The following is a 53,245-nucleotide window of genomic DNA, read 5'->3' on the forward strand; positions in this document are numbered from 1 at the left end:
CGTCCAAAAAGGACGGGCGGGACGCCCATCCCACAATAACAATTAAAATTGTAAGTTATTTAATTCGCGATCCTAATGAGTTTTTCAGTCCTCTTTGATAGGACTTTAGCTATAAGCCCCGTGGAATTCATTCCCTGGCGAAGAGTGCCGGGTGAGCGGGAGGACTGGCGGACTAAAAGCTTAAGTTGACACGCCTACGGCGCTCGCCGTAGGCGTGTAATCAATTGAGAAACTCAGCAATTTTTTTAACTGCTGCTTCCAAAATTGCTGGCGACTCGACTAAGGCAAATCGCACGTAGCCTTCTCCTGATTTCCCGAAACCGGCACCGGGGGAAGCTGCGACTCCTGTACTCTGTACTAGCTGAGTGCAAAATTTCACGGAATCTTGGGCCCAAGGTTCCGGCAGTTTCGCCCAGACGTACATGGTGGCGGGGGGTACGGGTACTTGCCAGCCGATGCCCTGTAGCGCGTTTACAAAGGCATCCCGCCGTTTTCTGAAGGTTTCTACGCTGGTTCTGACGGTATCTTGAGGGCCCGTTAATGCGGAGATCGCTCCGTTCAAAATCCCTCGGTATTGGTTGAAGTCCACTGCGGCTTTTACCTGTCGCAGGGCTGCAATTAGTTCGGAATTGCCGATCGCATATCCGACTCGAAAACCTCCCATACTGTAGGATTTGGATAGTGTAAAAAACTCGATCGCCACACTCTTATCTCGATCCGCCTGAAAGATTGACGGCGCCATCAATTTTCGATATTCTTCCGCGTTACCAGAGGGCGGGCACGGGGGCACCGCCCCTACGGAATCGTCAAACACCAAATCTACATAAGGGAAATCGTGAACTAAAACCAGCCCATGTTCCCGACAAAAAGCCACAGCTTTCTCAAAAAAAGCAACCGGGGCGATCGCAGTTGTAGGATTGTGAGGATAGCTCAAAACCATCATCTTCGACTCAGCCAGCACTGCTGTCGGAATATCTTCAAATATCGGCAAAAACGCATTTTCTGCTAATATCGGCATCGGATAAATTTGACCACCTGCCAAATGCACACCGCCCGCGTGGGAAGGATAGCCCGGATCTAGCAACAAAGCAAAATCTCCAGGGTTGAGTACAGCTAAAGGCATATGCGCCGTGCCTTCTTGGGAACCAATTAACGGCAGCACTTCTGTTTCTGGATTGACTGATATCCCAAATTTTTGCTCGTACCAAATAGCTGCTGCTTCCCGAAAATCTCTTGTGCCGTTAAATAGCAAATAGCCGTGGGTGCTGGTGTCGGACAGAGAATGTGCGATCGCATCTGTAATATGAGCCGCCGCCGGCAAATCCGAAGAACCCAGAGACAAGTCAATCACATTTTGCCCCGCTGCTCTAGCTTGAGCTTTTGCCCGATCCATATCGGCAAATACATTAAATTGCAGTGGATCTAAACGTTTAGCAAATTGCATATTTTCTGTATTTTTGGGAGATTTTAAGGACTATTTTTATATTAGCTAAATTATTTTTTTTGACTAACCGCAGAGAGCGCAGAGGGCGCAGAGTCAGAGAGGAATATCGAGGATAAAAGAGAGATGTTAAAAAAAATGCGATTTCTATAATTGTGAGTTGGGAGTTAAAAACTCCCGAATCATTTCCAAACTTTATAAGTGACCGTCTAGCAAACCGATTAAAGTTTGTTTAGTAATAGCTCCCTCGTGGGAAAGCACTACTTCGGCATTTTTAAACAGTCGGAGAGCTGGGACTCCTTCTACTTTATACTGCTTGACAGTAGTAGGATTGGGGTCAATTTCCATTTTAACCACTTTCAGACGATCGCTGTAGTTGGCCGCTACCCAGTCTATCGAAGGCGCGATCAGTTTGCAAGGCCCGCACCAACTAGCCCAAAAATAGGCAAGCACTGGTTGCTCTGCTTTCAGGACTTCTGTTTCAAATTTTTCGTCGTTAATGACAATTACACTGTTGCTCATGGTTCTGCGATTATTTTTTCTATTTATTTCTAAAGCACCGGCTGGCGTGAAACTTGCACCAACTTAGAAGACAGGCCCAAAAAACTGTTACTAATTTTAAAACATTCTGCGAATTATTGAGTAGAAACTCAGGACTGGGGACTGATGGCTAATTCTGTATGGCGTTTAATTCCACTGTTGTCGGCGTCTGGTAGCGTGCAGATGGCGATCGACCAATGGCTACTGGAACAGCATCTAGCGGGCAAACTTCCGCCAACTCTGCGATTTTACACTTGGCAACCGACGGCGATTTCCTTGGGCTACCACCAGCGCCGATGGCCGGAGTTTTGGCAGCAGTTGTCTTGGGAGGGAATGCCTGTGGATTTGGTGAGGAGGCCCAGCGGCGGGCGCGCCGTGCTGCATCAAGGGGATTTAACTTATGCAGTTGTGGCGTCGGGGTTTGGAAGCAGCCGTATGAAAGCTTATCAGACTATTTGCGAGTTTTTGATTGAGGGTTGGAGGGCGATGGGTTTGGATTTGCACTATGGGGAAGCTGGAAGGGGTTATATTCACAATCCGAATTGTTTTGGTACTGCGACGGGTGCGGATTTAGTTACCGCTGATGGCTGCAAGTTAATTGGTAGCGCGCAATTACGCAGGGGTGATGCTATTTTGCAGCACGGTTCGATGCGTTTGCAGCCGGATGTTTGTTTGTTTTCTCAAGTGTTTGGGGAGCAATTAATTCCTGTGCAATTACCTCTATCTCAAGGGGGAGATGATTTGATTGCCACTGTCATTGATGTTTTGAGTGCGGCGGCTTGTCGCTGTTTTGAAATTGATTTGGAGGTGCAGCCACTTTCGGATCGGGAATGGCAGGATATTTTGGAATTAACAAGTAATCAACTGTTTCACATTTTTTAACCTGCATATTTGGGGGCGGGGTTTACTGCCACCTTTTCGGAACAGCCAAGATGGCCGTTCCACAAGAGCTTTCTGGGATAACTATTGTGGGTATACCGCCTTTTGGGAACAGCCAAGATGGCCGTTCCACAAGAAAAATTATTTGCTGTAGAATAGCCATCTTGGCTGTTACTGATACAAGTTAAAAACTTGTACATTTATTTTTATTAAAAGTTTTCCGGGCCGTTGATCCGACGCCAAAAAAGTTAAATTTAAATGCAGTACCGCTTAGGGCTGTGGCGGAATTTGAACGATCGGCTCTTTGGCAATTTCGCCCAATTTCACAGAATCCAGCAAGCTTTCCCAATCAGCCTTGAACGTTGTATCATTAGGCTGATCGCGGCGAGCGGCAGCTAGGGTGCTGAGGGCATCTTGCCAAATCCCATTTTCAGCATAAATAACGGTTTTCTGGCGCGGATCAGCCTGATCTAATTGACGGCGGATATCTTCACTGAGTTCAACTCGCCGTACCGTACCGATTTCTATCTGATCTGCCGATCGGTCTAGAGAGTCGCAAATCACTGTAAAATTCCAACGGTAACTTTTGCCTACTTCCAAGGGCGGTACATTTTGGTTGGCGGGGATACTAACGCCGATTACCCCTGATAAATTGCTAATTGTGAGCTCCTGTTTATAAATCTCCTTGCCGCTTTCATCTTGTATGATAAATTCGGCTGATTCGGCCTCTGTTTGAGGCAAGTAGAAAAAGAACGTTGGATAGTCGGAAACAGTCCGTCCCATCTTATTTGTAGGCACTAAGGCTGTGAGACCTAGCTGACTAATGCTGGCGCAGCCACCGCGCACAGGCCGTCTCGGTTGAGTGGGGGGCCAATTATCTATATCTTCAGTAGGCGGAATGAAGCGCGGCCCTCCCGGTATAGGGTTGGGTGGGCGGTCAGGTGTGTTTATGCTGGGCTGTCCCACAACTGCCAATTGAGAAATGTTAAGTGTGGCTATCAATACTATTGAGCCAACTGATATCAGATTGATGAGAAACTTAGTAATTGTTTTCACATTAACTCCATGAATTTGTAGGGAGAGATTCTCTCTTTTTATTTCTTTTTCCTTCCCAAAACCCGGTAGACATTAACTTTTTGTTCCCTACCTCTTAAAGGCAAAGCTCCCCAAGATTCTACCTCAAATTTGTCGGCCAAATGCAGAAAGGTTTCTTCTGCAATCAATATCCGGCAAGTGTCCTCGTGCCGCTCCTTTTCGCAGCTTTCTAGGCGAGAGGCAATATTTACGCTGTCGCCGATCACTCCATATTCTAAACGGGTTGTGCCTCCCAGACTACCCACCATAACAGGCCCTGTAAAGATGCCTACTCGCATTTTTACGGCCGGTAAACCGCGTGTGAGCCAATTTTGATTCATTTCTGGCAAGCGCGAACTTATAGCTAAAGCGCAAGATACGGCGAGGCGAGCATCTTCGGCAATTTCTTCTGGAGTGGTGCGGGGAATGGGTACGCCAAATACTGCCAGCATTCCATCTCCAGTAAATTTATTAATCACGCCTTGATGTGCTTGGACTTCTTGCGCCATTGCTGATAAATACTCATTTAACCAACTCATTACCACTTCTGGCGCGAGTTTTTCGGAGATTGTACTAAAACCCTGCACGTCGGTGAGGATAATAGTAGCAGTAACTTTTTGACCGGGCAATAACCCTGATTCGAGCAGATGGACGCGCTCTTTCCACAAGGCATTTGCGATCGCGGGTGAAGTTTGTTGTCCTAATAATTTCATCACAATCCCTTGCTGTTGTCTCGACTGCTCGTATTTATAGGTAACTGCGACTCCTGCGGTGATTAAAAGGGCAAGGGCTGGAGCAATTAGAGGTATCCACCCCTGTTGTAGGAAGAGGAAAAAGGTGAATCCGAATAATGAGCCGCAAGCTACGATCGCGATCGCGATCAAATTCAGCGCTTTTTCTAGCCGCCAAGCTAAACAGCCACCCACTGCACTCCAAACCACAATCCAGAGGATTTCTTGCCATTCATCCCAATACCAAAATAGCCTTTGGCCGTCTAAAACTGCACTGAGAATTTGGCTGGTGGCCGTTGCGTGAATTAATACCCCAGGCGTCGGGATATTACCGTTTTTAGTAGCGCTGTAGGGGGTAGAAAAAATATCTTTTACTGTTGGGGCTGTCACCCCGATTAAGACTATTTTATCTTTTACCAAGTTGGGGTCTACTTTGCCCTCCAAAACTTGAGTTATGGTCACGGTTTCTGCTATCTTTTTAGGAGAGCGGTAATTTAGCAATATTTGATAGCCTTGGGCAGGAATGTTCTGATAACCTCCTGAGTTCGATCGCAACTTTGAAAAGACTGTTTTATCTACTATAAATTCATTGTCTTCTGTGGCTTTAGATTCTATATTTTTGCTATCAAAATATGCAAAAGCTAGCCTGGAGGGAAATGAATAAAACGTGTTTTTACCATCGCCAATAGACATCACATTACGACGCACTATACCATCTGGATCGAGATACAAATCGTTAAATCCTACCCGCTTGTCTGGTATGTTGGGAGGTGGCTGGACTCGATCGTACTTTAAGGAGCCGATGAAGGTAATGGGAAAGACTTTGGGGTTTTTCAGTTGAGTGGCTAATTCTGCATTTCCCGGTTCGTAGGGAATATCACGAATTATATCGAGACCAATAGCTGTGGGTTCCAAACGCGCTATTTCGCCGATCGCTTTTGCTAAAACGCGATCGGAAATTGGCCATCTGTTTAAAGCACTAATGTCCCGATCGGTGATTTCAACTATCAGCAACCTGGGGTCAGGGCCGCGATCTTGCCCCAACTGCACCATGAGGTCGTAAGCATTTAATTCTAGTGGCTGCAACCCGCCTAAATGCCTCACTCCCAATAGAGTTCCGGTCACGACAATCCAGATGATAGCAACAGGTTGCAAGTCAGCGTTGGGGAATAAATAAGTTAAATTTTTCCCAAGTCCCTCCGCAAATTTATGATAAATTCTCTTAAAGAATTGGGGCATAAAATTTAGTGTTTCAACCCTGAGTCACAAAGTATGCTACATCTTAACCGATCGCTGATGCCCCTTACTGATGCCAAATTTTTAGTTTTCTTGTGCAGTTTTGGCGATCGCACTTAATTGCAATCCCTGCGGATAGCTGTTTTCTTCTTTGCTGCGCTTGATGTCGGCCATTGAAATCTGTGGTTTGAGGTATTTTGCTAAAACTTTAACCACGTCGCCCCGATCGATCGTCCCCACTACTGAACCAATCGGCGAGAGGACGATGATTCGGGGGAGTTGACGGGCTTCCATGCTGTTAATTACTTCTGCAAGGGAGGCTTTTTCGGAGACTGTGGGGGTTTTTCCCAGGGGTTTCAAAATGTTGTGCAAAGTCTGATGTTGCCACTGACTGCGTTCTGTGAAGCGAATATCGTCGATCGACACTAAGCCCAAATCCCGGCCGTTGGTCGCAGCAATGTAAAATGGAAACGGATTGACTTCTAACAAATATCGATCGGCAAATTCTCGCAGAGTCAAATCTGCATCTACAACTCGAAACTCGCGACTCATCGCATCGCTGGCTTTAATTTTGAGCAGGGCTTCTTGCAGCGAAGTAACTTGGCTATAAGCAGTGGCATTGCGAATGCCAAACCAGCCAATCAGTGCAATCCACAAGCCGCCGTACTCCCGCGCTAAAAAGCATAAACTCAGACCCAAAGCAACAGCCAGCCAACCTAAAACTTGTCCTGTTTTTGCCGCCCAGCGAACGCCGGCAAATCGAGAGCCGGTGATTTTCCAAATAGCTGCTTTTAAAACTTGTCCTCCATCCAAAGGCAGACCGGGAATTAAGTTAAATAATCCCAAAACGAGATTGATTAGTGCTACCCTTTCGGTGACAATTGCTAGCAAACTTTGCGGGGGAAGAACTTGAGAACCCAAACCGAGGATTAAAAACAACGCCAAGCTGACTAGAGGGCCGGCAATGGCTACTTGAAAAGCTTGACCGGGAGTTTTGGATTCCGAGTCGATCGAAGCTACTCCGCCAAATAAGAATAAGGTAATAGAATTAACTTTAATGCCTTGCGATATCGCCGCCAAGCTGTGTCCGAGTTCGTGCAAGAGCACGGAAGCAAACAGTAGCAGAGCTATTGCTAACCCCGCACTCCAGGAGAGCGCAGGCCCCCACAGGCGGTAACTGCTGGCGTATTCGCGGGTTGCTAAGGCTAAAATTATAAACCACGAATAATCTATAACTAGGGGGATGCCAAATAAAGAGCCGATTCGCCAACCTGTCTGCATGAATTTTCCTGGGAAAGGAGAGCAAGAAAGAGTTTCTATTATATCTTTTCTCACCCCTTGCCTTTGCCTTTCCCCTGATTTTTACAGAACTCCGGCGTTACCCAAGCCCAAGATTACTCCGGCTCCGAGCAAGTGGCCGAAGCTGGCTGTTGCCAGCAATTCTGGTACGCCGAAGCCTTTGAACATTCCAGGGAGTGCAACGGGTAAAGCTGGGCCCTTGCCTCGGTTTTGCTTGGAGATGCCGTAGTAGCCGATCGTGATCGCCAGCAAATTGCATAAAATCATTGTCAGTCCTACCAGTGGCGACCACTCCGGTGTTGAGGGAGCGGTAGATTGTACGGCTAACAGCAAAGATGAGGTGATCATGTTCTTATTTCCTGATTTCACAGATAAATTGATTTCCCAGATTATAAAAAGCGGTTTGCATTAAACTAAGATTTGTTTTAATAGTTAACAATTCGTTGATATTTTGATACAACTGCGGAACCGAGGAGGAAGAGTGCGGGTTAAAATTTGCGGAATCACTAAATTAGACCAAGGAATTGCGATCGCCCGCTTGGGAGCCCAGGCTTTAGGGTTTATCTGCGTGCCGGCTTCCCCCCGCTATGTCAGCCCAGAAACAATTCGCCTGATTGTCGAGCAGTTGCCGGAAAATGTCGATCGCATCGGCGTTTTTGCCAACACCACAATAGAAAATATCTGTCAAGTAGCGGCAGAGTCAAATTTAAGCGGGGTGCAGTTGCATGGAGATGAAACAGCGGAATATTGCGATCGACTGCGGGAGTTTTTGCCGGGAATTGAAATTATCAAAGCCCTGAGAGTTAAGACTCCTGAAACTTTAGCCACCGCTGCTGTTTATGCTGTTCGTGTCGATACTTTACTGCTGGATGCTTACCATCCAGAGCAATTGGGCGGTACTGGTAAAACGATCGATTGGATGATGTTATCAGAGTTTAGACCGCAGTGTCCTTGGCTGCTGGCGGGCGGTTTAACACCCGATAATATTTTAAATGCAATTGATAGCGCGATCGGCAATAACTTCAGCGGTGTTGACCTGTCTAGCGGCGTAGAAATAGCGCCGGGAGATAAAGATTTGAATAAAGTTGCTCAGTTGTTTGCTAATTTAAGTCAACTTGCTAATCATTGATTTGGCAATACCAAATTCGCGCTTTTTATGCGATTCATTCTTTAGTCTGCGTGAGCGAAGCCTGCCGTAGTTTAGGAAGACTTCGTTTGTATAGTAGCGGTTTCAACCGCAGTTTATGTCGTTTATTCTTTTATCGCCGGATCTCAAAAGTGCCATCGCCCTCCGGGTCTTCGTATTCCAAAACCAACTCACTAACCGTAGCACCTGTGGGGCCGCGGCGGCACCAACTAATCATTCCTTCAACAGCTTTTTTGGAGCCTTCAAAGACAGCCTCAACGCGCCCATCGGGGAGATTTCTCACCCAGCCGCTGAGGCCGAAATACTTTGCTTGATTCCTCGTTGAATATCGGAATCCTACTCCTTGAACTAATCCGGAAACAAAAACGCGGACTCTGACGGGTGGCAATGATTGGTTTTGCATAATAAACGGCGCGAATTACTGCTAACATCTGTTTGAAAATTTTAAGGATCAGTTTGATTATGTTAAATTTTAGTGCGATGGCGCTGCCGGGATTCCTGATACGCCGCCTCACCCTAGCTTTTTCAACTATTCCTGATTTCACTGATTGGCTGGTTGCAGCTATGCTGGCGCTGGTTTACGCTTCGATCGCTCTTTCCGTGGGTTTTTGGTCGGGATTTCTAAAAGTAGACGTGCAAACCTCTCGGCGTACAATTGTGGGAGTGCTTCTTGGCTGTTTGTTAAGTCCGGGCATCACCGAGGAATTATTGTTCCGGGTGTTAATGCTGCCGCACCCGTTGGAGAAGGCTTCTGGGTTAATGCTGTGGTTTTGGGGATGCGCGAGTTTGGCGGTTTTTGTAGTTTACCACCCGCTGAACGCGCTGACTTTTTACCCGGTTGGTCGATCGACCTTTATGAATCCAGTATTTTTGCTACTGGCGGCAATTTTGGGAGTTGCGTGCTCCCTCGCATACCTGCAAAGCGGTTCTATCTGGCCTGCGGTGGCGCTTCACTGGCTCGCAGTGACAGCCTGGCTGTTGCTACTGGGCGGTTACAGGAGGCTATATGGTTAAATGTAAAAAGTCCAGCATCACTATTTTGTCGGGAGGATCTCAGTTGTGGGTATCATCGGAGCGATCGTAGGTTTTTTGGCAGGGGTAGCAGTTGCTTATTGGTTAGTGGAAAAGCGCTTAAAGAAGCAAAAGCAAGAATACTTGCAGCAAACTCGCAGAATTACTGAGGAAATAGAATTAGCTCAGATGTCTCGGGTGCAACAAGCTGTAGAATCTCAGAAAGGAGAACGGGAAAATCAGCTTAGAAAAGCTACTATCGAACACGAAAATTTACTCAGACAAGTTACTACCCAATACGAAAACCAGCTCAAACAAGTTGCGGCTCAATATGAAAATCAGCTCCAACAAGTTTTGGCAGAACGCGACAGTCAGCTCCAACAAGTTCAGGCAGAACGCGACAGTCAGCTCCAACAAGTTGTCAGCGCACACGAGCCTGAGCTGCGACGACAAATCAGCGAGGAATTAGAAGCCGCTAACAATGCTAGGATGCAGCAAAATATCCAATCTTTGCAAGCCGAACACGAACATCACTTACTCAGAGTTGCTGACGAATTGCATCTAAATTATCAAGCTCAGATGGAGCAACATTTGCAAAACTTGCAAAATGAACACGAAATTCGCTTGAGGCAAACTGCCGAGGAATATGAGAACCGCGAGGTTGAGCTGCAGTTAAATATGGAGGCTTTGCAAGAGCAATACGAGAGTCAGTTGCAAGCGGCTCACGAGCAGTTGAGAGCTCACGAAGCTCAGATGCAAGCTACTATCAGGTCTTTGCAAGAGCAGTACGAGAGTAATGTACAACAACAAGAAGTCCCGGAGCAGCAGTTTAGTCAGTTAAATTCAACAGAATTTGCCGAAGGTGTATCACAAGAAGAAGTTTGGCAGGAACTGTCAAGTGAGTTAAATCAAACAGAAGTTGAAGAAGAGTTAAATTACACAGGTTTTTCAGAACCACAACCCATTGATTTACATCAACCCGAAGTCGAACAACAGCTTCCAATTACCAGACAAGCACCAAGCTATTCCCTACCGCAGTTGATGGGATGTGTTCAAAGTCAGGACAAAGAAACCCGGAAGTTTGCAGCGTCTGCTTTAGGTAAAATGGCTGCTGCTAATGCTCTGAGATCCGAAGGTCAGCGAGCAATAGAAACCTTGGGAAAATTAGCTCAAGATATTGATCCGGAGGTGCGCGAAGCTGCTGTGGAAGCACTAGCAATGATTAAGTCGGAAAAAGTGATTCCGCTGCTACAAAAAGCTTTGCGAGATATAGATAGCGGTGTGGCTAAATCGGCAAGTGCTGCGCTCAATAAGTTTAAGTTTTATCCGCGCACTCCGGCGGCTAAGCCGAAAACTGTTGATGTAAAGAAACCAAAGCGTTAAGCATTTACGAGCATAAATATAGCAATTGTAAATTGCTTACAACCCAGTAGGGAGCCCACATTGTGGTGTCCTTACCGAGGTGCTATATTTCACTCCATTTCAATTACTACCACAAACTGTGGAGGTTGGGTTGACGAAAGAAATCAAACTCAATTATTCGATCGACAACTCGCCCAATTTTTAGCAGACATAGCAGACACCCCGCTGTTTAAAACCGTAGGCTGAAACCTTTTTTAGCAACTGGCGATTGAAATCGCTTCTTGTATCTTCACGCATCCTGTAGGGGCGGGTTTTACCAATCATCTATGCCAGAAACCAACAATATAATAAACCCGCCCCCACTTGGGCGGCAAATCCGAATCTACATTTTTTGGATTCGCTCGAATATCAGGTTAATCTGGGTTATCGGTGGTGTGGGGGCGGGTTTACAAGATTGTTTGCGGTTATCAAATATTGTTGGTAAAACCCGCCCCTACAGTTAACTCGTGACTGATGACTAATTTAAAATCGCTGCTTTGTACCGAGTATAAGTTTGAGGTCGCCGGAGTCGCTAACAGCCATATCTAAGCGAATTAATCCAAAGGACGATCGCACCCTCACACCCAGCCCAACACCCGCCCCAGTCCCCGGTTTGTCCCTGACTAGCGCCGGTTTTCCGAGTACACTATCTCCCGTTCCCAAATCCGACGCAAAATCAACAAATATCACGCCGCCGACATCCTGACCCACAGGAAACCGATATTCGCCGGAAGCTAAAAAATAACTCCGGCCGCTGCCAATATCCCCGCTATCGTAACCTCGCACGGAATTGCGGCCGCCGAGGCGAAAAGCTTCTGTTGGCGGTAAATCCCCGATTACCGTCCCCGCTTGCAAGTTAAAAGCCAGCATTTCGGGCAAGGCTTCGGACTCGCTGATGCCGAACAAAGTTACTGGTACATACTGTATATAATTAGCTAACAGCCTGTTGCTCACAATGTTACCTCGACCCAAAGGTATCGACTGCTCGGTGCTGAGGCTGAGAATCGAGCCGCTGGTGGGGTTGAAGGGATTGTCCCGCCGATCGAGCATAGCGCCCAAAGAAACTGTGTATAATTCGTCAACGCCGCTGCCGCTGAATGTGAGAGGATTGCCGAGTTCGTCGCGGCGGGCGATATTTAAGTTGCGATCGCGCGTACTGATGTTTGTATAATTTAATCCCAAAGTCGATTGCCAATCGCCCAAAGGTCTGGTAAACCTGAGATTTCCCCCCATCCGAATTTCCCGAACTCGGTTCCCGTTGGGCAAATCAATATCTTTGTTGAAAATTTCCGATATTCTGCGATCGCCAAAAGCTCTCACACTGTATCCCAAACGGTCTTCGGCGGCAACGTAAGGGCTGACAAACTGGACATCGTACTGGATACCTCGGAGGCTGGGCTGAAGTTCCACCGCCAGCCGCTGTGGGGTTGTTCCGAAAGTTCGATCGGTATATGAAAGAGGAACAGCAACGCCAACATCATCACTAAGACTGGCACTCACGCTAAAAGAGCGAGCCGATCGCTCTTGAACGTTGTAGATTACATTAACATCCGTGCCAACTTCTTCGATCGAAACCGTAACCTTGTCAAACAATCCCAATTGCTGTAACTGCTGTAAATCCGATCGTACAACTTCCCGGCTGTAGTTATCCCCCGCCTTAAGTTTGAGCTCACCTCGGATAAAATCTTCCGAAATTCTGCCCTCAATTGGATTCCCTTTTCTATCAACAGCTTCGCCTCTGGAATTGACAAAGCGAATTTTCACCTCAGCAACGTAAACGCCTTCAGCATTGCCCGCTTGACTGATTTGTAGAGTACCGCCTAGCTGTCGGGCGTTGCTGTTTACTGCTTCGGGGATTTCGGCGTTGGCTGCCAGCGTGGCTGGAGTTTTTAACAGAGATGTAAAATCTTTATTGTGGCTGGGCTTGAGTGAGGGAGATTCCCTAGGGGATAGCTGCACCGTGCGTACTTCTGGTGAAGCTGCGAGATCATCGGATGCCGGCAAATCCCGCACAGTTGGGTTCACCTCATCCGATTGGTGACTATTTAAGACTGGAACCGATAACAAATGTCGCTTCTCATCTAGTCTAGATCCCCCTAAATCCCCCTTAAGAAGACCCACTTTGAGCATATTTCTTGTCCCCCCCTTATTAAGGGGGGTTAGGGGGGATCTAGACTTCGCTACAAACAAGAGAGACGGTGGGTTTAACGTTAAGTTATCACCAATGACCTCATCCTCCTCCCTGTGCGCCCTCTGCGCCTCTGCGGTTCCCTCTCTAAACTGGGTCTCAGTCGATGCGGCACTCGGATCGATCGCCCCGGCTGCCAATTCGCCGCCAGCCAGCCCAGCCAAAGTCAAAAATGCAATAATCGGAATTCGCATAGACATTAAATTTAAAGCATACCCAACGCATATTACCCAAAACCTGGCCCCCTGCATAATTAGCCGAAAAGAAACCCGGTATTGTTGAGGCTACCGGGTTTCTGGGATGCTGAAATGTCGGAAAGTTCGATCGCGGGCGATCGTAAATTGGGGAAACCGAAAATTTGTTTAAATAGCTTGTCGAGAAACACGTTTCTCAAAATGAGCCTGAGTCTGCTGCAACAGTTGTTCGCGACTATCCTTAGCGGTGGTAATGGTAGGGAGCAAGTTGCGAGCTTGTAAAGTCATGTGAAGCTGTAGGTGTGCTACGTACTCACTGACATCTTCGCGAAGAGAGCAAGCCGGGTACTGTCTTAAAGTAGAGTTCAAAGTGTTCTCCTGCTTTGGGTTTGTAGTATTTTCTAATAATCATAGACAATATCATGGTCTATTTCTAACTGTGTACTCCGTAATGAAGTTTAACCTTTGGACTGCTTTTTTGTTACAATCCTTTACAAAGATTCCTGACCGATCGGGAGTCGATCGCCCATGCAGTCTCAAGCACCTGTAGAACAAACGCACACATTAAGTACATTTGTCAATAGCAGCAGCCAAACAGCCGCCTACCTCGACATCGAGTGCGGCAGACCCTTATTGATGCTGCACAGTGTCTTAGGAGAAAAGACTTGCTGGCGGCCATTAATTGAGTTACTGCAATCTCAGTTTCGGTGCATCAGTTTAGATATGCTAGGTTTTGGAGAATCCAGCAAACCAGAAATCCGCTACGACGTAGCTGTAGAATTTGCTTTTGTGCGGCAAGTTGTAGAACAACTAAATATCGAACCTTGCTGCATCATCGGACATTCTTTTGGCGGTTGGGTAGCATCTGCATATTCCCTCAAATATCCTAATTCTGTGAGCAGTTTAGTGTTAGCAGCACCAGCCGGAATTCGGGACGACAGTTTTTGCGGTCAATACGATGCTTTGCGGCCGCTATTGTGGGAAACTCCAGTTGTTGATTGGGCATTGCAGTTGGCAAAACCTTTTGCGAGTTTAGCGGGAAAAAGTGAGAAATAACAGCAAATTTCCTGGTGGCGCAGGGAGTTAATGTCTCAACCAGTAGCAAGGTCATTTTTAATGAGTCGGATGCAGCCAGAAGATGCAGTTGATACAGTAGAAAAAGAAATTCACAAATTGCAAATTCCTACCTTAGTTATCGCAGCAGATAGTGACGAAACAATTCCTCTATGGCACTGTGAAACCTAGGCTAACAAGATACCGGGGGCAGAGTTAGCAATTATTCCCAATGCCACTCACGGGTTGCCGCAAACTCAAGCTCCAATTATGGCGAAGTTGACTTGTGAATTTTTGAATAATTAAGAAAAACTGTGCAAGAAGCCGAATCATAAAAATTGTGATAAGCCACAAATGGAAAATAATTGTGTTTTAGTATACTACTTTATTAGGAAATACAGAATATATTGATTAGTGTATTGTACAATTTTTTTTATGGCTCTTAAATCTTGTGTCAGCAGGAGCTACAGACATTTAGTGGAGTCGGGGGTATTACCAATGGCAGCACTGAGCAACTACTTTAATCTGGAAGAAATTACGACAGCCAGAAAAATTAGTGCTGCGGTAATTAACATCAGCGGCCGCCAGCGAATGCTTTCCCAACGAACGGCTTTTTTTTGCATGAGGTTAGTTGGCTCTCAGAATGGCGTAGAAAGAGCCAAACTGCGGGGGAATTTGTTAGAGGCGATCGAGCTTATGGAAAAATCCCACCGCGACTTAATTAATACTAGCAGCAGCCTCAACTTATTGAGTCCCCCTTCAGCCACCGTCAAGGCCATGTATTTTGAGCCACCACTGTATTTAGACAAACAAGTACGCGCATATATCGATCGAATAAAAGCCTTGGTGCAAGTTCCTGATGCCGAACTCAGGCTGGAAAATCCCCACCTGCTGTACATTGTCGAAGCAGCGGGCGGCGACTTGCTAGAAGCTTTCGATGCCGTAGTGAGTCAATACCAGCAAGAAAGCGAAATCGAACAATTTGAAATCGACCTTAAACAGGTAGAACTTTATCAAGAAAGTTGTGCTGCTACCTCGAAAGCGGAAGCTCAAGCAGCCCAGCTCGATCGCGCACTTTGCGAACTAAAACAAACTCAAGCTCAACTCCTCCACAGCGAAAAAATGTCTTCGCTGGGGGCGCTAATGGCTAGTATCGTCCACGAAATTAATAACCCAGTTAGTTTTATTTACGGCAACTTGAGCCATGCGGAAATTTATACTCAAGATTTGCTACACCTGCTGCGCCTCTATCGAGAATACTGTCCAAATCCCTGTCCCGAAATCACAGCTAAAATCGCAGAGATAGATCTTGATTTTCTAGTTGAAGACTTGCCTAAAGTTATGTCTTCCATGCAAATGGGTTCCAATCGCATTCGCGAAATTGTCAAATCTATGGGCAATTTTTCGCGAACCGATAACACTAACATGACCATGTGCGACTTGCACGACAGCATTGACAGCACCGTGTTAATTTTGCGAAACCGTCTCAATTCTCAAATAGATCGTCGCGACATTCAAGTAATTAAAAAATATGGAAAATTGCCTCCTGTAGAGTGTTATTCAGGACAGCTAAATCAAGTATTTATGAATCTAATTACCAACGCGATCGATGCTTTGGACGAGGTAGCACAAAATCAGCCCAATGCTGCGCTAAAAATTTTTATCAGCACAGAATTAGCTGGCCCCGATCGCGTGAGAGTGCGGATTGCTGACACGGGAACCGGAATGACACCACAGATAAAAGAGCGAATGTTCGAGCAGTTTTTCACCACCAAGGAAATCGGTAAAGGTACCGGTTTAGGATTGTCTATTGTCTACAAAATCTTAGTAGAGAATCACCGAGGCTCGCTTCGGTGCGAGTCGGAACCCTGCAAGGGAACCGAGTTTATCATTGAACTGCCGATCCAGCAAACTTAAGCAATTTACCAATCCTCCAAATTTATCTATTTTAACTATGTGTGGCACGGGCGTCCCGCCTGTGTTAACTATGTGTGGCACGGGCGTCCCGCCTGTGTTAACTGTAATTAAAATTTACACATATCCTACGCTAATTCTAGCTTCAAAGTTGGCAACAGCTTTTCTAAATTTCTGAGAGATTTCTGTTGCCAAGGAATATCATTTGAACCCAATACCAAAAGTTGAATCGTTTTCTTTTTTCGGACGCTAATAACAAATTTAGACAGCATACTGATACCAGAACTGTTAACAAATTCCAATTGTTTTAGGTTCAAGGTAATAGTAGGCGGTTCGCCATTGGCGACCTCATCTAATAATTCGGCTATTGGTGCATACTCTGCTGGGCCGCTCAGGCTGAGTTCGCCTTGGAAAGTGACTGTGACTGATTCTCGATCGTACTGAATGCTGTAATCTTCACCTTGAATTTCTTGAATGCCCATTGTGATTTTGTTTCCTGACTAAAATAGTGCGATCGCACAAGAGAGTAAATATTTAAATGCTAGAAACTACACGCTAATTTGAACCACAGTCGTAACAATGATGGTATCACTATCTGGCCTAGCCTCGAATTTCCAACCTATCTTAGCTGAATAGTCATTAATCATCGTCAGCAATCCCAATCCCGATGTGTCACTTTCCGATTCCGCATTCTTTTCAAGCTGCTGCAAATAAAGTTCATTGGGATCGGAATCCATAATTTCTTCAATAAACTCCTTCAACTTACTCGCCCCTTCTGAAGTGACACTATTACTGGCAAAAATTACCGCCGTCACCTCTGTTTCACCAATAAAATGTATACCAAATCTGACCTTGTAATGAGTATCATCGTTATTAAATTTTATCGCATTTTCTAACAGTTCGTTGGCGACGTAGCTCACAGCTCCTTTGCTTTCTTTTATCCGTTTCTCGCTCCTAGCATCCTCCTCATCCACCGGGAGAAAGCTAGACAAATAATCGGCTACAAAATGAGCTGAAAGCCTGTTGTTGCGCCAGCGCTGTTTGATAGGGCGAGAACTGGGGGTAAATGTAAGTTCTAGGGAGTCGTGTTCAGGAGGAAATTCTTCAATGAATTCTCCAAAGATTTGGGTCATTGTTTTTAAGCTTCCAGATGTCATGATTTTTATCCCTCCAATTGATGTATTAATGTCACTTTTGGGTGAATTTCCACACGCCATTCCAGTTAGCAGGAATACTATCTTTTAACAGCGATTGGATGCGTTTTAGGTAAAGTTGACTGGGCTTGTCATCTGGATTTAGTGCTACTATCTGTTCAAAACAAACTATGGCATTAGCAAAATTTCCCTGACAATATTCTTGGAGTCCCTCCTCAAATATAGGCAAAGTTTGAATTTTGAGCGATCGCACTGGTTCTACTTCAACATCTAACACCTCACAAACTGTAATGGCTTCTTGTCTACCTTTGACAATAGCCCGATCCAAAAAACGGATATGATACTTTTCGGGTTGACTCAAACGTTGTACCACATCTCCCGAAATTAATAAAGATACGCCATAATACTTAGTCAAACCTTCCAGACGAGCGGTGAGATTGACATGATCTGAGATCGCATCTGCTTGCATCCGATTCGCATCTCCAATAATCCCAACCATCGTATCACCCACATGGATACCAATGCCAATCTTCAGCGGTATATCCCCATTTATTTTACGGCTTTGATTGTATTTATGCAACTGCTCCAATTTCACAATTCCTGCCTGAATAGCATCATCCACGCCATCAGGAAAAACTGCCATCACTCCATCTCCAATATACTTGACAATAAAACCGTTGTGCTTCCGAATTTCGGGACTAACTTGCTGTAAATAGTTATTGATGAAGTCAAAGTTTTCTTGAGGAGTCATTTGCTCCGCCATCGTGGTGAAGGAACGCATATCGGAAAACATAATTGCCATCTCTTTACTCACGTGATCTCCAAGCTGGAAATCAACAATGCTCTGCTTGCCGAGAAATTGGAGAAATTCAGCGGGAACAAAACGTCCGTAAGCCTGCAAAAGTTTCTCTAATTCTTGTTCCCGCGCTTTCACCGTTTGCACCATATGCGAAAATACCTGTGCTAGTTCTCCCAGTGCATCACTGCGCGCTGCCACATCTGACAATATCTGGGGTTCAAAGCTATTATTTTTTACAGCAATAGCTGCATCTATAACCTTTTTTACCTGCTCAATGTAAGTCTGCATCTCTCGGTTTTTATGATGGATCTGGTTTTCCAGATCCGTGGAGTGTTGCGTGACAATTTCTACTAACGTTTCATAGCTGTTTTTTTCATCCTCTACTTCCTCAAGTTTTTCGCTCAACTCCTGTAGCTGGGTATAGAGTTCTTCTGGAGATTTAGATGGTGCTAAATTTATTTGTGGTTTCATAATTTATACTTCCGAATCTGGAAGCGCAAAGTTGTTTGACTTCCTCGCTGTAAATTATTATAACTTACACGGGCAAAGCGATAAATCCGGTTGCTGGTTCCATGCTTGGCGACTAAATCCAAGCTTTCTCGTAGAAACCTGGTTGACGACAGTCAATCGATTTTAGATTTTAGATTTTAGATTTTAGATTGACCCCACGGATAAATTCGGGGGGCAAGTTTCATGGGATACAGGTCTTTTATTTCTGGGTTATGAGTCTGCGAAGGAATGAATCCGGGGGCTTGTATCCTGGATGCTTTCGGTCAATAATCAATTATGCACAATATTTCCCTGTTGCTTCAATACTAGCAAAGTAATGTCATCAAAAACCTTTTGTTTTCCAATAAAATTTCTCAAATCAGCGATGGTGGCTTCCTTGATTTGTTCGGCGCTCAAATGCCAGTTTTGAGAAACCACTTCACAGAGTCTTTCAATACCATAGAATTTTTTGTGCATATTTCTAGCTTCGGGAATGCCGTCAGTGTAAAGCACCACCCCGTCCCCCGGCTCTAAGTCTACTAAAACATGGCTAATCCAATCAGAAATATCCTCATATAAGGCGAGCGGAAATCCTAAATTCATGGTGTCTATCCGCTGGATTTTACCACCTTTCCTGACCACAAGAGTTTCCTCATGTTGACCGCTGATACTAATTGTGCGATCGGCATAGTTGAGCAAAGCTAGTGTCATATTTTTGTCGGAGTTCATGCGCTGAACATTTTTATAAATAGTGCGGTTGAGGGTATCTAAAAAACGCACCGGGTTGGATTCTTGCATTTCCTGAAGAGTGCGGACAGCAGCTTGAGTCATCACCATCAAAATGCCGCTTTCTAATCCGTGTCCGGTGACATCACCAATACAAATTGTGACAACCCCGTTAGTACAAAGTACGTCGTAGTAATCACCACCTACTTCCGAGGCTGGTTCCATAAATCCGGCAATATCTAAATCTTCAATAGCTGCAAGTTCAGCAGGTTTTGGCAGAATCAACTGCTGCATTTGTTTGAGCATATCGAGTTCGGAACTCATGCGGAAGTTTTCCGCTTTCAGACGCTGGTTGAGAGCGGCAATTTGTTTAGTGGCGGTGGCGAGTTCCGAGGTACGTTCTTTGACTTTATCTTCTAGCGTTTCCAAGGATTCTTGCAGTTGTCTCGCCATGCTATTAAAGGAATTTCTTAAGGTTTCAATTTCCCAAATCCGACTGGAATCAACGTTCTGGTTGAGAGCACCACCTGCTAGATATTCTGAAGCTTGAGCAATTTGGTTTAGGGGGCGAGTAATCCAGCTAGCGGTGAAAATACCCATTGCAACAGAGACAATGAGAGCCACAATACACAGCAAAATGGTCTGGCGAGTGTTAGCATAAATTTGCGCCATAAAGTCCGCTTCAGGAACTACTACTACACTCAGCCAATTGAGGCCGTACTTGTCTGTTAACGGAGAAACTTGGATAAATTGCCGCTCACCGTTTAGCTTAAAGTCAAGTTGAACAGTTTGATGGATGTCTTCCAAACGCTTGAAGCGTTCGAGCAAATAAACCACACTTTGACGCATCAGCGGGTTGCTGCTTTCCTGTGCTTTGAGCCGCTTTGTATCTTTGCCTTTTCCCACCGAAAGAGGCTGTTCTTTAAGCGAGGTGGCTATTAACTCACCCTGGGGTTCAATGATAAATACTTGACCAGAATTACCCACCCTTAAGGTTTGCAGGAATTGGCGAATTTGATCTAGTCCCATCTGGCAAGTCAGCACGCCAATTAGTTTCCATTCGGCATCATAATAGGGTAGACTCGCATTAATTTGCAGCGTACCGTAGCCAAAATTAATATAAACTTCACTCCAAGCTGCCTGTTTCTTCTCAACAGCTACTCTGTAAAAAGGGCGCGTGCGAACGTCATAATTGGGCGTGTTTTTTTCGATTGTTGTCGGGTTTCCATTCTCGTCAAGGTTGTAATATATCAAGTCGCCGCCCCCCGGAATCAGTTGCTGGGCAAGCTGAGGTTGTTCCAGTCCAACCAGCCGATTTACCCAACCCACACGCAGGTACTGACCTTTTTCGTTGGCAATTCCCGCGTGACCGATCGACTTAAATTGCAGAACTTGTTTCCAAAAATATGGTCTAGCTTGCTCCAAATCGTCAAAGTTCAACACCCCCAAAGGTACAGCATCCTGATTGATCTGATTCACCAGTGGCGGAGCTTCTAGATAGGTTTGAACACGTTCGTAAACTCTCGCACTCACTTCGTGGCGCAACTGACTAACAATATTGTTGACTATCTGCTCTCCGTTTCTGTAAGAGAGATAGCCAACGCAGCCCACAGCGGCCAAAATTTGGAGAACAAAGGGAACTACCAAGACATTGCGGAGACGGATTTTGCCCGCTCTGAAGACGATCGCACTTTTTTGAGAAACCATTGTTAAAAACACTCCCAGCGGGCAGTTTTTTGTTACAAGACTTGATAATGGATATATTAAGAGCGACGGACAATGTTATCATATCAAAAACTCAACCAACATCAAAAAATCTGCGTTCATCAGCCTGCATCAGCGGTAAAAAAAAACCATAAATCCCAACAAAAATGCAAATTACTCAATCCCTCCACAGCGCCATCCTCATCTCCAACCTGGAACAATCCCAACACTTTTACAGCACCGTACTAAAACTGCAAAAAATCGATCGCGACTTAAAATTTCCTGGAATCTGGTATCAAATCGGCGACTTCCAGCTCCACCTAATTTTAGGTGCAACAATTATCCCAGATGCCGTAGACCATGCCAAATGGGGACGCAACCGACATCTAGCATTTTCTGTGGTCAACTTAGAGGCAGCAAAACAGCAGTTAATCGCTCACAATTGCCCGTTCCAAATGAGCGCGTCAGGTCGATCGGCATTATTTACCCAAGATCCCGACGGCAACATCATCGAACTCAGCGAGTAACAGATGAAAATCATCGCTTATTCTTACACCGAACCGCTACTGGAATCAGCACCCGCACCGGAAAATTGGGGCCAAGAAGTCGATCGCACCTATCAAGACTTAGGAGGGCGACAACAACTGCAGCAACTCCTCAAAGACTGCCAAACAGAACCAGTCAAATACTTATTAATTCAGCGGTTTGAAGAACTAGGCGACACATTGCAGCAAGTGTGTTCGCACCTCGCCCAACTCGAAAACCTCGGCGTCGAAATCATTGTCCAAGAAGAAACAGAACCAAGAAACCGCAAAAACTTGCTGCAAATCCTCGCAGAAATCCAGCGCAGCCAACACAGCCGGAGTATTCGCAAAGGACACGCGCGCAACCGCATCAAATCCCGGATGCCACCGGGTAAGGCTCCCTACGGCTACCGGCGCGGCAAAGATTGTTATACGATCGATAAAACCACCGCCCCCACCGTCAAAGACTTTTTTGAACACTTTTTAATTTACGGTTCCTTGCGAGGTTCCGTGCGGTATTTAGCCAAGAAATATAACAAGAAAATTTCTGTAAGTACCGGCCGCCGCTGGCTGACAAATCCCGCCTACCGAGGTGATTTGGAATATCAAAACAGCCAAGTAATTTCTAACACCCACGTCCCGATTATTTCCAGAGAAGAAGCCGCCCAAATAGACAGGTTGCTGCGCCGCAACCGCTGCCTTTCTCCTCGCAGCGCTAGCGCCCCACGTTCCCTCGCAGGTTTAGCAATTTGTGCCGAATGCAAATCGCCCATGACAGTTGCCAAAGTCACCTCCTACCGCAAAGAAAAAGAATACCTTTATTTGCGACCGATTAACTGTCCAAAACAGCCTAAATGTAGCGGCATTTCCTACGATGAAGTATTGCAATTAACCATCGCCGGTATTTGTCGGGATTTACCCGATGCTGTTGCTGGGTTGCAAATGCCGAATATGAATGGAATGAAAGCAGGAATTGTCAGGGCGATCGCATCGAAACAAGAAATCATAGAGCAACTTTGGGCCCTGATTGACAGCGGCATATTAGACACGGAAACGGCAGAGTTTAGAGCCTACAAAATCCGCACCGAAATTGCCGAACTGCAAAGCAAATTAGCGCAACTACCCCCAGTAAATTTGCGAGAAATTGCCCAAACAGTTTCCCTTCCCCAATTTTGGCTCGATTTATCAGAATCAGAACGCAGGTTTTACTTTCGAGAATTTATCGATCGCATTGAAATCGTCCGGGAAAATACAAATTGGCAACTGCAAATTGTTTTCATTTTTTAAGGATTAGCTCGACGTTCATCCATAGCTCCTAGGTTAGATACCCGACTTCTTAAAGAAGTGGGGTATGTGGGTACTCTCTTAGTTCCGTAGGAGTGGACTGCGTTAGACAAGCATCGCTTTCAACCGCTGAATTATTTTTTTTAGCTTTTAACCAATAGGCGATCATCTCTCCTTTTCCTTTAACCGCGATCGCACCTCTTTCCTCAAATAAATACCGATCTTTTAACAGTTCGTAAATAGCTGTAGTAACTTGAATATATCCCGGTAATCCTTGACATTCCATCCGAGAAGCAACATTAACAGTATCTCCCCACAAGTCATAGCTAAATTTTTTAGTGCCAATTACGCCCGCAACTACTGGCCCTGTATGAATGCCAATCCGAATTTGAAATGGTTCGCCTCTGTCAGTTTGAAAATCAGCGATCGCTTCCTGCATATCCAAGGCCATATTCGCGATCGCTTCTACATGATCTGCCCTCGGCACCGGCAACCCCCCCGCTACCATATAAGCATCTCCAATTGTTTTAATTTTTTCCAAACCGTGTTTTTCAGTTAGTTGGTCAAACCTTGAAAAAATCTGGTTTAGTACATTTACCAATTCTAGAGGTAACATTCTAGCAGCAATAGACGTAAAATCGACAATATCGGCAAAAAGAACTGTTGCTGAATCAAACCTCTGGGCCGGAGAACCCTCGCCCTTTTTCAAATTTTCAACAATCGCTGCTGGTAAAATATTCAGCAATAAATGATCCGACTTTGTTTGAGCAAGCCGTAAAGCTAGCTCCACCCCCTGCCGCTCTTTAATTTCGTTTTGCAAACGTTCGACAAGTTCTTGGAATTGCTTCGTTTGCTCTTGAAGTAACTGTTGTTGACTTTGAATTGTTAACTGATTCGCCACTCGTGCCAATACTTCTTTACCTTGAAAAGGTTTAGTAATATAGTCAACTGCTCCCACATCAAAAGCTTTCACCTTATCTAAAACGTCATCTAAGGCGCTTAAGAAAATCACGGGAATGGAACTGGTTTTTGGTGAAGCTTTCAACTTTGCACATACCTCATATCCATTCATGTCTGGCATCATCACGTCCAGCAAAATTAGAGTCGGCGGAAACTCTTGCACTGTAGCGATCGCCCTTTGCCCGTTCAGCGCTTTACGAACCTGATACCCTTGTTCGGTCAATATTGTAGATAAAAGCCGCACATTATCGGGCTTATCATCAACTACTAAAATGTTGGCTTGAATTGTAGGATATTGATAGCTGTCCATGCACTCGCTCACGGTAGTTTTTCAAAATAAAAGATATTAACACTTAAGAAGTTTACCTCAACAAAAACGAAACAATATAAAAGGAGATTGTCTCGCATAAAAGAAGATAGCAACGAGACGCTATATGGGCTTAACTTTAGGTCTTTTTTAAATATAAAAACTTCCTCCAATTAGATTGATTGAAAAGAGGTATTTTTACCTCGATGCAACTGCTGATTGTGCTATCTCTATAATATCGTCAAATAGGAAATCCTGCACCAAAGTAGTTAAATATTGTGCGGAAAAAGCCAACTGGCTAGGCATTTCCTCAATCAACTTGACAATTTTCTCATCGCAGCATTCATGAGCGGCATGAGATATCTGTTCTACCCAATCAAGAGGCATTTGACTGAGTTGTAACTCGACAGATTGATTGCTAGTCACTCCGCTAATTTCGCTTTCATTGTCTAGTGGTGCATCAACAGATTCCTCGTAAATGTAACGCACTCCTAAAAGTTCTTCCATTTTCGCAAATAATATCTTTGCCTCGAAAGGTTTACGCATGAAATCATCGCAGCCTGCTCCTAAAATAGTTTGTCGTTCTTCTTCAAAAGCGCTAGCAGTAAGAGCAACTATTGCAGTTTGTTTTCCAAGAGGATGAGCTTTAATTTGTCTTGTGGCTTCATAGCCATCCATGACAGGCATCTGCATATCCATCCAGATCAGGTGCGGTTGCCAATCCTCCCATACAGCAATAGCTTCTTGACCATCTCTAGCCGATCGCACGAGGATGCCTAGTGGTGACAATAATCTCTCTATGACTAGGCAGTTATCCGCGCGATCGTCAACAACCAAAATCCGGTATTCTGGTTGATTCGGTGCTAAAGCAATTACTTTTTTCTGCGGTTTAAGGATTTTAATCTCGGTGGGAGTGGCAAGGCTGATTTGAATATCAAATGCAAACTTACTTCCCAACTCAGGTGTACTGCTGACAGTAATATCTCCTCCCATCATTTGTACAAATTTGCGGCTAATTGGTAAACCTAATCCAGTCCCCTGTTGAGACTTTTGACCTGTTTTTGTTTGCTCAAAGGGTTCAAATAACTTATTCATCTCTTCAGGGGCAATGCCAAGGCCAGTATCTTCAATTTCAAACTGAAGGCGTAACAATTCCGGGTGAATGTCATTCGCATCTACACAATCAAATTCCCCCAAGCTTTCGGAGGGATTAAAACCAGTGCACCATCCAGGTTTTCTTTGTATAGCTGTGGTTTCAACCGCTAAGCTTTCGGAATGTTCAGAAGCCGCGTCGGCAAGTTTTGTTTGTGTGTCCGAAAACTCTGCGGTTTCAGCGCCCAAACTTTCTTCTACCTTCTTTTTAACTCGCAAAGTAACGCTACCCATCTCTGTAAACTTGATCGCATTTCCTACAAGATTAATCAAAATTTGCCGCAGTTTACCTTCATCTCCACTAACAAAGTGCGGTACACCGTCACCCACTTCCAAATTTAGCTGCAATTTCTTAGATTTAGCTTTTAATCGAAACATTTCTTCTAAGGTTTTCAGCAAGCGCATTAAATTAAAACTGCTTTCATTAAGCTGACTTCGGCCCGCTTCAATTTTGGACATTTCCAAAATGTCATTAATTAGCGAAAGCAAGTGTTCGCCAGCGCGATTAATAATTTCTAGGTGCTGCTGGTGTTGATTGTTGAGAGATGAATCGCGCACCATCACCTGACTAAATCCGAGAATGGCATTCAGGGGAGTCCGCAATTCATGGCTCATAGAAGAAAGGAATTCGCTCTTGGCGCGGTTAGCTGTATCAGCAGCTACAACAGCTTTTTGTAATGCTGTTTCTGCTAATTTGCGATCGGCAATTTCTGTTTTGGCTTGTTCAAAAAGGGTGGATTGCTGGATGGCAATTGCTAGCTGCACGGAAATTTGCTTGAGAGATTCTATCTCAGAAGAGATCCAATGCCTTTGACTGCGGCAGTGATGAGCAATGAGTAGCCCCCATAGTTTTTTACCTTGCAAAATGGGAACCACGAGGTTAGCTTTAATTTCCAACTCGCTCAGTAAATTAATGTGGCACTCTGAAATACCTGCCGTATAAATATTGTCGATCGCGCGCAGGTGTCCCTGCTCGTAAACAGAGACGTAGTGTTCTCGAAAACAAGGGTCATTAATGTCAATTCCCAAAATCGGCATCGTACCGACGGATACCGATTCGACGGCTATAAATCCACTCCAATCTGGATTAAATCGGTAAATAATTGTTCTATCAGTTGACAAAAACTGGCGAATTTCTTCAACAGCCATTTTCATTACTTCTTCTAGGTTAAGAGAAGAACGAATCCGCTCTTGAATGGAATTAACGAGCCGCTCCCTTTTTACTTGCTGCTGCAAGGCTAGTTCCGCCTGTTTGCGAGCAGTAATATCTACTCCATAACCCACGCACTCCACAGGTAGACCAGCAGCATCTTTGACTAACTTAACCTCATCGTATATCCAGCGATAACCACCGTCTTTGTGCCGTTCGCGGTATTCGTAGGAAATCGATTCTTTTTCCAATATCTGAGCGAATGAAGTATCAACAATCTCTCGATCGTCTGGATGAACCAGGCTATGCCAATCAAGGGAACCATCAAGAAATTCTCTGGCTTCGTAACCAATCATTGAAACAATATTATCGCTGACAAACGTTACGTCATAATTTCCCCCTAATTTGCAGCTAAAAATCACTGCCGGGGTAGTCGCCAGCAAATATTGCAAACGTTCGGTGACAGAACGCAAGTTTAACTCGGCTTGCTTGCGATCGCGAGCTTCCATTGCTAAAGCTGCGATCTGCGCCACATAGCTAGCGAAGCTTTGTTCGTCGAGCGTCCAATTCCTAGTCCTTCCCAGATGTTCTAAACAAATTACACCCGCAATTTGCCCTTTATGGGTAATAGGAACATCTAGCATGGACGAGATGTTTAATGGCCTCAAATAAGATTCGCTAAATTCTAGGGTTCGCTGATCGGTTTTGGCATCAACCGCTGCGAGTACCTGTTCTGTATTCAAAGCTTGGAAATAGCTAGGATACTCAGCAACTTTCAGTTCTGCACCGGCGCTGTGTTGATCGGGCGTCAGTTCGTAAAGATCCGCACAGCACATTGCGGATTTATCTTCCTGATAAAACCAAATACTTGCCCGATCGACATTCAGGGTACGAGTTGCCATTTGCGTAATCTCTCTCAACGCCTCGCTGATATTTCCCTCGTAGATACTAGAATTTTTGGCTAATTCTAGCAAGCCCGTTTGTTGTTCTGTTAACCTAGTTTCTCGTTCGCGTAAAGCAGATTCAGCGACAATTCTTTCTCTAATTTCTGCTTCTAAATAACCATTGATTTCTGTCAACTGTGCCGTGCGTTCTTGAACTTTAATTTCTAAGTCATCATAAGCGTAGCGCAACGCTAATTCTGCCTCTTCACGCACCGCAATTTCACTTTGCAACTTGCGATTTATTGCCTCTAATTCTTGGGGGGTTTTTAAAGACAAAAACTGGGGCAATAGTGTTACCATTGAGGCGGCAGTGAAGCAGGAAACCAGTGCAGTAATTCCTTTTTCAATCCCCGACAGCCAATAAGCGGAATGCCACAACGTCCAAATGTCGAGCAAGTGACCCGTGCCGCACAGAATAATAAATGCACCAAATAAACCAAATATTCCTAAAAAAGGAACATCGCGCCGCTTGAAGATAAAATAAATTAACATCGCCGGAATTGAATAGTAGGCGATCGCGATTAAAAAGTCCCCAGTTACGTGCAGCCACACTAAAGGCGTTTGCCAAAGATAGCAATGACCGTGAGGCATATACTGAGTTGAGGAAAAGATATTTTTGAGTGCTTCCCACATAATAGTTGTTATTGGCAGATAATATGGATTTGATGATGCCTTAGTTAGGCAAAAAATAAACGAAACCGAAAATTGTAGCTGGATTCAGCATTATTTATTAACGCCTAAACCCTGCTTCTTCATAACAGCTTGCTTCTGCACTATGTGGCGATCGCCAAATTGCGATCGCAAAGGAATTTCAATGATAAACTCCGTACCTCTCCCAACCTCGGAAGTGCAGCGCAAATAACCTTCATGGGCTTGAATAATTTGATAAGAAATCGCCAAACCCAGCCCAGTACCAGCACCAATAGGTTTCGTTGTATAAAATGGATCGTAAATTTTAGAGATCGCATCATAATCTATGCCACTGCCATTATCAGCAATGTGAATCTGCACCCACTTGCCATCAACTAAAAGCGTGCGGATGCGAATTTTTAGCAGTGGGCAATGGGGGTTTTCTAAGTTTTCAGATAAATTATTTTCCCAATAGCCGTTGGTCGAATATCCCTGCTGTACAATCTGTTCTAAAGCATCAATAGCATTAGAACAAATATTCATAAATACTTGGTTAAGCTGCCCAGCGTAGCATTGCAATGCTGGCACATCTCCATACTCTTTAATCACTTGGATAGGAGGACGGTTTGCTTGTTCTTTCAAGCGGTGCTGCAAAATCATTAAAGTGCTATCGAGACCTTCATGGATATTTACTTTTTTCATGTCAGCTTCGTCTAACCGCGAGAAAGTTCGTAAAGACTTAACAATCTCCTTAATTCGCTCTGCTCCAATTTTGATCGAACCAAAAAGTTTTTGCAAGTCTTTTAAAATAAAATCGAGTTCTATAGTGTGAATCTTATCTGCAATTTCCGGCGCCGGAGTGGGGTAATAAACTTGATAAGCCTTAATCAATGCCACAATATCTTTAATGTATTCCTCAGCCGGAATCAGATTGCCATAAATGAAGTTGACAGGGTTATTTATTTCGTGAGCAACCCCAGCTACCATTTGCCCCAAAGAGGACATTTTTTCAGTTTGTACGAGTTGAGCTTGAGCGCCTTTAAGTTGTTGCAGAGCGTTCTCTAAGTGCTGAGTCTGCTCTCGCAGTTTAGCTTCCGAGTGCCGCAATGAATTTTCAGCCAAAGAGCGATCGCGATTTTCCTGTTGCAAACGTTCATTAGCAACTTCTAAAGCGATCGTCCTCTCAATAACCCGTTTTTCCAATTCTAGCATTAATTCCGAGAGTGCTTCCTGAGCTTGTTTGCGATCGCCAATCTCATTTTGTAAAGCCAAATTTGCCGCCGCCAATTGAGCGGGACTGGGAATAGCCAAGATTTTTGGGATTAGTTCCACCAGCACGGCTGCGGTACATAGCGAAATCAGCGCCGTAATCCCTTTAAGAAAACCCGAGAACCAATAATTAGGATGCCACAGCGTCCATATTTCCATAATATGAGTAATCCCGCAGCATATAATAAAAGAGCCGAACAGCATGAAAACCCAGTCAAAAGGTACGTCTTGCCGTTTTTTGACAATATAAATCAGCGTAATCGGTATCAAAAAATAAGCGACGGCTATCAAACCATCGGACAAAACGTGTAGCCCCACTAATCCAGGCTTCCACAAGTAGCAATGACCGTGAGGAATAAAATAATTTGGGAACATTTTATGAACCATTTGCATTAAATCAACTCGGTTATTTGCTAATATTTTTCAGATGTGATTACTGGAAAAACTTAAAAAATGGGGGTACAAAAATAAGAATTAGACTTTGGGACTTAACACTTGCGATCAGTAAATGCAGCGATCTGAAACTACTGTTAATTAAATTAACATCAATCGACTCAGCTTTAGCAAAGTCAACTGTCACATTTTTAATTCTGCCTTCACTATCAACTGTGACACCGGGATGACATTTTGGGCAACGATCAAGAAAAACTGAGCGCAGATTCCTTTCCAGTAAGAGCGCCAGCGCCCATTGAAATTAGGTTATAGCACTCAGCGATCAGTCCGGCAACGCAGGGCTGTTTCATTCTCACCAAAAACATGAATTTTGACTCTTGTAGTGCTACCCCTACTCCCCGTGCCTACCCCGCCACAGACGACTGCACAGGCGTTTGGGACATGGGGGCAGCCACGGGGGGCTGCCCCTACAAGAGAATGAAACAGCCCTGAGTCAGGCAACGGGGAAATCACCAGATTTAACGGATGTCACGGATTAAACTTAACGAAGAGAACCATTCTCAAAAACCTGTAGAGGTGGGTTGAGTCTTGTACCCTTGAAGAGTGCAGACAGGTTAAATACACCCGCCACTACCCCGCGAGGGAATTCTTGATTATTGACAGTGATACTCTTCGGGGATATTTAACCGATTTGACCAATTACCCCCGGAAAAATGTCGCGACAGGATCGTGTCGCAATCCAATCGGCGATCGCTCTCAGCTTTACAGTCAATTATAAGTGATAATATCAACGATACACTCAGGGGATAATTGCAAATTATGACGATAGATGAGGTACTACAGCTAACTCGTGTCCGATTGCAAAAAGATTTATATCCAATACAAGAAATCATACTCCGCCAAGTTTGGGAAGGAAAGACTTATACAAGTATTGCATCTGGCTCTCATTACGGAGAGCATTACCTGAGAAACATCGCCTCGTCTTTGTGGCAATCTCTCTCTCAAATCTTGCAGACATCTATTAGCAAATCAAATTTTCGCTCTTGTTTAGAATCACGTTCCCTAACCGCAGAGGAACGACAATTAATTGAAGAATTCACCCGCAGCCAATGCCTCGCAACACCTTTAGAATTTCCCGGATCTCCCGTGCCCCTGGGTTCGCCATTTTATATCCATCACCCGCTAATTGAAGAACTCGCCTATCGAGAGATTGCCAAACCCGGAAGTGTGCTGCGGATTAAAGCTCCCAGGAAGATGGGAAAAAGTTCCCTTCTGTTACGGATTTTAGAGCGCGCGACTTCTCTTGACTATCGAACTGTAAGTTTAGATTTTCAGCAAGCCGAGGAAGCTGTTTTAGTCAATATCGATAAATTTTTACGCTGGTTTTGTGCCAACATCAGCCGTCACCTAGAATTACCACCTCTATTAGATGATTATTGGGATGAAGACATGGGTAGCAAAGTAAGTTGCACCATCTATTTGCAACAATATATATTAGCAGAAATCAGTAAGCCTCTTGTGTTAGCTTTAAATGAAGTAAATATAATTTTTGAGTATCCAAAAATTGCCAGAGAATTTTTGCCACTGCTGCGAAGCTGGCATGAAGAAGCAAAGCGGATTGAAACCTTGGGAAAACTGCGGTTAATCGTTCTTCACTCCACAGAAATTTATATTCCTTTAAAGCTCACTGAATCGCCTTTTAATATCGGTTTACCACTGCAATTGCCCTATTTTACAGAAGAGCAGATACTTGCTTTAGCCCAGCGTCACGGAGTGGATTGGACAGATGGCTCCAATGCCGATCGACTGATGGCAATGGTGGGGGGACATCCTTATCTGGTGCGGCTAGCTCTTTACCACCTCTGTCAAAACAGTGTAACGCTAGATCGGCTACTACAAGAAGCTCCGACAATAGCGGGAATTTATAAAGATTATTTGCGGAGTTTTTGGGCAACATTGCAAGAGGAACCCGAACTTATGGTTGCACTTAAACAAGTGGTAAAATCGGAACACGGAGTGGAATTAGATCCGATAGTAGCTTCTAAATTATTTAGTATGGGCCTGATTCATATCGATAACAACCGCTGTACGCTAAGCTGCGAGTTGTACCGCCTCTATTTTGGTTCGCACAACTTTAGTTAGTTATTGCCCCACTTGAAAAATCTGTTCGACCGTTAAGTTTAAATCGGGGAAAGCAAGCGATCGCACCACATCCTAAACCAACTTTTTTAATGCTAGAAGCTCTATTTCAAATTAACCCATAAACGGCATGACCCAGGTAACATACCAAATTGGTGGCAGTCTCGCCAGTGATGCGCCTACATACGTAGTGCGGCAAGCAGATTCCGAACTTTATGAAGCCTTAAAAGCTGGCGAATTTTGTTACGTGCTTAACTCCCGGCAAATGGGCAAATCTTCTCTCTTAGTCCGTACCCTGCACCGACTGCAAGCAGAAGGTTTTCAATGCAGCACGATCGACATGACCCGCATCGGTAGCGAAAATATCACTCCCCTACAGTGGTACAAAGGAATTGTTGGCGATTTGTGGCGCAGTTTCAATTTGGTAGGAAAAGTCAATTTAAAAACCTGGTGGAAAGAACAAGAAGAAGTTTCTCTCCTCCAAAGATTGAGTCAATTTATTGAAGATATTTTATTAGCAAACTTTGCTAACGAGAGAATTTTTATATTTGTCGATGAGATTGATAGTATTTTAAGCTTAGATTTTCCCGTTGATGACTTTTTCGCCTTGATTCGTTATTGTTACAACCAACGAGCCATTAATCCTGCCTACAACCGGATTACCTTCGCGATTTTCGGAGTAGCTGCACCCAGCGATTTAATCGCCGATAAAAATCGGACACCTTTTAATATCGGACAAGCAATTGATTTGTCAGGATTTAGCTTAGAAGAAGCGCAACCATTAGCGAAAGGGTTAGAAAAGGTCATAGCCAATCCGCAGGCAGTTCTCAAAGAAATCTTAGCTTGGACGGAAGGACAGCCATTTTTAACTCAAAAAATATGTGAATTAGTGGTAAGAATAGCGGGCGCATCCCACAGCGGGGATTTAAAAATCCCACCGGGAACCGAGGAATTTTTTGTGGAATCGGTGGTGACAGAAAACATCATCAATAACTGGGAATCCCAAGATGAACCTGAGCATTTAAAGACAATCCGCGATCGCATCTTGCGAAACGAGCAACGCATGGGTAGATGGCTAGGAATTTACCAGAAAATTTGGCAAGGCGTGCCAGTGCCCACCGATGACAGTCGAGAACAAATAGAATTGCTACTCAGTGGCTTGGTAGAAAAAAAACAAGGTTTTCTGAAAGTAAAGAATCGAATTTATCAAAAAGTTTTTGACAGCGAATGGATAGAAACTAAATTAGGATTACTACGTCCTTACTCGCAAAACTTAGATGCGTGGTGGGCGGCAAAACAACAAGATAAATCGCGCCTCTTGCGGGGACAAGCATTGAAAGACGCTCAAAATTGGGCGCGAGGAAAAAGTTTAAGTGACCTAGATTATCAGTTTTTATCCCAAAGTGAAGAATTAGATCGAATCGAAGTGCACCAAGGACTAGAAGCAGCACGACTAACAGAAGTTGAAGCGCGACTATTCGAGCAGAAAAAAAATGCCAAACGACAAAAACACTTTATAGTAACACTAAGTATGGCATTAATCTTAGCTTTAGGATTGGGAGCGATCGCCTTTTCACAATATCATCAAGCCTCTCAAAGCCAACGCAATGAAAAAATTGGTAAAATTCAAAGTATAACGCAGTATTCCGAAGCTTTATTTGCCTTAGATAAGCGGTTAGATGCCTTAAGAGAAGCCCTCAAAGCCAGAAAAGAACTACAACTATTAAACGGTACAGATATCCCGACAAATGACATGGTTGAATCGGCGCTACGTCGAGCAATTTATGGAGCAATTGAATATAACCGTTTTTCAGGCAATCGTGGTTGGATGAATGCCTTAGCCATTAGTCTTGATGATGAGATGATCGCTGTGGGGACAAGCGACGGGGAGGTGCAAATTTGGCATCAAGATGGCCGATTAATTCGCACCTTCAAAGCACATATAGCACCAGTTCTAGGAATTGCGATCAGTCCCGATCGTCAGATTATCGTTTCTGGGAGTGGAGACTTAACAATTAAACTCTGGCAGCTTAACAGTACCACAGATAAAGCAGCACTACCTTTACACACTCTGACAGGACATAAAGCTCCAATTTACAGCGTCAAGTTTAGCCCAGATGGAGAATTAATTGTCTCAGCTTCCCAAGATAGTACGGTGAAACTGTGGCGGCGCAATGGCACATTATTCAAGACATTAACAGGGCATCGTGGCGTAGTCAGGAAAGCAGTTTTTAGCCCAGATGGAGAGTTAATTGCCTCCGCTTCTGAAGATAGCACTGTGAAAATTTGGCGGCGTGATGGCACCTTGCTCAAAACGCTTTCACAAAATGAATCTCCTGTTTTATCTATTACCTTTAGTCCTGATGGTAAGGCGATCGCTGCGGGCACTGGAGACGGTACTATTAAACTCTGGCACCGTGACGGCACTTTGTTAAGAACAATTGCCGCCCATGAGGCAGGAGTTCAGGCATTAGCTTTTAGCCCCGATGGAGAAACCATCGCCTCTGGTTCTGATAACCAAATACTCAAACTCTGGAACATTGACGGCACCTTACTCACCACGATCAAAGCACATGGCAGCGCAATTAGCGATCTTTCATTTAGTCACAATGGGGAATATCTCGCATCGACTTCTTTTGATGGCACTGTTAAACTCTGGAAATTCAGTAATTCCTTGCTGACAATTCTACGGAGACATACTGCTGGCGTTTGGGGAGTAGCTTTAAGCAAAAATCAAGAATTTGTTGTTTCATCAAGTGGAAATGAGGTTTTTCTGTGGCACAGAAACCGTAAGTTACTGAGGCGATTAGAGGGGCGTAACTCTGCGTTTAGTGGTGTTGCTATCAGTCCCGATAACAAAATTATTGCTGTCGCTAGTGCAGACAAATCCGTTAAACTTTGGAGTGCTGATGGCACTTTATTGAAGACTCTCCCAGGAGGAGTTGATATGAGGAGAGTTGTTTTTAGTCCTGACGGCAAAATCATAGCTTCTTCCAGTGGGGATAGAACAGTCAAACTTTGGCAGTTAGACGGAACCGAATTGACTACCCTCAGAGGACATAAAGCTGGGGTTTGGGGGGTAGCTTTTAGTCCTGATGGGAAGGTTATTGCTTCAACAAGTGGAGATAAGACAGTTAAGCTTTGGCGGCTTGATGGTAGGTTAATTAAGACCATTCAAGGTCACAGTAGTTTAGTTTTTGGTGTAGCTTTCAGCCCGGACGGCGAGATAATTGTTTCGGCGAGTGATGACAAAACGGCTAAACTTTGGAGTCGTGATGGTAAGTTGCTACACACTCTCAAGGGACATCTTTCTGGAATTTGGAGTGTGGCTTTTAGTCCTGACAATAAAACGATCGCTACAGGGGGTAGTGACGGTATGATTAAACTTTGGCAACGTGACGGCAATGAGATTACCACTTTAATTGGACATAACGCACGGGTGGGGTCTTTAGTTTTTAGTTCTGACGGCAAAACTCTTGCTTCTGCTTCAGAGGATAAAACAGTAATTCTCTGGAATTTAGAGCAGAGTGTAGAGTTAGATCGGGTACTAGCCTCTGGATGCGATCGCGTGGGGGATTATCTGCGAACCAATGCCGATGTGAAGGAGGAGGATAGACATTTGTGCGATCGTATTAAAACGAAATAATATCAAGTCCGCTTTATTAGGAATAATAGATTAATATGTGTGGCTATAGCATCAGAAGATTAGAGAAAATTTATCATATTTGGCTACTTTTTATTGGGAGAGGCTATAATACTAAATCCGGCTTAACTACTCCTTTTATCTCAGTCTGCGGAGGCAGACTTCGTTTTTGTAGGGGCAATCCCCCCGTGGTTGCCCTGGTTTCCACCGCCGAAGGATACGCAGAATGATCGAGGGTAGAGACAAACCGGATTTAGTATAATAACTACAGAGTAATGAAATCGCTAGCGGTGAGAATACCGGGGGTAATATTGTTAAGCTTCGCCAACAATTGATTGGTATCCGTCACAGTAATCAAAGTTTGATTGTTGCTGGAAGTAATACTGAGTTGATTAAAACTCAAATCAGAATTCAACCCAATTAAATCCTCTCCCTTGCGGAAATCATTAATGATGTCGCTACCCAAACTTTGATTGAGGAAAAACACATCATTTCCCGAACCACCAGTCAAAGTATCGTCCCCAACATCCCCGGAAAGGAAATCGGCACCGCTGCCACCACTGAGAATATCATTACCTTTGCCTCCGTACAGGCTATCGTTACCGATGTCGCCACAGATCACATCGTTTTCATTGCCGCCGAACAGCAAGTCGTTGCCCTCACCGCCATCGAGACTGTCGTTTTCTTTGCCGCCGTACAGGGTATCGTTACCGATGTCGCCAAAAATCAGGTCTGCACCTTCATTGCCAAAGGCAATATCGTTGTCGTTTCCGGTATTAATTGTGTCATTTCCTAAGTTGCCTAAAATGTAGTCGTCGCCATCTTCACCCAGCAAGATATCGTCATCTTTACCGCCAAAAATGCTGTCGTTACCAACGCCGCCGGCAACTGTATCATTGCCGATATCTCCCCTCAACAAGTCGTCGCCCTCACCACCAACAACAGTGTCAGGATCTTTGCCAGCGTAGATGGTATCGTTGCCAGCGCTGCCAGAGATGAAATCGCTGCCTTCATTGCCGAAGATTGAGTCGTTATCTGCGCCGCCGTCAATGTTGTCATTGCCGGCCATGCCGTAGAGAGTATCGTTGCCGGCTTGTCCGTTAATTGAATCGTTGATGACACCGCCCATGATGAAATCGGTAGTGTCGCCGCCGTTGATTGTTTGTTGGACGGGGTTGGGGGTGATGGTGGCAGAGTCGAGTTGCGGGGCGTTGAGGCTATCGAGTAGGCAATCATCTACGGCCGGTTCCGGTGTGGGCGTGGGAGTCGGTTCCGGTGTGGGCGTGGGAGTCGGTTCCGGTGTGGGCGTGGGAGTCGGTTCGGGTGTGGGCGTCGGAGTCGGTTCCGGTGTGGGAGTCGGAGTCGGTTCGGGTGTGGGCGTGGGAGTTGGTTCCGGTGTGGGAGTCGGAGTCGGTTCGGGTGTGGGCGTGGGAGTGGGAGTCGGAGTCGGAGTCGGAGTCGGAGTCTCAGTTGGAGTGGGCGTCGGAGTTGGAGTCGGCGTGACTGTAGGGTTAAATTCATAAGCGCCAATATCAACGATCGCACTTCCGTTATTATCACCATCTTGAGGGCGACTCACACCGCGCTGATCTGCTGCCGGCGCGCCCGCACCAGTACCGGTATCAATTGCCGGACTTCCTGTTAGCAGCGGCAGCACGAAAGCGCCGTTAATATTTTCCAAAGGGCCGAGTAAGGGATCTGCGATCGTCACATTTGCCGTAACATTACTATCATTAGGATCTCCCACGGTCAGTTTAGCGGGAAATTGAATATTGTTTCCCCCATCGATTAGCTGCCGTCCAGTGTGCTGCCTCGTTTTAAAAGGATTACTTGCCGTATTCCTATCAAAAATCGAATTCTTGACAGTAATTGGCGATTTCACAGGGTCGTTAAAAGTAGCAATACCTCCCGAAAATTCAGCGGTATTTTGAGCAAAAGTCGAATTGACGATGTTAGTCGAAAAGGAATCTCTGTTAGCGACAAGCATTGCTCCGCCCTGCTTAGCAGCGCTGTTGCCGGAAAATGTACTGTTGACAATGCTGATATTTCCATTCTCTCCTGACAACAAACCGCCCCCATTATCTTCAGCTTGGTTATTAGCAAAAGTGGAATTTGTTACCGTAAGTTCGGTATTTCCGTGACGAATTGCGCCTCCCGAACCTCCAACTCCTGCTGGATCTTTAACAGCTTTATTGTTAATAAAAGTGCTATTTTCCAAGACCACTTTATCTTGCAAATAACCAAACAAAAAGGCTGCGCCTCCTTCTCTCGCTCCGATATTGCCATCAAAAAGGCTGTTGCGGATAGCAATAGTTCCGGCAACTGGGCCGGGGGTTGCATTCGGCCCCGAAGCATTAGCGCCATCGACGTAAACTGCCCCGCCAACGCCTTTATCTGTGCGGTTCCCTGTGAATTTAGAGTTTTCGATCGTCATGCTGCCCAACAGGTTATTAACAGCACCGCCGTAGCTGCCTTTGTTGTTGGTAAATTCGCTATCTCTGATAGTCAGAACACCGCCGCTTTTAGTGGCGATCGCGCCGCCACCACGTTCGGTATTGTTAGCTAGTGAACCATCATTGTCGCTAAATTTGCTGTTAATGACAGTCGTCGTGCTGCGAAAACCCGTGTAAATGCCGCCACCAAAACCGGCAACATTATTATTGACTTGGCAATTTTCTAAAGTTAAAGTGCTGCTACCTCCTGTTTGAATGCCACCACCGGCGCTAGTTGTCTGATTATTGGGGTCAGTACCAGAAACTTTGCCGTTGGCAATAATCAGGTTTTTTAGAGTAACATTGGTCGAACCTTCTGTGAGAATGACCCGCGAAGCATTGTTGCCACTGATGGTTAAATTGGCTGCACCAACTGCATCAATTGTCAAGTTTTTGTTGATAACAAGTTGACCATTCGTTAGGGTAATTGTTTGGCCCGCAAGAGTGGAGGCAAATTGAATGGTATCGCCGGCTGCTGCGGAGGCGATCGCATCTCTCAATGAACCCGGCCCGCTATCATTATTGTTGGTAACGGTAATAGTTGCTAAAGCCCCTTGATAATCCGCCATTGCCTCTGGAGTCAAGGCTAGCGGTGCTTCAATATCGCCCTTGGCAAACTCCAAATTCCAGTTACCACCGCGGCCAGTGCGATCGCTAGATGCAGCAATATCAGCCCCGGTTAACTCGCCCAGGCGATCGACAAAATCGCTTCCCGAACCCGCAGCAACATCACAACCGTAAATCACAATATCTGCTTGGTCGCTTAGCGCATTTCGCCACCCTTGCAACTGGCTTTCATATTGTGATAAATTATCCGCATTTAACGTTGCAGAACCTAGCTGCAAGCTGCCCGAATTGCCGTGAGAAAAAACGTGAACTTGGTCTACAGTTTCCCCCGCAGCCGAAATTGTTTGCAGTTTCGCAGTAATTTGCTCGACTCCGTTACCATTTTTATCTAAAATGATGATCTCTGCACCGGGAAGCACGCCACCGGCAAGAGTTTGATAGTCATCTAAGTCGGAATCAATGAAGACAATAGATTTAGAACCAGCATTGTGGAGAACAGATTGTGAATCCATGTTGGTGGCAAAAGTTGAACTCATTTGGCATACCCATGAGAATGTTTACTATTTGCTGGTAGATTCACCTTGAAAGCAGAAGGCTAGAGATGCAGAAGGCAGTAGGCAGAATTAAAACCTCGGTAATCCATCGGGGATATTAAACTTTAGGGAAAAACTTGAATCTTATCCCTAAGTGAAACCCAATACTTTTCTCCCTAATCAGCTTTTGCTGTGTAAAAATTGCGATTTTTTTTAGCAATTAAATGCAGAGGATGTAATGTAAATAGTCCGGCACGGGAACCTCGGTAGATTTGCTATGCACACCATTAGCCAGATACGTAGTGCATCAAACCATTGGGAAGCCTTGGTCAGGTAAAATTCAGAAAATATTTTATGTGGTTCTGAGTTCCTGAGAATTGCTCTAGCTAGTACCTGATACATTCACATTAGATAAAACCAGGAAAATTCCCTAAAATTTTGATTAATTTAACTTTTTTCCTATCTGTAAAAAAGTTCCCACAAATCTGAAAATTATTGGTTGAGAAAGCAGGCTTTATTCGGCCGCTACTTATGGCTAGCCAGCTCAGGATTGCAATAGACGGGTGTGTCTCATTCTAGGTGTGGGCGATCGGCAATAAACAAGATTTATTACCGATCGCACTTGAAAAGAATCAGATCGATCGCTCCTCTTCGTTGGCGTAGCCCCCGTAGGGGCGCAGGGCTGTTTCATTCTCAAGAAAACGATGATTTTGACTCTTGTAGTGCTACCCCTACTCCCCGTGCCTACCCTCCCCATCCACGATTTGCTCATGTTTCAGAGATTGGGGCAGCCACGGGGGGCTGCCCCTACAAGAGAATGAAACAGCCCTGCGTAGGGGCGGGCTGCTGATGGCGCACCCTACCCCAGCCAGTTAGATTGTTACCTGAGTGAAATCGCTAGCGGTGAGAATACCGGGGGTAATATTGTTAAGCTTCGCCAACAATTGATTGGTGTCCGTCACAGTAATCAAAGTTTGATTGTTGCTGGAAGTAATACTGAGTTGATTAAAACTCAAACCAGAACTCAACCCAATTAAATCCTCTCCCTTGCGGAAATCAGTAATGATGTCGCTACCCAAACTTTGATTGAGGAAAAACACATCATTTCCCGAACCACCAGTCAATGTATCGTCCCCAACATCGCCGGAAAGGAAATCGTCCCCAGCACCGCCGCTGAGAATATCATTAGCTTTGCCGCCGTACAGGGTATCGTTACCGATGTCGCCGAACAGCACATCGTTTTCATTGCCGCCCAAAAGCAAGTCGTTGCCCTCACCGCCATCGAGACTGTCGTTTTCTTTGCCGCCGTAAAGCGTGTCATTTCCCAATAAGCCAAAAATCAGGTCTGCACCTTCATTGCCAAAGGCAATATCGTTGCCATTTCCAGCATTAATTGTGTCATTTCCCAAGTTGCCTAAAATGTAGTCGTCTCCATCTTCACCCAGCAAGATATCGTCATCTTTACCGCCGAAAATGCTGTCGTTGCCAAGGCCGCCGGCAACTGTATCATTGCCTAAATCTCCCCTCAACAAGTCCTCGCCCTCACCACCAACCACAGTGTCATTATCTTTGCCAGCGTAGATGGTATCGTTGCCAGCGTCGCCAGAGATGAAATCGCTGCCTCCATTGCCGAAGATTGAGTCGTTATCTGCACCGCCGTCAATGTTGTCATTGCCGCCCATGCCGTAAAGAATATCGTTGCCGACTTGTCCGTTAATCGACTCGTTGATGCCACCGCCCATGATGAAATCGGCATCGTTACCGCCGTTGATAGTTTCTTGGACGGGGTTGGGGGTGATGGTGGCAGAGTCGAGTTGCGGGGCGTTGAGGCTATCGAGCAGGGAACCATCCGAGGCCGGAGTTGGTGTCGGTGCGGGAGTTGGTGTCGGCGGCGGAGTCGGCGCAGGTGTGGGAGTTGGTGCCGGTTCCGGTGTGGGAGTTGGTGCCGGTTCCGGTGTGGGTGTCGGAGTCGGTTCCGGTGTGGGAGTTGGAGTCGGTTCCGGTGTGGGAGTTGGAGTCGGTTCGGGCGTCGGAGTTGGCGCCGGAGTCGGTGTTGGAGTCGGAGTCGGTTCCGGTGTGGGTGTCGGAGTCTCAGTCGGAGTCGGCGCGGGCGTCGGAGTTGGCGCCGGAGTCGGTGCGGGAGTTGGAGTCGGTTCCGGCGTCGGAGTTGGCGCCGGAGTCGGTGTGGGAGTTGGAGTCGGTTCCGGCGTCGGAGTTGGCGCCGGAGTCGGTGTGGGAGTCGGAGTCGGTTCCGGCGTCGGAGTTGGCGCCGGAGTCGGTGTGGGAGTTGGAGTCGGTTCCGGTGTGGGAGTCGGAGTCGGTTCCGGTGTGGGAGTGGGTTCGGGTGTGGGCGTCGGAGTTGGCGCCGGAGTCGGTGTGGGCACTGGGACGACACTACCTCCCAATTCAAAAGAGCCGCTGTCCACGATCGCACCTGGAATGCTGTCGCCATCTTGAGGGCGAGTCAGGCCTCGCTGATCTGTAGCGGGTGCGCCGGTGGCAATCCCTTTATCAATTGCCGGACTTCCTGTCAGCAGGGGCCTGACTAAAGCGCCGTTGATGTTTTGCAAAGGGCCAAGTAAGGGGTCTGCGATCGTCACACTTGCCGTCGCATTGAAATCGCTTCCGTCATTGGGGTTTTTGGCCGGCCACTGAAAATTCCCTCCTTGATCGCTATATTGGGCGGTGACGTGTTGCTGAATGCCCCAAGGGTTTCCTCCGTTAGCCGCTGTATTGTTGGAAAGAATAGTGTTTTTGAGGGTGACATTATTGGCATTGGCGAAGATACCTCCACCAACCCAGCCTGCAGAATTATCGGCGATCGTCGTGTTGAGAATGGTTGTGGGTGCACCAAGAGTCATTGCACCGCCGAGTTTGTTGAAATCACCAGCAGCAAACGCCGTGGAGTTGCCAGAAAACGTACTGTTAGTAATCGTAGTAGGGGCATTTCGCATCCACAGCCCGCCACCTTGATTATTGGCTTTGTTGCCAGCAAAGGTGGTGTTGGCAATGGTCAATCCCTGGTTGGTTCTGTCGCTCAAAATCGTTACCCCACCACCGTTTCCAGCATTTCCACCGTTGGGTAGCGCCAGAATTTCGTTATTTTGGAAGGTGCTGTCTGCAATACTTACGCTATCTTGGGTGCCGGTAAACAGATAAGCTGCTCCGCCTTCGCCTCGCCCTTTGTTGTTTTGGAATACGCTTTTGCTGATTTTAATTGTGCCGGAAGGCTCGTCAGTAGAACTGGCGCGGTCTGTGTAAATTGCCCCGCCGAAACCCCTTAAAAAAGAATTGCCGTTGGGATCGTTTGGGGCGAACTGGCCGGAGGTGGTATCGTTGCCGATGAATCGCGAGTTTTCAACTGTTAACTTGCCGTTTAGGCTGTTAATTGCCCCACCATTAATTCCTAAGTTGTTGGTGAAGTCGCTGTTAACAACGGTGAGGTTTTTATTACTTGCAAAAGCAATACCGCCAGCGCCACGTTCATCGTTGGTTGCAGTGGCTTTATTTCCGGTGAATTTACTGTCGGTAACGGTCAGGGTGTTGTTCCAGCCGCTGAAGATTGCACCGCCGCCTTTATCAGCCACGTTGTTGGTAAACTGAACGTTTTCTACGGTCATCGTTACTTCGTCTTGTGTACCGATCGCCCCACCATTATCCACCGTTTTACCGTTGATAATAGCGAGGTTTTTGACTGTAAAATTCGTAGCAGTCGCAACGTTGGCATTGACAAAAAAGGCGCGGGATGCGTTGTTGCCACTGATGGTTAAACCGGGTGCGGCGGCGCCGTCAATGGTGATGTTTTTGCCAACGGGAATATCGAGTTGACCGCTGGTGAGGGTAATGGTTTGGTTGGCTAAACCTGGAGCGAAGGTAATGATATCGCCGGCAACAGCGGTGGCGATCGCAGCCCTTAATGAACCCGGCCCGCTATCGCTATTGTTGGCTACTACGATCGTAGCTAAATCACCTTGGTAACTTGCCATAGCCTCTGGCCCCAAAGCTAAGGGAGATTCAATCTGACCCTTAGCAAATTCTAAATTCCAGTCGCCGTTGCTGCCAGTTATGTTGGTAGAGGCCGCAACGTCAGCTCCGGTTAATTGACTGAATCGATCGACGAAATTAACACCTGTACCGCCTGCTACATCGCAGCCGTACAGCATGATGTCTGCTTCTGGGGCTAGTGAAGTTTGCCACTTTTCCAACTGGCTTTTGTATTGCTCTATGTTATCTGAACCCAGAGCGGTATTGCCTAATTGTAGGCTGCCTGAACTGCCGTGAGAAATAATGTGAACCGAGTCTATCGCCCCCTTAGTAGAGGCGTATTTTTCCATCTCGGATGTGATTTGTTCGATGCCGTTTTTGGTGCGATCGAGTATTACTACCTGCTGTCCGGGCAGCACTCCTGCTGTAATTGACTCGTAATCTTTCACGCCGGCGTCAATGAAGACTAAGGAGCGCACTGGCCGTTCTTCAAAAGCAGATTGTGAGTTAACTTGAGCGAATGTAGAACTCATATTGGAGACTCCATTAAGGGCATTATTAGTAGATACACCCCGGAGTTATCTCATCAGGCTTATTTCATTATATCTTAACACCCAATTGATAGATGATGCCTTTTTTAAAATATTTTTGTTGATTTATTTTGCTCGGCATTTGCATTTTTACTTTTAACTAAAATGGAAATCTGAGCCTCTATCTATGGGAATAGATCGCAATATTAATCGGGAATATTGAAATAAATCTAGGTTCTATTATCCAATTTTTTTTGACCTTATTTTGCTAATAGTAGGCTGAGTTGAGGGATGCGGAAATAGTGGAGGTAATTCACCCCCGAATAACTCCTCTTATATTTAGTAGTTTTTATTTGAGTGTGAGATTTTACGTAGAGGCACAATGCACTAGAGTTTCCCTAGCTGTATTTCATCCAAGGTAAAACTGAATTATGTAGATTTTGAACAATTCTATATGCTTTGACTTTGCTAGGTTTGCGGTACACCTAAATACTGATTCCCAGGACGTTTGGTCGCATTTACTAACAGTCAAAACAATCTAAGATTAAGTGGAACCCATCGCTGGAAATCAATTGGCTTATGGGGTGCTACACACTGTGAGGACTGCCATCCTCACTGCAAACGTGATTCAAATTATTCAGCGGGAGTTGATATGATTGCTGATTTAGTCAGATCGAAATCGTTGATTGCGATCGCCCCTGCGTCCATAATTACAATTGCATTCGGGTTCAGTCGCCCTCGGTACGTTCCATACCCTGCATTAAATTACTCTCCTTAATTAGCAAACAGTCGATCGCGCCCACCGCCGTTGCTGAGTGTATCACTATCTCGATCGGCATAACACCAACCAAGTCCGCTGTTTTGAGTCAGAGAAATATGCGATTTTGACAATTGACTTTTGTATGGTTCGAGGTAATCTGAACTGAGGATAACAAAGCCTAATTGCAGTTGGTTCGAGCGACAGTCATAAGTCGAGCGAACTTTGTCAATCTCTCTAAGGATAGAGGCAGGTTTTTGAAGTGCCGAGGTTATTTTCTCGATGCAGTCAGATTCCCCAGCCAAAATTCTGGAAACAAAATATCCACCTTGATTGATGCTGGAGTCCTTGAATACAAAGCTTTTGGATGGGGGAGTTGCGTATTCCGAGGCGGGAGTCGTTTCCCTTAAAGAAGTCAACATATTCCGTCCTCCAAAAGTGTGTTTAGCGGTAGATACAGCCTTGGAGTCAGAGCTTCTGAAACTGCCAGCGACCTTATTTATTTCGCTCATTCTTATTTCACCTATCTATCAGTTTGCCCTATTTCTGCCACACTGCCATCCGCGATCGCACGGAATTTATATTCTGCGTGTTTTCCCTGACTTCCGGCAAACGCCAAATTACCGATCGATCCGATATCCTATCCGTGATACCACTTTCAAAAAAGAATCCAAATCTAGCCCCGTGCTTCAAACCTCGATAGTCTTGAGTCATTCCCCCACCTAAAATCTAAAATCTAAAAGGGTATGACACTTAGTAGATTGGCCTCGCAACTGCACCGCTCAAGATTCTGTGGAAGATGGCGGTTTTTTCCCTGCATTGCGGATATTAATAATCTTGCTGAGCGCCTCAAACCAAAAAGCAGCCCCCATAGAAATAGCTACGCCGCTCAATATCCAACCAAACAATCTTGCAATCAAAGCCGGCCACAATAAATTCCCCTGCTTATCTCGTTCCAAGCTGTTCTGTTCGCTCCATCCAAAAGGCAGAGCTACCTCATCCAAAGCTATATCTACATCCTTTTGAACTTTTCTCAGACTTGGTAAATTATCTAATTTAGTCCTAGCATTTTTTTCCACCAACTGCTCAGCGTACACATTAACAGTCGATCGCAACATCGAATCCTTCGACAACCGATTAATAATATGAATGGTATCAGCATTAGCAGCGACAGCGATCGCAGTTCCGAGCAAAATCGCTACCCCTCTAGCATTCCGCTTGTAAACACCAGAAGCACGCTCCATCGATTGGTCAAACCAAATTTCAATTTCTTTCTGAAACCGCTGCAACTGCTCTTGAGTATCTCCGCCGCCTTTTTCAGCGCGCTGCGCTAAAATATAAAGGCTGCGTTTCAAAGATTCTGGCATACGGTCCAAAGTTTCTTGAATTTGTTGATAAATCGGACTCTCCTCTTTTAGCTCCATAATTTCTGCTACCGAATCTTGACTTTTTTTAACAGTATTTAACAGATTGCTGAAACTCGGTTGTAGTTGCCCCAGCAGCGCCACCCGCTCAATGGGGCTGTCAAAACGAGCCTTGACAAATGCCATCTGCCTCTGAAATTCTCTCCCTCCCTGCTCGGTTTCTGGTAGATAAACCTGAGAATCCTTAATATAAAATCCTAGCTTTTCCGACATTCGATCTAAGCTGTTGTTCAAACTTGCTAAATTGTTTTGATAATCTTCAACAACTCGATTGAACTCCGCAGTCAGCCACCTAAATTCTTGCTCAATAATCGGTTTAGTAGCATCCGGTAAACTCAGATTCGCTCCAATCTGTTGAATTTGTGCCAACTGTAAATCTTTAAATCTTTCCAATCGGGTTTTAGAGATAGAGCTGAGCAAACTAGAAACCTTTAAAGTCTCCAAAAGGCTAGCCGAAAAACACTCGGCTGGAATATAAGAAGGCCCACTGGATTTATTGCCGAAAACATTTTTAGTACCCGTAATTCCGTGGTAAAAATCCCCCATGCGGTGCGTAACAGAGCGGAATCCCTCTGATAAAAGCCCTTTCGCTCCCTGATTCAAATCTTTGATAATCGGATTGGCGTAAATCGCATGGGCTAACTGTCCGACTCGCTTAAATTGCAGGGGATCTTTCGCACCTTCGCTGCCGCCAGAAATCAGCACTTCGATCGACTTCTTTAAATGTTCCGCCCGCCACTGCCAAACAGTAGCAATCAGTTCCTGAATTTCCGAAGCTAGCAAGCTTAAAGTCAGGTAGATAAATACTAAGCCAATGATAATATCTATAATTACAGGCAAGTTCATGGTATTTTCCTAGTCGCAAATAACTGCTGTCTAAGTTTACCTTCAGTTTGGGACGCTCAAAACTCTCTTAACTTATGTCAGAAATCTTTCCATTCCTAAGCCGCAAACCGAAAAATCGCTGGAATGACAGCTTTACAGATAAAGTGTGGATGCTGGCTTTTCTGTTGGCTGCAGTGCTGATTTTCGGGCTGAATCTGGGCGGCGTGGCTTTGCGGGATTGGGATGAAGGCATTGCAGCGCAGGTAAGTCGCGAAATTTGGCGCGGCAACTTAAATTGGCTGTATCCGACGATCGACTCTATGCCTTATTTCAACAAACCGCCGCTGGTACACTGGCTAATCGGGCTCTGTTTTGCCGTCGGCGGTGTCAGCGAATTGACGGCGAGGTTGGTACCGGCGATGCTGACGGCGGCTTCAGTGCCCTTGCTTTACGCCATTGGCAGGGAGTTGTTTCCTAGACGCTCGATCGCCATTTTTTCTGCCCTCGTGTATCTGACGCTGTTACCGGTGGTGCGGCATGGACGTTTGGCGATGTTGGATGGAGCAGTTTTGTGTTTTTTGCTGGGGGCGATGTGGTGTTTGCTACGATCGCGCCGCGACTTGCGCTACGCTTTGGGCGCGGGGATTGGGTTCGGACTCATTTGCCTCACTAAGGGCGTCATGTTGGGGCTGCTGCTGGGTGCTGTTGGCTGTATTTTTTTGGTTTGGGATACCCCGCGACTCCTCACTTCTGGGTATCTTTGGGGCGGATTGGCGATCGGAACATTGCCAGTAGCTGCTTGGTATTTTGCCCAATGGCTGCACTACGGCCAATATTTCATCCACACTAATTTAATTAACGAATCTTTCCGGCGCATTTCGGAACCTGTAAGCAGTCACAGAGGCCCGCCTTGGTATTATCTTTTAGAAATTTTAAAATTAGCTTGGCCGTGGCAGTTATTTTGGCTACAAGGGCTGCGCCTGAGTTGGGAAAATCGCAATTTTGCCGGGCCAAAATTAGTCTTGGTTTGGACAGGAGTATATCTGCTGGCTATTTCTGTGATGACTACTAAATTGCCGTGGTATGTTTTGCCAATTTATCCAGCTTTTGCTCTTGCTGTTGGCAGTTATCTCGCTGAAGTTTGGGAGCAACTGTGGCTGCCGCCAGAACCCGTCAAAGAGGAAGCAGAAGAACGTTTTGATGCTATTTCTTTGCTGCCTCATCCCGCGATTTTGGCAGTGCTGGCTATAGTTGCTGTCGTCGGTTGCGTGTACTTCAGTGGCTGGGTATGGATCGGGGGACAAATTGCGCCTCCAGAGCGAGATTTGCAGTTAATGCTGATGTTTGTAGCTTTGACAATGACAATGGCGGCCGTGTTGCTGCACCGCAAAGACCGACAGTTTATATTAGTTTTAATTTGGGGAACTTACCTGACGCTGTTGGTATTGGTGGCTTCAGATAACTGGGTGTGGGAACTGGCCGAGGATTATCCGGTTAAGCCGATCGCCGAAATTGTCCGCACAGGAACTCCGGCCGATCAACAAGTGTTTACTTCTCACCGCTTGGGCCGTCCATCGCTGAATTTTTACAGTCAACGCCAAGTTATTGTCGCCGACGCGCCGACGCTGAAACAGAAATGGCAAACTCTTCCTCAACCTTATTTTCTGTTAGAAAAACCTGTTTTAAAACATTTAGGTTTGCAGAATGCTAAGATTGTCAAAACAGCGGACGATTGGGTTGTGGTAACTCGAAAGTAAGTTAGGGACATCCAATCAGCGTCTGTATGGGACGGTGGTGCATGGCCCAGCTCCTCTACCGCTCAAGATTGTCCAGGTTTCAGTGATCGATAACAGCATTTTGATCTCAGCTTGGACGGAAACTGATCCTCGTACTAGAAAGAAACCCTGGTGGGTCTAAGGATGAAGTGATATGGAACCGATTCGTATTTTTTACTTTTCCGATGTTCTCTGCGTTTGGGCTTATATTGCTCAGATTCGTTTGGATGAGTTGAAAACAACCTTTGAAGACAAGATTGCGATCGCACAGCACTTTGTCCCTGTCTTTGGTGTTGCTCGTGAAAAACTGGAAAACCGATGGCGCGATCGCGGTGGTTTGCAAGGATACAGCAATCATGTCCAGGAGGTTGCGAAAAAGTTCGATCACATCAGCGTTCATCCTGATATTTGGATTAAGGTAACACCATTTTCATCGACATCCTGTCATTTGTTTCTCCATGCGATTCAACTACTAGAAACGAAGGATTTAGTAGAGCGAAATCAACAGGTATTTGAAAAAGCAACCTGGGCATTTCGGGAGGCATTTTTTACCCAACTCGCAGATGTTTCTGACCGCAAGGTACAATTTGGAATTGCGGAGGAGTTAAGACTGCCGATCGCTGCTATCGAAGCTCAGATCGATAGTGGTGAGGCTTATGCCAAGCTATCCCAGGATTTTGAATTAGTCAAAGAGCATACGGTTACAGTCAGCCCCACCCTGATTTTTAATGAAGGACGGCAGAGACTCAACGGCAATGTGGGCTACCGGGTGATCGAAGCCAATATTCGGGAGTTACTGCACAATCCTCCGGGAGAACAATCCTGGTGTTAGGGATGTTGAGCGATCGCTTCCTTTGACCAAGAATTTCTTGATGGTACCCGCCACGTGATTTATCCGTGGAATCAATCCAAAATCTAAAATCTAAAATCCTCAAGCCCCCGAGTTTATCTCGCGCAAGTCAATCCAAAATCTAAAATCTAAAATCTAAAATCGAATGACGTGATCTCAGTATAGGATTTAGTATTAGTTTACTAGATTGCTAGGTCGTTTTATCAATGTTCAAAATCAGCGAAGTCTCCCGTAGTTTAGGAATCAATCCCCAAACGCTTTATTTTTACGAGCGGATTGGGCTGATTCCATCTCCCCAGCGTACTGAAGCCGGATATCGGCTTTTTAGCCAGTTAGATGTAGATCGACTTGCCTTTATTAGCCGTGCCAAGTCTTTAGGGCTGAGTTTGAATGATATTAAGGAGATTATATCGTTAAAGGAAGGGAAACTACTTACCTGTAAAGCTGTTTATGAAAGACTCAGCAAAAAAGTTAAGGAAATTGAGGAAAATATCGACCAATTGCGATCGCTCCATGATGAGCTAGTACCTTTAGTCGAGCAATGCAAAACCAAATTTGACCATCCCGATCCAGCTTATCAATGCCTCGTCCTTGACACAGAACAATAAAAAATCCTGCTTAAAGATCGTCAAAATCAAAAACCAGATATTTTGAAAATTTTCTTGACATTATACATGGGTATAGGGTTTATAGTTGAATCAACCAAGATTATCATCTATTGAGTGCGTCATTATGTTCAAAACCATCACCAATACCCTAGCCATTGGTTCTATTGCCGAGTCTGAAGCCTTGCAATAAATTGCCCAAAAAGGCTACAAGACTGTCATTGATTTGTGTCCTGCTGCTGAGAAAAATCAGCTTGATGTGTCAATGGTGAAAGAACAGGCTTTGGAATATGTCAGTGTTCCCGTTTCACCCAAAAACTTGACCGTCGAAACACTAGAAGCCTTCAAGCAAGCGGTGAAAGCATCCCCCCAGCCGATTTATACTCGCTGTGCCTCTGGATGGCGGGCGGGCGTATTTACCTTATTGGTATTGGCAGAACAAGAAGGCTGGACAGAGGCGCAATATCTTGAGCAATTTCAGATTTTGGGAATTGACCAGAAGCCTAACTGTCCTCTTGGAAGTTTTGCTCATACTTACTTTGAGAAAAAAGTCTAGAGAATCTAGACATTAGCTGAACTGAATTAGAGAATACAAAAAAGGAGTTATGTCATGAATGCTATCAAGATTGAAATTTTGGGTTCAGGCTGCAAAAAATGCCAACAGCTAGAGGCAAATGCCAAACAAGCTGTAACTAATCTCAATTTAAATGCTGAAATTCTGCACATTACCGACCCCATCGAAATCGCTAAACGAGGTGTGATGTCTACTCCCGCCATGACAATCAATGGCAAAGTCGTCAGCAAAGGTCAAGTGCTCAGTCCAGAACAAATTCAGCCCTTATTGCAGCGTTAAAGAGGCAAAGTTATGTTCGATCCATTTTATCCTTTTGATTGGTTGGCAACCCAGATTGTCACCCAAATCTTCGGCTTGTCGATTTCATCGCATTTAGGATCGAGTCTGCATTTCTTTCTTTACGATGTGCCAAAAGTCTTAACATTACTAATTGTAATTAGCTTCATTGTTGGGACATTTCAAAGCTTTTTAGAACCAGAGCGTGTTCGCTCTTTGCTAGAAGGAAAGCGCACTTTTGCGGGAAATATCTTGGCGGCAATGGTAGGAATCGTCACACCATTCTGTTCTTGCTCTGCGGTTCCTTTGTTCATCGGATTCTTAGAAGCAGGTGTGCCTTTAGGTGTGACCTTTTCTTATCTGATGGCAGCGCCAATGGTAAATGAAGTTGCTGTTATCCTGCTGTGGGGATTGTTTGGACTAAAGGTGACACTGATCTATATCGGTTTTGGTGTGGGTTTGGCGATCGCCTCTGGATATATCATCGGATTACTAAAATTAGAAAAATGGGTGGAACCCTTTGTTTGGGAACTGCAAAAATCTCATCAAGAAATACCTCTAGGTGATGAGGACAATCCAGAACCAGTGATGCTAACTTGGGGGCAAAGATTTGAGCAAGGATGGTTCCAGTCGAGCTCCATTGTGCGATCGGTGTGGCTCTATGTCGTGGGTGGTATTGCGATCGGGGCGGGGATTCATGGTTATGTGCCAACAGATTTTATCACTCAATATGCAGGTGCAAATAATCCTTTTGCAGTGCCGATCGCGGTAATGTTGGGCGTGCCACTCTATGCGAACATTGCGGGTGTAATGCCGATTACCGAAGCTTTAGTCAATAAAGGAATGGCTATGGGTACAGTTTTGGCCTTCACAATGGCAGTAACAGCACTATCTCTGCCTGAAATAGTGATTCTTAAAAAAGTTTTGAAACCTCAACTCTTAGCCGTTTTTGTTGGGTTAATGACTGTTGGCATTATTAGTATCGGCTATATATTCAATGCCATAATCAATTGATTGACAATGGTGCTGAAATATCTGGCTGACAAAATGAACCCTTAAGAATCCATTTCAGGAGAAATCTATGAGCTTTAAGAAACCAATTCAGACGATATTACTGGGATTTGCACTATGTTTTTGCCTCTTGGTTGGTATTGGGCAAAACCCGATCCTCGCAGCAACTATCATAGAAACTGAACCAATCTTTCAATAAAAGATGCAAACAATGTCTGAAAAAAAACGTGAATCTGGAATCGGGAGTCGATCGCTTCCTCACGTCGATTCCAGCAGGCTATTACACGATCGCCAATGTCGAAGGGTTAAAAAACCTATTAAAGAACCCTAAAACCCTGTTGGTGGATGTGCGAGAACCCTCTGAGTATCGATCAGGACATATCGCTAATGCGATCGATATTCCACTCCGAACACTAGCGCACAATCTGGATAAAATTCCGCGCGATCGCCCCGTAGTTTTGTACTGTTCAACGGGCTATCGATCGGCAATGGGAGTAATGACATTGCACCTATTGGGCTATGAAAATGTCCAGGGATTTCCGCCAAGTTTTGCAGGCTGGAAAAACGCAGGAGAGGCGATCTCCTCTACGGATCGCGAATTCAATAACTTACAATTTTAATTGTTATTGTGGGATGGGCGTCCCGCCCGTCCAAAAAGAACGGGCGGGACGCCCATCCCACAAACTTGTGGAAGTTATTTAATTCTCATTCCTAGGTAATGCCGCAAAAAAATCAGGATTAAAATCCCCAACTTTCACTCTGTAATTGCCAGTAATATTAAGTTCTTGAGGAATTGTGTGATGAAATTTATCTGCTTTTTTAATGATTATAAAATTCGCCTAATGCGCGGGTTGCTGGCTGCTTGTATCTGCGTTTTACTGCTTGTCTGTATTCCCTTACCTGCTTTTTCTGCTGTGACGAAAATCGAAGAATATCCAGGGCAGATGCTGTATCAATCCCGGCAAAATCTGCGGGATCAGACCGGAAAGTCCTGGCAGGCGATCGCCTTCAAACGCATCCATCCTGAAGGTAGTTCTACTGTCTCTCTGCGCGTCGTGGGCTTTCCTGGTGCGGTGGAATTCGATCGCACTCAACCGCTGATTCTGACAACATCTATGGGCGAAACTCTAACCGCCAAGGATATTTCTAGCGAAATTTCTAAGGGCACACCAACCCCAGCGAATGTCGCAGAATATGACATTAAGTCTGTCCTACCGCAGTTGCAGGCTGAAATTCCCCTTCACCTAACTTTACCAGTGGTAACTGGTTCAGCGATCGAGTTACAAATCCCATCGACGGCGATTCAAGAGTGGCAAACAATTTCTGCTCATTGACTAACTCCAAAAAATCAAACCGATGAATCCCCAACTCTCCACATTTTGGAGCTTACCCACAGATCGAATGCTTCAACCGACGCACTCGATCTGTGGATTTAACCCGTCAAGATGCGAAACAACGCTTGATCGAGTACGGCGCGAATAGCCTCAAACAAACACACAAATCGAGCGCATTAATGCTGTTGATTAATGGACTACCAAATAAAAAACTCGTCCAAAATCAAGCGGTACTGTAAGCAATATCGATAAACCACTTAGGATCGCGAATTAAATAACTTACAATTTTAATTGTTATTGTGGGATGGGCGTCCCGCCCGTCCAAAAAGGACG

General features: G+C 45.3%; 42 protein-coding genes. 21 read left to right on the plus strand and 21 right to left on the minus strand.

Translation table 11 applies throughout. The annotated features are described in order from the left end of the window. Positions 1-220 precede the first annotated feature (220 nt). Entirely contained in the window at positions 221-1,444 is a 1,224-nt protein-coding gene (locus QUB20_RS13145; RefSeq protein ID WP_333246690.1) for an LL-diaminopimelate aminotransferase, read from the minus strand. A gap of 192 nt (positions 1,445-1,636) precedes the next feature. Next, positions 1,637-1,963 carry a thioredoxin domain-containing protein gene (locus tag QUB20_RS13150; RefSeq protein WP_333246692.1) on the minus strand — a complete coding sequence of 109 codons (327 nt, stop codon included), beginning with the start codon at positions 1,961-1,963 and terminating at the stop codon, positions 1,637-1,639. A 144-nt stretch (positions 1,964-2,107) separates the two neighbouring features. On the opposite strand from QUB20_RS13150, the gene QUB20_RS13155 reads away from it, so the two are divergent. Next, a complete protein-coding gene (locus tag QUB20_RS13155; protein ID WP_333246694.1) occupies positions 2,108-2,863 on the plus strand; it encodes a biotin/lipoate A/B protein ligase family protein in 756 nt (251 codons plus the stop codon). 50 nt (positions 2,864-2,913) lie between these two features. Beyond that, complete coding sequence (locus QUB20_RS13160) at positions 2,914-3,048, plus strand: hypothetical protein (RefSeq protein ID WP_333291402.1); 135 nt, start codon at positions 2,914-2,916, stop codon at positions 3,046-3,048. Positions 3,049-3,130: 82 nt separating this feature from the next. Here the strand turns inward: QUB20_RS13160 and QUB20_RS13165 are convergent, their stop codons facing one another. From QUB20_RS13165 to psaK, 4 genes are all read right to left on the minus strand, one after another. Then, on the minus strand, positions 3,131-3,916 hold the full coding sequence (locus QUB20_RS13165; protein WP_333246696.1) for a DUF928 domain-containing protein: 786 nt from the start codon (positions 3,914-3,916) through the stop codon (positions 3,131-3,133). A 38-nt stretch (positions 3,917-3,954) separates the two neighbouring features. Next, positions 3,955-5,904, minus strand: coding sequence for an adenylate/guanylate cyclase domain-containing protein (locus tag QUB20_RS13170; RefSeq protein ID WP_333246698.1), 1,950 nt, complete (start codon positions 5,902-5,904; stop codon positions 3,955-3,957). A gap of 81 nt (positions 5,905-5,985) precedes the next feature. Further along, the gene (locus QUB20_RS13175) at positions 5,986-7,182 is read right to left on the minus strand and encodes a site-2 protease family protein (protein ID WP_333246700.1); all 1,197 of its coding nucleotides are present in this window, start codon (positions 7,180-7,182) and stop codon (positions 5,986-5,988) included. An 81-nt stretch (positions 7,183-7,263) separates the two neighbouring features. Next, positions 7,264-7,548: a photosystem I reaction center subunit PsaK gene (gene psaK / locus QUB20_RS13180; RefSeq protein WP_333040629.1), complete on the minus strand. Its 285-nt coding sequence runs from the start codon at positions 7,546-7,548 to the stop codon at positions 7,264-7,266. A gap of 133 nt (positions 7,549-7,681) precedes the next feature. On the opposite strand from psaK, the gene QUB20_RS13185 reads away from it, so the two are divergent. Beyond that, the gene (locus QUB20_RS13185; protein ID WP_333246702.1) at positions 7,682-8,329 is read left to right on the plus strand and encodes a phosphoribosylanthranilate isomerase; all 648 of its coding nucleotides are present in this window, start codon (positions 7,682-7,684) and stop codon (positions 8,327-8,329) included. Positions 8,330-8,459: 130 nt separating this feature from the next. Here the strand turns inward: QUB20_RS13185 and QUB20_RS13190 are convergent, their stop codons facing one another. Continuing rightward, entirely contained in the window at positions 8,460-8,750 is a 291-nt protein-coding gene (locus QUB20_RS13190; protein ID WP_333246703.1) for an acylphosphatase, read from the minus strand. Between the two features lie 59 nt (positions 8,751-8,809). On the opposite strand from QUB20_RS13190, the gene QUB20_RS13195 reads away from it, so the two are divergent. Together QUB20_RS13195 and QUB20_RS13200 are read left to right on the plus strand one after the other, a co-directional pair. Further along, entirely contained in the window at positions 8,810-9,361 is a 552-nt protein-coding gene (locus QUB20_RS13195; RefSeq protein WP_333246705.1) for a CPBP family glutamic-type intramembrane protease, read from the plus strand. 45 nt (positions 9,362-9,406) lie between these two features. Next, positions 9,407-10,741 carry a HEAT repeat domain-containing protein gene (locus QUB20_RS13200; protein WP_333246707.1) on the plus strand — a complete coding sequence of 445 codons (1,335 nt, stop codon included), beginning with the start codon at positions 9,407-9,409 and terminating at the stop codon, positions 10,739-10,741. A 501-nt stretch (positions 10,742-11,242) separates the two neighbouring features. On the opposite strand, the gene QUB20_RS13205 is transcribed toward QUB20_RS13200, so the two are convergent. Together QUB20_RS13205 and QUB20_RS13210 are read right to left on the minus strand one after the other, a co-directional pair. Then, complete coding sequence (locus QUB20_RS13205) at positions 11,243-13,147, minus strand: BamA/TamA family outer membrane protein (RefSeq protein ID WP_333291404.1); 1,905 nt, start codon at positions 13,145-13,147, stop codon at positions 11,243-11,245. 162 nt (positions 13,148-13,309) lie between these two features. Next, positions 13,310-13,510 (minus strand): hypothetical protein, encoded by a 201-nt coding sequence (locus tag QUB20_RS13210; protein ID WP_333052954.1) that lies wholly within the window; start codon positions 13,508-13,510, stop codon positions 13,310-13,312. Between the two features lie 159 nt (positions 13,511-13,669). Between QUB20_RS13210 and QUB20_RS13215 the strand changes: the two genes are divergently transcribed. From QUB20_RS13215 to QUB20_RS13225, 3 genes are all read left to right on the plus strand, one after another. Further along, complete coding sequence (locus QUB20_RS13215; RefSeq protein ID WP_333246711.1) at positions 13,670-14,197, plus strand: alpha/beta fold hydrolase; 528 nt, start codon at positions 13,670-13,672, stop codon at positions 14,195-14,197. A 30-nt stretch (positions 14,198-14,227) separates the two neighbouring features. Further along, positions 14,228-14,386 carry a hypothetical protein gene (locus tag QUB20_RS13220; RefSeq protein ID WP_333245775.1) on the plus strand — a complete coding sequence of 53 codons (159 nt, stop codon included), beginning with the start codon at positions 14,228-14,230 and terminating at the stop codon, positions 14,384-14,386. A gap of 243 nt (positions 14,387-14,629) precedes the next feature. After that, positions 14,630-16,111: an ATP-binding protein gene (locus QUB20_RS13225; protein ID WP_333245777.1), complete on the plus strand. Its 1,482-nt coding sequence runs from the start codon at positions 14,630-14,632 to the stop codon at positions 16,109-16,111. A 125-nt stretch (positions 16,112-16,236) separates the two neighbouring features. Here the strand turns inward: QUB20_RS13225 and QUB20_RS13230 are convergent, their stop codons facing one another. The 4 genes from QUB20_RS13230 to QUB20_RS13245 form a co-directional block, all read right to left on the minus strand. Continuing rightward, a complete protein-coding gene (locus QUB20_RS13230; RefSeq protein WP_333246714.1) occupies positions 16,237-16,590 on the minus strand; it encodes a slr1659 superfamily regulator in 354 nt (117 codons plus the stop codon). A gap of 66 nt (positions 16,591-16,656) precedes the next feature. Continuing rightward, the gene (locus QUB20_RS13235) at positions 16,657-17,265 is read right to left on the minus strand and encodes a DUF6272 family protein (RefSeq protein ID WP_333245785.1); all 609 of its coding nucleotides are present in this window, start codon (positions 17,263-17,265) and stop codon (positions 16,657-16,659) included. A 31-nt stretch (positions 17,266-17,296) separates the two neighbouring features. Next, positions 17,297-18,532, minus strand: coding sequence for an adenylate/guanylate cyclase domain-containing protein (locus QUB20_RS13240; RefSeq protein ID WP_333246716.1), 1,236 nt, complete (start codon positions 18,530-18,532; stop codon positions 17,297-17,299). Between the two features lie 309 nt (positions 18,533-18,841). After that, complete coding sequence (locus QUB20_RS13245; protein WP_333246718.1) at positions 18,842-20,983, minus strand: SpoIIE family protein phosphatase; 2,142 nt, start codon at positions 20,981-20,983, stop codon at positions 18,842-18,844. Positions 20,984-21,147: 164 nt separating this feature from the next. On the opposite strand from QUB20_RS13245, the gene QUB20_RS13250 reads away from it, so the two are divergent. Both QUB20_RS13250 and QUB20_RS13255 read left to right on the plus strand, forming a co-directional pair. Further along, the gene (locus QUB20_RS13250) at positions 21,148-21,507 is read left to right on the plus strand and encodes a VOC family protein (RefSeq protein ID WP_333246720.1); all 360 of its coding nucleotides are present in this window, start codon (positions 21,148-21,150) and stop codon (positions 21,505-21,507) included. Between the two features lie 3 nt (positions 21,508-21,510). Beyond that, positions 21,511-22,791: a recombinase family protein gene (locus QUB20_RS13255; RefSeq protein ID WP_333246722.1), complete on the plus strand. Its 1,281-nt coding sequence runs from the start codon at positions 21,511-21,513 to the stop codon at positions 22,789-22,791. Between the two features lie 49 nt (positions 22,792-22,840). On the opposite strand, the gene QUB20_RS13260 is transcribed toward QUB20_RS13255, so the two are convergent. The 3 genes from QUB20_RS13260 to QUB20_RS13270 all read right to left on the minus strand — a co-directional run bounded on the left by QUB20_RS13260 (position 22,841) and on the right by QUB20_RS13270 (position 29,593). Beyond that, entirely contained in the window at positions 22,841-24,058 is a 1,218-nt protein-coding gene (locus QUB20_RS13260; protein WP_333246753.1) for an adenylate/guanylate cyclase domain-containing protein, read from the minus strand. 195 nt (positions 24,059-24,253) lie between these two features. After that, positions 24,254-27,934, minus strand: a complete 3,681-nt coding sequence (locus QUB20_RS13265) for a GAF domain-containing protein (RefSeq protein WP_333246724.1) — start codon at positions 27,932-27,934, stop codon at positions 24,254-24,256. A 90-nt stretch (positions 27,935-28,024) separates the two neighbouring features. Then, positions 28,025-29,593 (minus strand): ATP-binding protein, encoded by a 1,569-nt coding sequence (locus tag QUB20_RS13270; RefSeq protein ID WP_333246726.1) that lies wholly within the window; start codon positions 29,591-29,593, stop codon positions 28,025-28,027. 819 nt (positions 29,594-30,412) lie between these two features. Here QUB20_RS13270 and QUB20_RS13275 point away from each other — a divergent pair. Beyond that, positions 30,413-31,735 (plus strand): AAA-like domain-containing protein, encoded by a 1,323-nt coding sequence (locus tag QUB20_RS13275; protein WP_333246728.1) that lies wholly within the window; start codon positions 30,413-30,415, stop codon positions 31,733-31,735. Between the two features lie 127 nt (positions 31,736-31,862). Further along, positions 31,863-35,378 carry a WD40 domain-containing protein gene (locus tag QUB20_RS13280; RefSeq protein WP_333246730.1) on the plus strand — a complete coding sequence of 1,172 codons (3,516 nt, stop codon included), beginning with the start codon at positions 31,863-31,865 and terminating at the stop codon, positions 35,376-35,378. Positions 35,379-35,640: 262 nt separating this feature from the next. Here the strand turns inward: QUB20_RS13280 and QUB20_RS13285 are convergent, their stop codons facing one another. The 5 genes from QUB20_RS13285 to QUB20_RS13305 all read right to left on the minus strand — a co-directional run bounded on the left by QUB20_RS13285 (position 35,641) and on the right by QUB20_RS13305 (position 46,508). Further along, positions 35,641-38,970, minus strand: a complete 3,330-nt coding sequence (locus QUB20_RS13285; protein WP_333246732.1) for a DUF4347 domain-containing protein — start codon at positions 38,968-38,970, stop codon at positions 35,641-35,643. A gap of 869 nt (positions 38,971-39,839) precedes the next feature. After that, positions 39,840-43,484 carry a DUF4347 domain-containing protein gene (locus QUB20_RS13290; RefSeq protein WP_333246734.1) on the minus strand — a complete coding sequence of 1,215 codons (3,645 nt, stop codon included), beginning with the start codon at positions 43,482-43,484 and terminating at the stop codon, positions 39,840-39,842. 771 nt (positions 43,485-44,255) lie between these two features. Next, positions 44,256-44,660: a hypothetical protein gene (locus QUB20_RS13295; protein WP_333246736.1), complete on the minus strand. Its 405-nt coding sequence runs from the start codon at positions 44,658-44,660 to the stop codon at positions 44,256-44,258. 118 nt (positions 44,661-44,778) lie between these two features. Further along, a complete protein-coding gene (locus QUB20_RS13300; RefSeq protein ID WP_333246738.1) occupies positions 44,779-44,952 on the minus strand; it encodes a hypothetical protein in 174 nt (57 codons plus the stop codon). A gap of 68 nt (positions 44,953-45,020) precedes the next feature. Further along, complete coding sequence (locus QUB20_RS13305) at positions 45,021-46,508, minus strand: hypothetical protein (RefSeq protein ID WP_333246740.1); 1,488 nt, start codon at positions 46,506-46,508, stop codon at positions 45,021-45,023. Between the two features lie 74 nt (positions 46,509-46,582). Here QUB20_RS13305 and QUB20_RS13310 point away from each other — a divergent pair, with 74 nt between their 5' ends. The 9 genes from QUB20_RS13310 to QUB20_RS28700 all read left to right on the plus strand — a co-directional run bounded on the left by QUB20_RS13310 (position 46,583) and on the right by QUB20_RS28700 (position 53,151). Next, the gene (locus QUB20_RS13310; protein ID WP_333246589.1) at positions 46,583-48,244 is read left to right on the plus strand and encodes a glycosyltransferase family 39 protein; all 1,662 of its coding nucleotides are present in this window, start codon (positions 46,583-46,585) and stop codon (positions 48,242-48,244) included. Between the two features lie 172 nt (positions 48,245-48,416). Continuing rightward, on the plus strand, positions 48,417-49,094 hold the full coding sequence (locus QUB20_RS13315) for a DsbA family protein (RefSeq protein ID WP_333246742.1): 678 nt from the start codon (positions 48,417-48,419) through the stop codon (positions 49,092-49,094). 224 nt (positions 49,095-49,318) lie between these two features. Then, complete coding sequence (locus QUB20_RS13320) at positions 49,319-49,720, plus strand: heavy metal-responsive transcriptional regulator (protein ID WP_333246744.1); 402 nt, start codon at positions 49,319-49,321, stop codon at positions 49,718-49,720. Between the two features lie 190 nt (positions 49,721-49,910). After that, on the plus strand, positions 49,911-50,273 hold the full coding sequence (locus QUB20_RS13325) for a beta-lactamase hydrolase domain-containing protein (RefSeq protein WP_333246755.1): 363 nt from the start codon (positions 49,911-49,913) through the stop codon (positions 50,271-50,273). 54 nt (positions 50,274-50,327) lie between these two features. After that, positions 50,328-50,570, plus strand: a complete 243-nt coding sequence (locus QUB20_RS13330) for a thioredoxin family protein (protein WP_333246746.1) — start codon at positions 50,328-50,330, stop codon at positions 50,568-50,570. Between the two features lie 12 nt (positions 50,571-50,582). Continuing rightward, a complete protein-coding gene (locus tag QUB20_RS13335) occupies positions 50,583-51,581 on the plus strand; it encodes a permease (RefSeq protein ID WP_333246747.1) in 999 nt (332 codons plus the stop codon). Between the two features lie 224 nt (positions 51,582-51,805). Further along, the gene (locus QUB20_RS13340) at positions 51,806-52,198 is read left to right on the plus strand and encodes a rhodanese-like domain-containing protein (RefSeq protein ID WP_333246749.1); all 393 of its coding nucleotides are present in this window, start codon (positions 51,806-51,808) and stop codon (positions 52,196-52,198) included. A gap of 180 nt (positions 52,199-52,378) precedes the next feature. Beyond that, positions 52,379-52,912 carry a DUF3122 domain-containing protein gene (locus QUB20_RS13345; RefSeq protein ID WP_333246751.1) on the plus strand — a complete coding sequence of 178 codons (534 nt, stop codon included), beginning with the start codon at positions 52,379-52,381 and terminating at the stop codon, positions 52,910-52,912. Between the two features lie 92 nt (positions 52,913-53,004). Next, positions 53,005-53,151: a cation-transporting P-type ATPase gene (locus QUB20_RS28700; RefSeq protein WP_445299396.1), complete on the plus strand. Its 147-nt coding sequence runs from the start codon at positions 53,005-53,007 to the stop codon at positions 53,149-53,151. Positions 53,152-53,245 lie beyond the last annotated feature (94 nt).

The organism is Microcoleus sp. B4-C2, assembly GCF_036705265.1.
GTDB lineage: Bacteria > Cyanobacteriota > Cyanobacteriia > Cyanobacteriales > Microcoleaceae > Microcoleus.

What these genes read in the sequence shown, in the direction of transcription:
- QUB20_RS13230 (WP_333246714.1), bottom strand. Translation starts at nt 16,590, where the DNA reads ATGGGCATTCAAGAAATTCAAGGTGAAGATTACAGCATTCAGTACGAT.
- QUB20_RS13245 (WP_333246718.1), bottom strand. Translation starts at nt 20,983, where the DNA reads ATGGTTTCTCAAAAAAGTGCGATCGTCTTCAGAGCGGGCAAAATCCGT.
- QUB20_RS13170 (WP_333246698.1), bottom strand. Translation starts at nt 5,904, where the DNA reads ATGCCCCAATTCTTTAAGAGAATTTATCATAAATTTGCGGAGGGACTT.
- QUB20_RS13305 (WP_333246740.1), bottom strand. Translation starts at nt 46,508, where the DNA reads ATGAACTTGCCTGTAATTATAGATATTATCATTGGCTTAGTATTTATC.
- QUB20_RS13190 (WP_333246703.1), bottom strand. Translation starts at nt 8,750, where the DNA reads ATGCAAAACCAATCATTGCCACCCGTCAGAGTCCGCGTTTTTGTTTCC.
- QUB20_RS13205 (WP_333291404.1), bottom strand. Translation starts at nt 13,147, where the DNA reads ATGTCTATGCGAATTCCGATTATTGCATTTTTGACTTTGGCTGGGCTG.
- QUB20_RS13160 (WP_333291402.1), top strand. Translation starts at nt 2,914, where the DNA reads ATGGCCGTTCCACAAGAGCTTTCTGGGATAACTATTGTGGGTATACCG.
- QUB20_RS13145 (WP_333246690.1), bottom strand. Translation starts at nt 1,444, where the DNA reads ATGCAATTTGCTAAACGTTTAGATCCACTGCAATTTAATGTATTTGCC.
- QUB20_RS13285 (WP_333246732.1), bottom strand. Translation starts at nt 38,970, where the DNA reads ATGAGTTCAACTTTTGCCACCAACATGGATTCACAATCTGTTCTCCAC.
- QUB20_RS13235 (WP_333245785.1), bottom strand. Translation starts at nt 17,265, where the DNA reads ATGACATCTGGAAGCTTAAAAACAATGACCCAAATCTTTGGAGAATTC.
- QUB20_RS13290 (WP_333246734.1), bottom strand. Translation starts at nt 43,484, where the DNA reads ATGAGTTCTACATTCGCTCAAGTTAACTCACAATCTGCTTTTGAAGAA.
- QUB20_RS13275 (WP_333246728.1), top strand. Translation starts at nt 30,413, where the DNA reads ATGACGATAGATGAGGTACTACAGCTAACTCGTGTCCGATTGCAAAAA.
- QUB20_RS13280 (WP_333246730.1), top strand. Translation starts at nt 31,863, where the DNA reads ATGACCCAGGTAACATACCAAATTGGTGGCAGTCTCGCCAGTGATGCG.
- QUB20_RS13270 (WP_333246726.1), bottom strand. Translation starts at nt 29,593, where the DNA reads ATGCAAATGGTTCATAAAATGTTCCCAAATTATTTTATTCCTCACGGT.
- QUB20_RS13150 (WP_333246692.1), bottom strand. Translation starts at nt 1,963, where the DNA reads ATGAGCAACAGTGTAATTGTCATTAACGACGAAAAATTTGAAACAGAA.
- QUB20_RS13215 (WP_333246711.1), top strand. Translation starts at nt 13,670, where the DNA reads ATGCAGTCTCAAGCACCTGTAGAACAAACGCACACATTAAGTACATTT.
- QUB20_RS13265 (WP_333246724.1), bottom strand. Translation starts at nt 27,934, where the DNA reads ATGTGGGAAGCACTCAAAAATATCTTTTCCTCAACTCAGTATATGCCT.
- QUB20_RS13255 (WP_333246722.1), top strand. Translation starts at nt 21,511, where the DNA reads ATGAAAATCATCGCTTATTCTTACACCGAACCGCTACTGGAATCAGCA.
- QUB20_RS13315 (WP_333246742.1), top strand. Translation starts at nt 48,417, where the DNA reads ATGGAACCGATTCGTATTTTTTACTTTTCCGATGTTCTCTGCGTTTGG.
- QUB20_RS13175 (WP_333246700.1), bottom strand. Translation starts at nt 7,182, where the DNA reads ATGCAGACAGGTTGGCGAATCGGCTCTTTATTTGGCATCCCCCTAGTT.
- QUB20_RS13225 (WP_333245777.1), top strand. Translation starts at nt 14,630, where the DNA reads ATGGCTCTTAAATCTTGTGTCAGCAGGAGCTACAGACATTTAGTGGAG.
- psaK (WP_333040629.1), bottom strand. Translation starts at nt 7,548, where the DNA reads ATGATCACCTCATCTTTGCTGTTAGCCGTACAATCTACCGCTCCCTCA.
- QUB20_RS13310 (WP_333246589.1), top strand. Translation starts at nt 46,583, where the DNA reads ATGTCAGAAATCTTTCCATTCCTAAGCCGCAAACCGAAAAATCGCTGG.
- QUB20_RS13195 (WP_333246705.1), top strand. Translation starts at nt 8,810, where the DNA reads ATGTTAAATTTTAGTGCGATGGCGCTGCCGGGATTCCTGATACGCCGC.
- QUB20_RS13155 (WP_333246694.1), top strand. Translation starts at nt 2,108, where the DNA reads ATGGCTAATTCTGTATGGCGTTTAATTCCACTGTTGTCGGCGTCTGGT.
- QUB20_RS13295 (WP_333246736.1), bottom strand. Translation starts at nt 44,660, where the DNA reads ATGTTGACTTCTTTAAGGGAAACGACTCCCGCCTCGGAATACGCAACT.
- QUB20_RS13250 (WP_333246720.1), top strand. Translation starts at nt 21,148, where the DNA reads ATGCAAATTACTCAATCCCTCCACAGCGCCATCCTCATCTCCAACCTG.
- QUB20_RS13220 (WP_333245775.1), top strand. Translation starts at nt 14,228, where the DNA reads ATGTCTCAACCAGTAGCAAGGTCATTTTTAATGAGTCGGATGCAGCCA.
- QUB20_RS13345 (WP_333246751.1), top strand. Translation starts at nt 52,379, where the DNA reads ATGAAATTTATCTGCTTTTTTAATGATTATAAAATTCGCCTAATGCGC.
- QUB20_RS13240 (WP_333246716.1), bottom strand. Translation starts at nt 18,532, where the DNA reads ATGAAACCACAAATAAATTTAGCACCATCTAAATCTCCAGAAGAACTC.
- QUB20_RS13320 (WP_333246744.1), top strand. Translation starts at nt 49,319, where the DNA reads ATGTTCAAAATCAGCGAAGTCTCCCGTAGTTTAGGAATCAATCCCCAA.
- QUB20_RS13260 (WP_333246753.1), bottom strand. Translation starts at nt 24,058, where the DNA reads ATGGACAGCTATCAATATCCTACAATTCAAGCCAACATTTTAGTAGTT.
- QUB20_RS13300 (WP_333246738.1), bottom strand. Translation starts at nt 44,952, where the DNA reads ATGACTCAAGACTATCGAGGTTTGAAGCACGGGGCTAGATTTGGATTC.
- QUB20_RS13330 (WP_333246746.1), top strand. Translation starts at nt 50,328, where the DNA reads ATGAATGCTATCAAGATTGAAATTTTGGGTTCAGGCTGCAAAAAATGC.
- QUB20_RS13335 (WP_333246747.1), top strand. Translation starts at nt 50,583, where the DNA reads ATGTTCGATCCATTTTATCCTTTTGATTGGTTGGCAACCCAGATTGTC.